56 protein-coding genes and 1 other RNA gene (1 of these 57 only partly in view) are annotated in these 55992 nt (G+C 70.2%); 26 read left to right on the top strand and 31 right to left on the bottom strand.

Translation table 11 applies throughout. The features are described from left to right. The 4 genes from ATM97_RS31750 to ATM97_RS31735 all read left to right on the top strand — a co-directional run. Nucleotides 1-124 carry the final stretch of a zinc ribbon domain-containing protein gene (locus ATM97_RS31750; RefSeq protein ID WP_218721888.1) on the top strand. 614 nt of this gene lie to the left of the window's left edge, so only the last 124 of its 738 coding nucleotides appear in the window; its start codon lies off the left edge, out of view; it ends in the stop codon at nt 122-124. Nucleotides 125-128: 4 nt separating this feature from the next. Next, nucleotides 129-1280: a bifunctional RNase H/acid phosphatase gene (locus tag ATM97_RS31745; protein ID WP_218721886.1), complete on the top strand. Its 1152-nt coding sequence runs from the start codon at nt 129-131 to the stop codon at nt 1278-1280. Between the two features lie 143 nt (nt 1281-1423). Further along, entirely contained in the window at nt 1424-2113 is a 690-nt protein-coding gene (locus ATM97_RS31740; protein WP_218721884.1) for a S1 family peptidase, read from the top strand. A 108-nt stretch (nt 2114-2221) separates the two neighbouring features. Further along, entirely contained in the window at nt 2222-2719 is a 498-nt protein-coding gene (locus ATM97_RS31735; RefSeq protein WP_218721882.1) for an N-acetyltransferase, read from the top strand. Between the two features lie 5 nt (nt 2720-2724). On the opposite strand, the gene ATM97_RS31730 is transcribed toward ATM97_RS31735, so the two are convergent. Continuing rightward, a complete protein-coding gene (locus ATM97_RS31730) occupies nt 2725-3516 on the bottom strand; it encodes a helix-turn-helix domain-containing protein (protein WP_218721880.1) in 792 nt (263 codons plus the stop codon). Between the two features lie 114 nt (nt 3517-3630). Between ATM97_RS31730 and ATM97_RS31725 the strand changes: the two genes are divergently transcribed. Then, nucleotides 3631-4023 carry a hypothetical protein gene (locus tag ATM97_RS31725; protein ID WP_218721878.1) on the top strand — a complete coding sequence of 131 codons (393 nt, stop codon included), beginning with the start codon at nt 3631-3633 and terminating at the stop codon, nt 4021-4023. Nucleotides 4024-4091: 68 nt separating this feature from the next. On the opposite strand, the gene ATM97_RS31720 is transcribed toward ATM97_RS31725, so the two are convergent. After that, entirely contained in the window at nt 4092-4634 is a 543-nt protein-coding gene (locus tag ATM97_RS31720) for an NUDIX hydrolase (RefSeq protein WP_218721876.1), read from the bottom strand. Between the two features lie 185 nt (nt 4635-4819). Here ATM97_RS31720 and ATM97_RS31715 point away from each other — a divergent pair, with 185 nt between their 5' ends. Continuing rightward, entirely contained in the window at nt 4820-5254 is a 435-nt protein-coding gene (locus ATM97_RS31715) for an SgcJ/EcaC family oxidoreductase (RefSeq protein ID WP_255588704.1), read from the top strand. A 16-nt stretch (nt 5255-5270) separates the two neighbouring features. Here ATM97_RS31715 and ATM97_RS31710 read toward each other — a convergent pair whose 3' ends face one another. Continuing rightward, nucleotides 5271-6158, bottom strand: a complete 888-nt coding sequence (locus ATM97_RS31710; RefSeq protein WP_218721874.1) for an alpha/beta hydrolase — start codon at nt 6156-6158, stop codon at nt 5271-5273. A 110-nt stretch (nt 6159-6268) separates the two neighbouring features. Between ATM97_RS31710 and rnpB the strand changes: the two genes are divergently transcribed. Beyond that, nucleotides 6269-6674, top strand: an RNA gene (gene rnpB, locus ATM97_RS31705) — RNase P RNA component class A. Nucleotides 6675-6740: 66 nt separating this feature from the next. On the opposite strand, the gene ATM97_RS31700 is transcribed toward rnpB, so the two are convergent. Beyond that, entirely contained in the window at nt 6741-7112 is a 372-nt protein-coding gene (locus ATM97_RS31700; protein WP_218721872.1) for a hypothetical protein, read from the bottom strand. Nucleotides 7113-7524: 412 nt separating this feature from the next. Between ATM97_RS31700 and ATM97_RS31695 the strand changes: the two genes are divergently transcribed. Continuing rightward, a complete protein-coding gene (locus ATM97_RS31695) occupies nt 7525-7857 on the top strand; it encodes a hypothetical protein (protein WP_218721870.1) in 333 nt (110 codons plus the stop codon). Between the two features lie 20 nt (nt 7858-7877). Continuing rightward, entirely contained in the window at nt 7878-9308 is a 1431-nt protein-coding gene (locus ATM97_RS31690; RefSeq protein ID WP_218721868.1) for an RNB domain-containing ribonuclease, read from the top strand. Nucleotides 9309-9578: 270 nt separating this feature from the next. Here ATM97_RS31690 and ATM97_RS31685 read toward each other — a convergent pair whose 3' ends face one another. From ATM97_RS31685 to panB, 4 genes are all read right to left on the bottom strand, one after another. Then, nucleotides 9579-10436, bottom strand: coding sequence for a CHAD domain-containing protein (locus ATM97_RS31685; RefSeq protein ID WP_218721866.1), 858 nt, complete (start codon nt 10434-10436; stop codon nt 9579-9581). Between the two features lie 3 nt (nt 10437-10439). Then, nucleotides 10440-11402 carry a prolyl aminopeptidase gene (gene pip / locus ATM97_RS31680; RefSeq protein WP_218721864.1) on the bottom strand — a complete coding sequence of 321 codons (963 nt, stop codon included), beginning with the start codon at nt 11400-11402 and terminating at the stop codon, nt 10440-10442. Next, a complete protein-coding gene (locus tag ATM97_RS31675) occupies nt 11402-11845 on the bottom strand; it encodes a hypothetical protein (RefSeq protein ID WP_218721863.1) in 444 nt (147 codons plus the stop codon). The genes pip and ATM97_RS31675 overlap by 1 nt, the downstream gene beginning before the upstream one ends. Nucleotides 11846-12140: 295 nt before the next feature. After that, complete coding sequence (gene panB, locus ATM97_RS31670; RefSeq protein ID WP_218721861.1) at nt 12141-12998, bottom strand: 3-methyl-2-oxobutanoate hydroxymethyltransferase; 858 nt, start codon at nt 12996-12998, stop codon at nt 12141-12143. Nucleotides 12999-13210: 212 nt separating this feature from the next. On the opposite strand from panB, the gene ATM97_RS31665 reads away from it, so the two are divergent. From ATM97_RS31665 to ATM97_RS31655, 3 genes are all read left to right on the top strand, one after another. Beyond that, on the top strand, nt 13211-14743 hold the full coding sequence (locus tag ATM97_RS31665; protein WP_374104926.1) for an alpha/beta hydrolase: 1533 nt from the start codon (nt 13211-13213) through the stop codon (nt 14741-14743). A 121-nt stretch (nt 14744-14864) separates the two neighbouring features. Then, on the top strand, nt 14865-16202 hold the full coding sequence (glnA, locus tag ATM97_RS31660) for a type I glutamate--ammonia ligase (RefSeq protein WP_218721857.1): 1338 nt from the start codon (nt 14865-14867) through the stop codon (nt 16200-16202). Nucleotides 16203-16263: 61 nt separating this feature from the next. Beyond that, the gene (locus ATM97_RS31655) at nt 16264-19275 is read left to right on the top strand and encodes a bifunctional [glutamine synthetase] adenylyltransferase/[glutamine synthetase]-adenylyl-L-tyrosine phosphorylase (protein WP_218721855.1); all 3012 of its coding nucleotides are present in this window, start codon (nt 16264-16266) and stop codon (nt 19273-19275) included. Nucleotides 19276-19332: 57 nt separating this feature from the next. On the opposite strand, the gene ATM97_RS31650 is transcribed toward ATM97_RS31655, so the two are convergent. Next, nucleotides 19333-19536, bottom strand: a complete 204-nt coding sequence (locus ATM97_RS31650) for a cold-shock protein (RefSeq protein WP_218721900.1) — start codon at nt 19534-19536, stop codon at nt 19333-19335. A gap of 222 nt (nt 19537-19758) precedes the next feature. On the opposite strand from ATM97_RS31650, the gene ATM97_RS31645 reads away from it, so the two are divergent. Next, on the top strand, nt 19759-20778 hold the full coding sequence (locus tag ATM97_RS31645) for a hypothetical protein (protein ID WP_218721854.1): 1020 nt from the start codon (nt 19759-19761) through the stop codon (nt 20776-20778). A gap of 116 nt (nt 20779-20894) precedes the next feature. Then, entirely contained in the window at nt 20895-23408 is a 2514-nt protein-coding gene (locus ATM97_RS31640) for a DUF262 domain-containing protein (protein WP_218721853.1), read from the top strand. 18 nt (nt 23409-23426) lie between these two features. Here the strand turns inward: ATM97_RS31640 and ATM97_RS31635 are convergent, their stop codons facing one another. Continuing rightward, a complete protein-coding gene (locus tag ATM97_RS31635) occupies nt 23427-24092 on the bottom strand; it encodes a phosphoribosylanthranilate isomerase (RefSeq protein ID WP_218721851.1) in 666 nt (221 codons plus the stop codon). A gap of 29 nt (nt 24093-24121) precedes the next feature. Then, on the bottom strand, nt 24122-24406 hold the full coding sequence (locus ATM97_RS31630) for a hypothetical protein (RefSeq protein WP_218721849.1): 285 nt from the start codon (nt 24404-24406) through the stop codon (nt 24122-24124). Nucleotides 24407-24511: 105 nt separating this feature from the next. Between ATM97_RS31630 and ATM97_RS31625 the strand changes: the two genes are divergently transcribed. Together ATM97_RS31625 and ATM97_RS31620 are read left to right on the top strand one after the other, a co-directional pair. After that, nucleotides 24512-25462 carry an endonuclease/exonuclease/phosphatase family protein gene (locus tag ATM97_RS31625; RefSeq protein WP_218721848.1) on the top strand — a complete coding sequence of 317 codons (951 nt, stop codon included), beginning with the start codon at nt 24512-24514 and terminating at the stop codon, nt 25460-25462. Between the two features lie 76 nt (nt 25463-25538). Continuing rightward, on the top strand, nt 25539-26984 hold the full coding sequence (locus tag ATM97_RS31620) for a metallopeptidase (protein WP_218721846.1): 1446 nt from the start codon (nt 25539-25541) through the stop codon (nt 26982-26984). Here the strand turns inward: ATM97_RS31620 and ATM97_RS31615 are convergent, their stop codons facing one another. The 3 genes from ATM97_RS31615 to ATM97_RS31605 are packed head-to-tail and all read right to left on the bottom strand — an operon-like array spanning nt 26985 to nt 29719. Continuing rightward, entirely contained in the window at nt 26985-27449 is a 465-nt protein-coding gene (locus ATM97_RS31615; RefSeq protein ID WP_218721845.1) for a 6,7-dimethyl-8-ribityllumazine synthase, read from the bottom strand. 24 nt (nt 27450-27473) lie between these two features. After that, entirely contained in the window at nt 27474-28310 is an 837-nt protein-coding gene (locus ATM97_RS31610; protein WP_218721843.1) for an alpha/beta hydrolase, read from the bottom strand. Next, nucleotides 28307-29719, bottom strand: a complete 1413-nt coding sequence (locus tag ATM97_RS31605; protein ID WP_255588703.1) for a M20/M25/M40 family metallo-hydrolase — start codon at nt 29717-29719, stop codon at nt 28307-28309. Before ATM97_RS31605 ends, ATM97_RS31610 begins: the two co-directional genes overlap by 4 nt. Before the next feature lie 128 nt (nt 29720-29847). Between ATM97_RS31605 and ATM97_RS31600 the strand changes: the two genes are divergently transcribed. Beyond that, nucleotides 29848-30591: a DUF4191 domain-containing protein gene (locus ATM97_RS31600; protein ID WP_218721839.1), complete on the top strand. Its 744-nt coding sequence runs from the start codon at nt 29848-29850 to the stop codon at nt 30589-30591. A gap of 54 nt (nt 30592-30645) precedes the next feature. Here the strand turns inward: ATM97_RS31600 and ATM97_RS31595 are convergent, their stop codons facing one another. Both ATM97_RS31595 and ATM97_RS31590 read right to left on the bottom strand, forming a co-directional pair. Continuing rightward, the gene (locus tag ATM97_RS31595) at nt 30646-31029 is read right to left on the bottom strand and encodes a YrdB family protein (protein ID WP_218721837.1); all 384 of its coding nucleotides are present in this window, start codon (nt 31027-31029) and stop codon (nt 30646-30648) included. A gap of 36 nt (nt 31030-31065) precedes the next feature. Continuing rightward, nucleotides 31066-31521: an RDD family protein gene (locus ATM97_RS31590; RefSeq protein ID WP_218721835.1), complete on the bottom strand. Its 456-nt coding sequence runs from the start codon at nt 31519-31521 to the stop codon at nt 31066-31068. A 251-nt stretch (nt 31522-31772) separates the two neighbouring features. On the opposite strand from ATM97_RS31590, the gene glnA (ATM97_RS31585) reads away from it, so the two are divergent. Next, complete coding sequence (gene glnA / locus ATM97_RS31585) at nt 31773-33209, top strand: type I glutamate--ammonia ligase (RefSeq protein WP_218721833.1); 1437 nt, start codon at nt 31773-31775, stop codon at nt 33207-33209. A 228-nt stretch (nt 33210-33437) separates the two neighbouring features. Here glnA (ATM97_RS31585) and ATM97_RS31580 read toward each other — a convergent pair whose 3' ends face one another. From ATM97_RS31580 to ATM97_RS31570, 3 genes are all read right to left on the bottom strand, one after another. Next, nucleotides 33438-34649 carry a lipase family protein gene (locus ATM97_RS31580; RefSeq protein WP_308248691.1) on the bottom strand — a complete coding sequence of 404 codons (1212 nt, stop codon included), beginning with the start codon at nt 34647-34649 and terminating at the stop codon, nt 33438-33440. Between the two features lie 396 nt (nt 34650-35045). Continuing rightward, entirely contained in the window at nt 35046-35516 is a 471-nt protein-coding gene (locus tag ATM97_RS31575) for a hypothetical protein (RefSeq protein ID WP_218721830.1), read from the bottom strand. A 109-nt stretch (nt 35517-35625) separates the two neighbouring features. Continuing rightward, on the bottom strand, nt 35626-36252 hold the full coding sequence (locus ATM97_RS31570; protein WP_218721828.1) for a TetR/AcrR family transcriptional regulator: 627 nt from the start codon (nt 36250-36252) through the stop codon (nt 35626-35628). Nucleotides 36253-36370: 118 nt separating this feature from the next. On the opposite strand from ATM97_RS31570, the gene ATM97_RS31565 reads away from it, so the two are divergent. Both ATM97_RS31565 and ATM97_RS31560 read left to right on the top strand, forming a co-directional pair. Then, nucleotides 36371-37171, top strand: a complete 801-nt coding sequence (locus ATM97_RS31565) for a thioesterase family protein (RefSeq protein ID WP_218721827.1) — start codon at nt 36371-36373, stop codon at nt 37169-37171. A gap of 59 nt (nt 37172-37230) precedes the next feature. Continuing rightward, on the top strand, nt 37231-38883 hold the full coding sequence (locus ATM97_RS31560; protein ID WP_308248690.1) for a CocE/NonD family hydrolase: 1653 nt from the start codon (nt 37231-37233) through the stop codon (nt 38881-38883). A gap of 114 nt (nt 38884-38997) precedes the next feature. Here ATM97_RS31560 and ATM97_RS31555 read toward each other — a convergent pair whose 3' ends face one another. Further along, on the bottom strand, nt 38998-39933 hold the full coding sequence (locus tag ATM97_RS31555; protein ID WP_218721896.1) for a nitronate monooxygenase family protein: 936 nt from the start codon (nt 39931-39933) through the stop codon (nt 38998-39000). A gap of 172 nt (nt 39934-40105) precedes the next feature. On the opposite strand from ATM97_RS31555, the gene ATM97_RS31550 reads away from it, so the two are divergent. After that, a complete protein-coding gene (locus ATM97_RS31550; protein WP_218721825.1) occupies nt 40106-40402 on the top strand; it encodes a hypothetical protein in 297 nt (98 codons plus the stop codon). On the opposite strand, the gene ATM97_RS31545 is transcribed toward ATM97_RS31550, so the two are convergent. Next, nucleotides 40356-40916 (bottom strand): TetR/AcrR family transcriptional regulator, encoded by a 561-nt coding sequence (locus tag ATM97_RS31545; protein ID WP_218721823.1) that lies wholly within the window; start codon nt 40914-40916, stop codon nt 40356-40358. The two genes, ATM97_RS31550 and ATM97_RS31545, sit on opposite strands and share 47 nt — an antisense overlap. Nucleotides 40917-41016: 100 nt before the next feature. Here ATM97_RS31545 and ATM97_RS31540 point away from each other — a divergent pair, with 100 nt between their 5' ends. Beyond that, the gene (locus ATM97_RS31540) at nt 41017-41673 is read left to right on the top strand and encodes a class I SAM-dependent methyltransferase (RefSeq protein ID WP_255588699.1); all 657 of its coding nucleotides are present in this window, start codon (nt 41017-41019) and stop codon (nt 41671-41673) included. A gap of 62 nt (nt 41674-41735) precedes the next feature. Further along, nucleotides 41736-42377, top strand: a complete 642-nt coding sequence (locus ATM97_RS31535) for an HD domain-containing protein (protein ID WP_218721821.1) — start codon at nt 41736-41738, stop codon at nt 42375-42377. A gap of 111 nt (nt 42378-42488) precedes the next feature. Here ATM97_RS31535 and ATM97_RS31530 read toward each other — a convergent pair whose 3' ends face one another. From ATM97_RS31530 to ATM97_RS31505, 6 genes are all read right to left on the bottom strand, one after another. Next, nucleotides 42489-43220: a copper homeostasis protein CutC gene (locus ATM97_RS31530; RefSeq protein WP_218721820.1), complete on the bottom strand. Its 732-nt coding sequence runs from the start codon at nt 43218-43220 to the stop codon at nt 42489-42491. 1 nt (nt 43221) lies between these two features. Beyond that, nucleotides 43222-44001, bottom strand: a complete 780-nt coding sequence (gene nagB / locus ATM97_RS31525) for a glucosamine-6-phosphate deaminase (RefSeq protein WP_218721818.1) — start codon at nt 43999-44001, stop codon at nt 43222-43224. After that, on the bottom strand, nt 44001-45173 hold the full coding sequence (locus ATM97_RS31520; RefSeq protein ID WP_374104925.1) for an N-acetylglucosamine-6-phosphate deacetylase: 1173 nt from the start codon (nt 45171-45173) through the stop codon (nt 44001-44003). The genes nagB and ATM97_RS31520 overlap by 1 nt, the downstream gene beginning before the upstream one ends. A 190-nt stretch (nt 45174-45363) precedes the next feature. Beyond that, nucleotides 45364-47028 carry a phosphoenolpyruvate--protein phosphotransferase gene (gene ptsP / locus ATM97_RS31515; protein WP_218721814.1) on the bottom strand — a complete coding sequence of 555 codons (1665 nt, stop codon included), beginning with the start codon at nt 47026-47028 and terminating at the stop codon, nt 45364-45366. Beyond that, nucleotides 47028-47288, bottom strand: coding sequence for an HPr family phosphocarrier protein (locus tag ATM97_RS31510; protein ID WP_218721813.1), 261 nt, complete (start codon nt 47286-47288; stop codon nt 47028-47030). Before ATM97_RS31510 ends, ptsP begins: the two co-directional genes overlap by 1 nt. Before the next feature lie 4 nt (nt 47289-47292). Continuing rightward, entirely contained in the window at nt 47293-48639 is a 1347-nt protein-coding gene (locus ATM97_RS31505) for a PTS transporter subunit EIIC (protein ID WP_218721811.1), read from the bottom strand. 227 nt (nt 48640-48866) lie between these two features. On the opposite strand from ATM97_RS31505, the gene ATM97_RS31500 reads away from it, so the two are divergent. Further along, a complete protein-coding gene (locus ATM97_RS31500; RefSeq protein WP_218721810.1) occupies nt 48867-49097 on the top strand; it encodes a glucose PTS transporter subunit EIIB in 231 nt (76 codons plus the stop codon). Next, nucleotides 49094-49549: a PTS glucose transporter subunit IIA gene (locus tag ATM97_RS31495; RefSeq protein ID WP_218721808.1), complete on the top strand. Its 456-nt coding sequence runs from the start codon at nt 49094-49096 to the stop codon at nt 49547-49549. The genes ATM97_RS31500 and ATM97_RS31495 overlap by 4 nt, the downstream gene beginning before the upstream one ends. A 69-nt stretch (nt 49550-49618) precedes the next feature. Here the strand turns inward: ATM97_RS31495 and ATM97_RS31490 are convergent, their stop codons facing one another. After that, nucleotides 49619-49939 carry a hypothetical protein gene (locus tag ATM97_RS31490; RefSeq protein WP_218721806.1) on the bottom strand — a complete coding sequence of 107 codons (321 nt, stop codon included), beginning with the start codon at nt 49937-49939 and terminating at the stop codon, nt 49619-49621. A 167-nt stretch (nt 49940-50106) separates the two neighbouring features. Between ATM97_RS31490 and ATM97_RS31485 the strand changes: the two genes are divergently transcribed. Further along, nucleotides 50107-51165: a class I SAM-dependent methyltransferase gene (locus tag ATM97_RS31485; protein ID WP_218721804.1), complete on the top strand. Its 1059-nt coding sequence runs from the start codon at nt 50107-50109 to the stop codon at nt 51163-51165. On the opposite strand, the gene ATM97_RS31480 is transcribed toward ATM97_RS31485, so the two are convergent. The 3 genes from ATM97_RS31480 to ATM97_RS31470 form a co-directional block, all read right to left on the bottom strand. Next, a complete protein-coding gene (locus ATM97_RS31480; RefSeq protein WP_218721802.1) occupies nt 51147-54467 on the bottom strand; it encodes a DEAD/DEAH box helicase in 3321 nt (1106 codons plus the stop codon). The two genes, ATM97_RS31485 and ATM97_RS31480, sit on opposite strands and share 19 nt — an antisense overlap. A 90-nt stretch (nt 54468-54557) precedes the next feature. Then, entirely contained in the window at nt 54558-54812 is a 255-nt protein-coding gene (locus ATM97_RS31475) for a hypothetical protein (RefSeq protein WP_218721800.1), read from the bottom strand. A 164-nt stretch (nt 54813-54976) separates the two neighbouring features. Beyond that, complete coding sequence (locus tag ATM97_RS31470) at nt 54977-55537, bottom strand: ElyC/SanA/YdcF family protein (RefSeq protein ID WP_308248688.1); 561 nt, start codon at nt 55535-55537, stop codon at nt 54977-54979. Nucleotides 55538-55992 lie beyond the last annotated feature (455 nt).

Genomic DNA, 55992 nt, shown 5'->3' with positions numbered 1-55992 from the left:
CGCCTGCCGGATCGAGATCGATCGCGGCGAGATGCAGCGCATCGCCAAGGCCGCCCCCGACGCGGTCCTGCGCTGCCCCGAGTGCAGCGCGATCATGGTGCGTACCAAGGAATCCGGGCTGTAACCCGATGAACGAGGTGATCGTCGAGGCCGACGGCGGGTCGCGCGGCAATCCCGGCCCCGCCGGCTACGGCGCGGTGGTGTTCGCCGCCGATCATGTGCGGGTGCTGGCCGAGCGCAAGGAGTATGTCGGCGTCACCACCAACAACGTGGCCGAATACCGCGGTCTCATCGCCGGTTTGGCCGCCGCGGCCGAGCTCGGCGCGCGGGTGGTCACGGTCCGGATGGATTCCAAGCTCGTCGTCGAGCAGATGTCGGGACGCTGGAAGGTCAAGCACCCGTCGATGATTCCGCTCGCCGAGCAGGCGCGCGGGCTGGCCGCCGGGTTCGATCGGGTCACCTTCACCTGGATTCCGCGCGCGGAGAACTCCCACGCCGACCGATTGGCGAACGAGGCGATGGACGACGGCGCGGTCGTCGGCACCGTCCGCGACGCCGTGGCGGCCGGGCACGCGGCGGGCGACGAGGTCGCCGTGCCCGCCACCGAGCCGCGCGATTCCGCTGCCGCCCAGCGTGTTCCGGCCACCCCCGGCTGGACCGGCGCGGTCGGCAGGCCGACGCGGCTGTTGCTGCTGCGGCACGGCCAGACCGAGCTGTCGATCGAGCGCCGCTACTCCGGTCGCGGCAATCCGCCGCTGACCGATCTCGGCCGCGACCAGGCCGAGCGGGCCGCGAAGATGCTGGCCGCCAAGGGCGATATCGCCGCGGTGGTGACCTCGCCGCTGCAGCGGGCCCGCGCCACCGCCGAAGCCGCAGCGGCCGCGCTCGACGTGCCGCTGCGCGTGCTCGACGGGCTCATCGAGACCGACTTCGGCGACTGGGAGGGGCTCACCTTCGCCGAGGCCGCGCAGCGCGATCCGCAGCTGCACGCGGACTGGCTGGGCGACCCGTCGGTGCCCGCGCCCGGTGGCGAGAGCTTCGATCAGGTGCGCGAGCGGATCGAATCGGTGCGGCGCGATCTGGTGGGGCTGTATCCGGGCGAGAACATCGTCGTGGTCAGCCATGTCACGCCGATCAAGACCTTGCTGCAGCTGGCGCTCGGGGTCGGCCCGTCGCTGCTGTATCGCCTGCACCTGGACCTGGCCTCGCTGTGCATCGCGGAGTTCTACCCCGACGGCGGCGCTTCCGTCCGTCTGGTCAACGACGTCTCGTACCTTTAGCGCTGGCCGTCGGTCACCCGGGCGCGGTACGGTCGCCCCGGTTCGCGGTCGGCGTAACGACTATGCCCCGGCGCCCGAGAAGTCTCTCGGGCGTGCGGAGATGCCGCGGCCGTCGAGAAAGGTACTTGATGAGGTTTCTACGGATGGCGGCGTTCGCGGCGGCCATCGCGGGGGCGCTCACCGCGTCCGCTGGTGCGGGCAGCGTGTCGGCCGATCCGAGCGTGGTGCTCGGCGCGGCCTCGGGCATCGTCTTCGACAACAACTCCGGTTGCTCGCTGACCGCCATCGGCCACGACAACGCCGGTCGCCTGGTCGGCCTGACCGCCGGGCACTGCGCGCCGACGGGGGCTCGGGTCGGCGCCGAGCAGGCGCTCAACGCGGGCGTCATCGGCACCGTCGCCTTCTCCGACGACGGCGACTACCTGGACTTCGCGGTCCTGCAGCTGGACGCGTCGAAGGTCCTGCCGGTGCGCACCATCGGCCAGACCACCGTCGTCGGCATCGGCGGCGCGCCCGGCCCCGGCACCACCGTGTGCTCGGACGGTCGCACCAGCGGTCGCAGCTGCGGCGTGGTGTGGGGTGAGCTCGAAGGCACCTCGATCAACCAGTACTGCTCCCAGCCCGGTGATTCCGGCGGCCCGGTCGTCGTCGGCGACCGGCTGGTCGGCATGAACCAGGGCAGGCTCACCGGCCTGGGCCCCGTCGACTTCGACATCCCGTGCACCGGTGGCGCCAACCCGATCCACTCGCCCGCCTACTTCCAGCCCATCCAGGTCATCCTGGACGTGCTGAACCGGGCAGGCGGCGTCGGCGCGGGCTTCCAGCCGATCTGATCCGGCTGACCCGGCAGGGGCGCATCACCGACGCGGTGGTGCGCCCCTGCCGTCATCTCCGCTCGAAACCGGTTGCTCCGCCACGGGCGGCGTGCTGCAATCACCGGCATGGGGGAGACTCGCCGTTGCGGCGCCACCGTCGCGATACGGCAGCTGGAACCCGCGGAGTGGGCGGTGTTTCGCGAGGTGCGATTGCGTGCGTTGCGGGACGCGCCGACCGCCTTCGGCCAGACCATCGGGCAGGCGCTGGCACGCACCCCCGACGACTGGCGCGAGGTGCTGCGGACCCGCGCCCAGTTCGTGGCGACGATGTCCGAGATGACGGTGGGGACCGTCGGCGTGACGACGGATTCGTCGGCTGCTCATCTCATCTCGATGTGGGTAGCGCCCCGCGCTCGCGGCCGCGGCATTGCCGATCAGCTGATCACCACCGCCCTGGCCTGGGCGGTCGAACAGGGCTGCACCGCGGTGTACCTCGAACTGACCGAGGGCAACGAGGCCGCCGAAAACCTCTACCGGCGACACGGTTTCGCGTCGACCGGCCGGCGCGGTCCGGTGGAGCCGGGCGATCCGCGCACCGAATTCGAGATGCGCCGCTCGCTCTGAACCGGTCAGTTGGCCGTGGCGGCCATGGCGCGCAGCGCGGTGGCGGTGGCGTCGTCGAGGGGGTAGAAGAACTCGATGGCCAGTTCGGAGAGGGTGACGTCGGCCGGGGCGCCGAAGGTGGCCATGGTCGAGAACATGGTGAGGGGGCCCAGCGGTGAGTTGATGCGGATCGGGACCTGGAACGGGCCGGTCGGCTCGGCGGTGCCGGGCGAATCAGCCGGTGCCGGATAGCTTCTGACCTCGTCGTAGAGGGCGCGCAGTCGCCTGTCTCCGGTGGCGCCGAGCTGGCGCAGGAGCCGTTCGAGGAACAGTTCGCGGACCTGGTGCAGGTTCTCCAGCCTGCGCGCGAGCCCGTCCGGATGCAGGACCAGCCGGAAGACGTTGGGGCGCGGGGTGAGCAGGTGCTCGGGCACCCCGGCCATCAGCACGGGCATGGCGGCGTTGCCCGCCACCACATCCCACCAGCGATCGACCACCACCGCCGGATACGGCTCGTGCGCGGCGAGCATCGTCTCGATCGCGGCGCGCGCGGGCGAGAGCGCGACATCGTCGAGCGCGGACTCCCGGAACGCGGGCGCGAACCCGGCGGCCAGCAGCAGCGTATTGCGCTCCCGCAGCGGCACATCGAGGGTGTCGCACAGTCGCAGCACCATCGCTCGGCTCGGCTCGGCGCGCCCGGTCTCGACGTAGGAAAGGTGCCGGGAGGAAGTGTCGGCGGCCAGCGCGAGGTCGAGCTGGCTGAGCTTGCGCCGCTGCCGCCACTCCCGCAGCAGCGGCCCGATCCGCGGATCCGTCATCGGCCCAGCGTATCCAGCGCGACCACGGCCCGGCCATGACCTCGGAGGTCATTGCGAGCATGACCCGCGCCCCGCACAGTGGCCTCGTCACCCCCCGGAGAACAGGAGCCGACGATGACCACGATCACCGACCGACGCCGCGCTGGACTGCCCACCGTCCTGCGTGTAGACGGCTGGAGCACAGCGCTCTTCGGCGGCGGGCTGACCCTGTGCGCGCCACTGCTGCGCGCGCCGCTCGGTCTGCCGACCGCGCTGTCGCTGCTCTTCGGCGCCGTCATGATCACCGGCGGCGCGGCCCTGCTGTCCATCGCCGGTCACCGCCCGCATCGCTACGGCCGCGTGGTCGTCGCTGTCAACGCCGCCTCGGCCCTGGGCATGACGGCTCTGGCCTGTTCGGGTCTGCTGCCCCTGACCGCCCTCGGCATCGGCTTCCTGCTCACCGGCGCGGTCCTGGTCGCGACCTTCGCCGCACTCGAATTCGCGGGCCTGCGAGCGGCCCTCCGATGACGGCCACCCGCGGATCGATCAGCACGGACGGTGGGCGACGGCACCCGCGTCACCCCGGCTGGGAAGACCTACGGTGAGCTGAGGCCGCGTTCGTGCATGAGCAGCAGGCCGTACCCGGCTACCGCGTGGGCGTCGATGATCTCCCCGCGCAGGATCATCGCCTCGAACTGGGCGCGGGAGAACCACGCGGTGCGCATGTCCTGCTCCTCGGGTTCGCGCTGCGGCTCACCCGGGGTGAGGTCGGTGGCCAGGAAACAATGGCCACGCTGACTGGTCGAGGCCGGTGCGGTCGCCAGGATGCCCAGCGGCGTCATCCGCCCGGCTCGCAACCCGGTCTCCTCGCGCAATTCGTTGTGCGCCAGCTCGAGCGGCGACGGCGCCGTGCCCTGCGGGGGAGTGCCCGCGGGGAACTCCCAGTAGCGTTCGCCCAGCGGGTACCGGTACTGCTCGACGAGATGGAACCCCGCGCCGTCGAACGGGATCACCATCGCCCAGTCGACCTTGTCGACCACGGCGTAGATCCCCACCGACCCGTCGGACCGGCGAATGGTGTCCTCCCGCAGCCGCATCCACGGATTGGTGTAGATCGTGCGCGAGCTGAGCTGTTCCATGCCTCCATGGTGCCCGACTCGGGACTCGACATAGGGCAAGTGCCGGGCCTCGATCGAAGTATCCGTTCCGGTCGGCCTCTCGCCGGCGTATCCGGGTGGATGTCCGGCCATGACCTCGGAGGTCATTGCGGCGCCTGCCGATGGCACGGAAGGGTCGAACCGTCACTTCGAGACAGGAGACGGATATGACCACTCTCGGCGGGCCGATGGCCGAACCCGACGAGCGCGCCGTGCGCGCGCTGTTCGCCGCCCAAGCCGCGGCCTGGGCGGCCGGAGACGGCAGCGCCTTCGCCGACACCTTCACCGACGATGCCGATTTCGTCTCGGTCTTCGGTGAATTCGTCCAGGGCCGCGCGGAATTGGCGACCGTCATGCAAGCGGGGTTCGACGGCATGATGCGGGGCACCTGCCTGTCGGAGCCGGACGGGACGAGTCTGCGGTTCCCCACCCGCGATACCGCGGTGCTGGTGACCTATGGCGTGCGGCCCCTGCCGCCGGGCGCGCCGCGAACCGAACCGCAGGAGCGCAGCATCCAGATCCGAACCGCGGTGCGCACGGAACGAGGCTGGCGCTTCACCTCGTTCCAGAACACCCGGATCGCCGGCCGGCGCCCGCGCTGACGGGACCTCGGCGGGTTCAGGGACGCAACACCGACACCAGGAAATCGGTCTGGTCGCGCACGACCTGCTCGAAGACGTCGTCGAAGTACACGTCGAAGTGGCCGACCGGGTACTGCTTGACCACCGCGTGCTTGGTGCGCTCGGCCGCCTTGCGGGTCGGGCCGGCCGGGGCGACCGAATCGTTCTCGGCGATCGCGTAGAACACCGGTACCTTCAGCGCCTTCGCGCGGCGGCCCGGCGCGTCGAACAGGGTCGACAATGCCACCCGCGCACCGACTTTCGGCCGGTAGGTCTCGCTCTCCTCGGCGAGCCTGCCGAATCCCTCCGGGACATCGGGCGCGCTCATCAGCGCCGCGGCCCGTTTGCGGCCCGCCAGCCGGATCCGCACGGGCTTGCGCCGGATCGGGCCGAACAGCAGGTCGGTGGCGGCGATGGTGGCGACCTTGGTGACGCTGATCGGTCCCTTCGCCATCGCCGAGGCCCACCCGCTGGTGAACGGTACCTGCGCGACCACCGCGGCGAGGTAGTCGTCGTCGGGCGCCACGGATAGCACGTGCCCGCCGCCGAACGAGGTGCCCCACAACGCGATTCGGGTCGCGTCGAACCCCCGGATACTGCGCCCGTAGGCGATTGCGGCCTTCCAGTCCTGCCGCTGACGGGCGATGTTGAGCACCTGGCGCGGATCACCCTCGCTGGCGCCGAAATGCCGGTAGTCGAACGCCAGCACCCCCATCCCCGCCGCGGCGAACCGCCGCGCATATCGATCCAACCCCATTTCGCGGGTTGCCCCCAGCCCGTGTCCCATGATCACCAGCGGGCGCGGCCGGGGCGCACCGTCGGGCAGGTAGAGCCAGGCAGCGCACTGCTGGTCACCCGAGGGGAAACTGACGTCGACACGTTCCATGGGTGATTACCGTACTGCGTTTTCGGGCGGCGCTCCCGGGGCCCTGCGCGGTCACGCGGGCTGCCGCCGCCGAGGCCGTCGTTCGCGCCACGGTACTCTGTACGAGCGGACGAGTCGGCCGGGCGACCGCGGTGACGAGAACGGGCGCGTGCGCGCCGCTGCTCGGTACCGAGGAAAGTCCGGACTCCACAGAGCAGGGCGGTTGCTAACGGCAACCCGGGGTGACCCGCGGGACAGTGCCACAGAGAACAGACCGCCGCACAGCACGTGCGGTAAGGGTGAAACGGTGCGGTAAGAGCGCACCAGCGCCCCGGGTGACCGGGGCGGCTCGGTAAACCCCGCCCGGAGCAAGGTCGAAGGTCGCACCTCACGGTGCGGCTGCGCAGGTGTTCGAGGGCTGCTCGCCCGAGCCTGCGGGTGGACCGCTCGAGGCACCCGGCGACGGTGTGTCCAGATGGATGGTCGTCCCCCGGTGTGAACCGGGGACAGGATCCGGCTTACAGGCCGGCTCGTCCGCCTGTCGAACGACGAGGCGGCGGCTCCCCCAGGGGAACCGCCGCCCCGGTCGCGCCGGAATCCGGCTCAGCACATCAGCGTGGACATCTGGTAGATCGCCTTGGCCTCGTCCTCGGTCGCGGCGTCGGCGCCGTTCTTGGTGGCCTTGATGATCCCGGTGATGGTGTCGGCCTCGGACTTGCCCGCCTTGATGTCACCGCACGACTGGTTCAGCACGGTCGCGACGGCGGCATCGTCACGCCCGGCGGCCAGCTTCGGGAAGGCGTTGCGGTAGCTCACCACGAACATGCCCGCCTTGCTCGGATCGACCTTGTACTCGGGCGTCGTGGTGGCCGAGGAGCCCGCGGCGGCGGAAGAGGAGGAGTCGTCGCCGCAGCCGGTCAGAAGCAGGGCGAAGACGGTGGCGCTGGCCGCGAGAGCGGCGGTAGTTCTACTCACGCGCGGGATGCTAGCGCCCCAGAAAACAAGCCGCCTCCCGTGAGGTTAACGGGAGGCGACAGGTGCTCGATCTGCTCGGTGAGCTACGCGGGGTTGATCACCAACAGCTGGGCCCAGTAGGACGCCTGGTCCGGGCCGAGGATCGGCAACAGGTAATCGAAAATCAGCGACGACATACGCTCGGAACTCCCATTTATCGACGTGGGTGCCGCACTGCCCGGCAGCTGCCGGGTGTGCCGCCGACACAGTAACAACTGGCGGGACGAGCGCGGGAAAAGTGTGTCGCCTGCGTGAAAATGCGCTGGAAGTCGCCGGAAACGTGAGCGAGGTCATAGAGTGTTCGCCGTCGGCAGGGCTCGCTGCCCGGGTGGTGAGCCCAACACATTCGATCGCGGAAGCAGGTCACATTTACATGCGGGTAGTTCGTTCCATTGTCGCCGGTGCACTGATCGCCGGAGCCGCTGCGGTTTTCACCTCGCTGGGTGCCGGATCGGCGAGCGCGGTCGCGGTGACCCCGCTGGCGGGCGGGGTCCAGGTCGACCTCAGCCCGGCCGATACCGCCTGGGTCCACCAGACCCGGTTCGGTCTGACCGTCGCCGGTCTGCCGCACCCCTCGGCGGCCTCGTTCGGTCAGGCGCTCGACGCCGCGGCGACCGTCTCCTCGTCGGTCCCCAACGGTCGGGTCACCTTCACCGTGTACGGCCCGTTCGACCAGCTCAACGGCACCATGCTGGCCCTGCAGTAGGCACTCGCTAACCTGCCAGGATGGAACTCCATCAGCGGATCGTCTCGGCGCCGGTCGACTTCGGCGCCATCCGTTCCGAATTCGGGCTGGCCTCGGACTATCCGGCCGAGGCCGTCTCGGAGGCCCGCGACGCGGTCGACGCGTTCGCGGGCACGCGGGTCGACCGGACCGACATCGAGTTCGTCACCATCGACCCGCCCGGCGCCATGGATCTGGACCAGGCGCTGCACCTCGAACGCACCCCCACCGGCTTCACCCTGCAGTACGCGATCGCCGATCTCGGCGCCGTGATCGTGCCGGGCGGTGCGCTCGCCCGGGAATCCGAAACCCGTGGCCAGACCTTCTACCTGCCCGACGGCACCGTCCCGCTGCACCCGACGGTGCTGTCCGAGGGCACCGCCAGCCTGCTGCCCGGCGTGGACCGGCCCGCCGCGCTGTGGACCATCGACCTCGACGAACGCGCTGTCCCGCAGCGCTTCTCGGTCACGCGCGCGCTGGTGCGCTCCCGCGAGCGCTTCGACTACGCGCAGGTCCAGGCCGCCGCCGACGCGGGCACGCTGCACCCCTCGCTGGTCGCGCTGCCCGAGTTCGGCAGGTTGCGGATCGAGGCAGGCCTCGACCGGGGCGCGATCGCGTTGCGACTGCCCGCCCAGGATGTGGTGCGCCACGGCGACAACTGGCGCCTGGAACTGGAACCGCGCACCGCCGCCGACGACTGGAACGAGCAGGTTTCGCTGCTCACCGGCATGTGCGCGGCCCAGATCATGCTGGCGCACCAGGGCCCGGCGATCGGTCTGCTGCGCACTATGCCGCCGCCGCCCGACAGCGCGATCGCCTCGATGCGGCGCACCGCGGCCGCGCTCGGCGTCGCCTGGCCCGCCGACATGCCCGTCGGCCGACTGCTGGCCGGCCTCGACGCGAACACCCCCGCCGCCATGGTCCTGATGTCGGAGGCGACGAGCCTGCTGCGCGGCGCCGGCTACACGCTGCTCGCCGACCTCGACCAGCCGACCGCGGAGCAGCTCACCCACAGCGCGATCGGCGCCCCCTACGCCCACGTCACCGCCCCGCTGCGCCGTCTGGCCGACCGCTTCACCACCGAGATCTGCCTGGCCCACTGCGCGGGCACCGAGGTCCCCACCTGGGTGATCAACGGTCTCGGGCCCGCCGCGGAAACCCTGCGCCGCACCGACTCCGTCGCGAGCAAGGTCGACCGCGCCTGCGTCGACCTGACCGAGGCGACCGTGCTGGCGCCCCGGGTCGGCACCGAGTTCCCGGCGCTGGTCCTGCGCGAAGCCAACGGCACCCGCGACGCCGAGATCTTCGTCAGCGAACCCCCGATCCTGGGCCGCTGCGCGGGCAAACCGCCGGAAGGCGAGCACGTCCCGGTCCGGCTCGTGACCGCCGATATCGCCACCCGCACCATCGGATTCGACTACGCCCGACCCTGATCCGACACCGGCGGGCAGGCTCGGGGTGGGGGCAGCCGTCGCAACCGCCGTCTCCTGGCCGGCGACACGACCTACCGGTGGGCCGTCTCGCATCGGCACGAGCTGACCGGCGAGGCCGGGTGTGGTCCGCACCATGCTCGACCTCGCGTCGGCCGACGACGCGGGCTTCGCCCGCACCAGGGAACTGGACGGCTGGCCGCTGCTCGACCGGGCGCTTCGGGAGCGGGACCGGGAGGACCGGTGTCCGTGACGAACCGACGCGGCCGACCGCTAGTCGGCGGCGGTGGCGAAGGCCGCGGCGGCGGGATAGTGGGCGATGGCTCGGCCCGCGGCGGCTTCCTCGGTGTCGGCGAGGAGTTCGTAGAGGGTCGCGGTCGCGGTGGGCGACGTTGCGGCCGCGGCGAGGATGGCCTCGCGGGATTCGACGGCGTCACGGTGGTCGCCGAGGACGGTTTGCAGGCGTTTGGCGCGCGAGCCGAGGTCGGTCGCGTCGTCGCCGAGGACGGTGCCTGCCGCTTCGCAGGAATAGCGCAAGCGCTTGGCGCCCTTGCGGATATCGTGCAGAAGCTCGACGCGGTCGGCGGGGGCGGCGGTGGGTTCGGCGAGGACCAGTGCGCGCAGGCGCTTGCGGTCGCGACGCAGGACGCCGTCGAAGACCTTGCGCGCGGGCGTGCGGGCCAGGTCGCGGTCCAGCGGGGGATCGGTGCGCCAGGCGGTCAGGGTTTTGCGCAGGCGCCGGTAGCGCTTGCCGTCGAGCGCGCTCAGCACCTCGGCGTGGGCGTCGGTGTAGGCGTCGAGGGAGGCACCGACCAGCGCCTGGGTGACCTCGTCGGGGACCTCGTCGTGCTCGGCGAGCAGGTCGACGAAGCGCTCGGCGCGGACCTCGGCATCGCGGGCCACGCCGAGTAGATCGGCCAGCCACTTCAGCTCGGCCTCGGTGGCCGCCGCCCGCTTCGTGTGGAAGAGCCTGCGATAGGACCGCAGGACGCTGCGCAGGCGGCGGGTGGCCACGCGCATCTGGTGCACCGAGTCCTCGGCGTCGGCACGCACGTCGGGTTCGGCGGCGAGCAGCCGGTCGATGTCGTCCCGCAGTGCCGCGACGACGGCTTTGCCGGCCTTGGGCGCCATGATTCAGCCTCGCTTCCCGAACGCGTCGGTCGCTTCCACCAGATGGTGGGTGATGCCGGGCTCGTGGGCGGTGTGCCCGGCGTCCTCGACGATGTGCAGGGTCGAACCCGGCCAGGCGTTGTGCAGATCCCACGCGCTCACCGCGGGGCACACGATGTCGTGGCGGCCCTGCACGATCACCCCGGGGATGTCGGCGATCCGGTCCATGTCACGCAGCAACTGTCCCTCGTCGAGGAATCCGCCGTGCCGGAAATAGTGGTTTTCGATGCGCGCGAACGCCAGCGCGAAGCGTGCCTCGCCGGTCTCGGCCACCCGATCCGGTTGCGGCAGCAACGAACTCGTCGCGCCCTCCCACGTCGACCAGGCCACGGCGGCGTCGAGCGCCACCTGCGGATCGGGCGAGTGCAGCAGCCGGTGATACGCCTCCACCAGGTCCTCGCCGCGCTCGGCGACCGGCACCGGAGCCAGGAACTTCGCCCACTCGGCCGGGTAGACGTTGCCCGCCGCGCCGTTGTAGTACCAGTCGATCTCCTTGCGCCGCAACAGGAAGATCCCGCGCAGCACCAGCTCGGTGACCCGCTCGGGATGGGCTTGGGCGTAGGCCAGGCCCAGGGTCGATCCCCACGAGCCGCCGAACACCTGCCAGCGGTCCACGCCGAGGTGCTCGCGCAGCAACTCCATGTCGGCGATCAGATGCCCGGTGGTGTTGACGCCGAGGTCCGCGCCGTCGGCGAGGTGTGGCACCGACCGGCCGCACCCGCGCTGATCGAAGAGCACGATGCGGTAGACGGCGGGATCGAAGAACCGCCGTTGCAGCGGCCCGGTGCCGCCGCCCGGCCCGCCGTGCACGAACACCACCGGCTTGCCGTCGGGATTGCCACTGACCTCCCAGTACACCGACTGGCTGTCGCCGACGTCGAGCAGGCCGTGCGCGAACGGCTCGATCTCCGGGTAGAGGTCGCGCATCAGAACGCCAGTCCCGCAGCGAGATTCGGCAGATCCAGGGCGGTCATCGCCTCGGTACGCACGTCCGGGCAGGCCTCGGTGGTGACCCGGTCGACGATCGCCTTGTCGGCCAGCACCTGGGCGTTGATCCCGCCGTTGCGCAGCGCCCACTCGTGCACCATCGCGTTGAGCGCGAACCGGCCCAGCGTCGGGCCCTGCACCCGGAAGTTGGACAGCTCGGGCCGGATCATGTCGCACAGCTGCGCGGCCGCGGTGTCGGTGATCGTCACGCTCCCCGGCGTGCCGGAGGTGCTCGGCTTCGCCACGCTGGTCGTCGCGGCGGTCGTGGTGCCGGAACTGCCTGTCGGGGTGGTTTCCCCACTGCCGCAAGCGCTCAGGCTCGCGACGGCGAGCGCGCCCGCGAGCAGCAGCGCGGGACGGGTCTTCCAACGGCGGTGCGGCATCGATACCTCTACTCGTGTCGACTATGTCGGTATCGAGTCTGCCATCCGGTGCCACCGCGCACATCCGGCCGAACCCTGAGTTCGACACGCGAGCCCGCACGCCCCGCCCTCGGCCGGACACGCCGTGAACCCGGCCCCACGCGCCCCGACCCTGAGGAGGGCAGGCCGCGCAGCGGCCGTCGCGGCCGTCCCGTCGGTCAGGTGCCGTTGCGTAGGCGACGAAGGAGCAAGCAACGGTGCCCGACCGACGGGACAGGAGGGGCCGCGACCTCGAGCGCGCCAGCGCTCCAGAAACTCAGAAGCTGTGCTCCGGGCCGGGGAAGGTGCCCCGGCGGACCTCGTCGGCGTAGGCGGCCGCGGCCGAGCGCAGCTCGTCACCGACATTGCCGAAGCGCTTGACGAACTTCGCCGTCTTGCCGCTGGTGTAGCCGGCCATGTCCTGCCAGACCAGCACCTGCGCGTCGCAGTCGGCGCCGGCGCCGATGCCGACGGTCGGGATGGTCAGCTTGTGGGTGACCTGGCCCGCCAGCTCGGCCGGGACCATCTCCATGACCACGGAGAACGCGCCCGCCTCCTGCACCGCGATGGCGTCGGCGATGAGCTGCTCGGCACCGTCGCCGCGCCCCTGCACCCGGAACCCGCCGAGGGTGTTCACGCTCTGCGGGGTGAAGCCGATGTGCGCCATCACCGGAATGCCGGCGGCGGTGATCAGCGCGATCTGCTCGGCGACGCGTTCGCCGCCCTCGAGCTTGACCGCGTGCGCGCCGCCCTCCTTCATGAACCGGGTGGCGGTGGCCAGCGCCTGCTGCGGCGAGGACTCGTAGGTGCCGAACGGCAGGTCGGCGACGACCAGCGCGTGCGGCGCGCCACGGACGACGCCGCGCACCAGCGGGATCAGCTCGTCGATGGTGATCGGCACGGTGGTGTCGTAGCCGTACACCACGTTGGCGGCGGAATCGCCGACCAGCAGGACCGGAATGCCCGCTTCCTCGAAGAGGCGCGCGGAGGAGTAGTCGTAGGCCGTCAGCATCGACCAGCGCTCGCCCTCGGCCTTCATCTGCTGCAGATGCTGGACGCGGGTCTTGCGGCGGGGCTTGGCTTCGGCGGCGGGAGCGGCACCGTAGGCAGGGGTCTGCTCATCGGATACGGACATCATCGTCCCTTTCGTCTGGTTCCTCGAGGCCCGTACCGGGTCCCCGGGTTTTTCTGACGAATCCAGTGTGCCACCTCGGGCCGAGCCGACTTAAGGGCCGGTACCGGTGTGATCGGTCACAGCGGTGGTTCGGCTAGCGTGACGGAGAGCCCTTTCGCGCGGATCGGGCGCATCGTGTTGTGCGCCGTGCGGCGCGGAAAGGTGGGCCCACAGTGCAGCGTGGCAGGCTTGTCGTGCTCCTCGGCGCTCTCGCGGCGCTGATCGTCTCCGGCTGCACGAGCGCCGAGACCAGCGCGCCGCGCGCGGAGCTGCCGCCACCGCCGCCCGGTCTGGAGAAGTTCTACGACCAGCCACTCGACTGGGGTTCGTGCGAGGGCTTCGGCAGCCCGGAGGACCGGCTGCCGCCCAAGACCGAATGCGCGCGGATCACTGTGCCCGTCGACTACGCGCGCCCGGACGGCCCGACCGCCCAGATCGCGCTGTCGCGGATCCCGGCCACCGGCGACAAGATCGGCTCGCTGCTGCTGAACCCCGGCGGCCCCGGGGTCTCCGGGCTGTCGATGGTCGCCGTCGGCAACCGGACCGAGCTGGCCGAGAAGTTCGACCGGGTCGGATTCGATCCGCGCGGCGTCGGGTCCTCACTGCCCGCGATCGTCTGCCTGACCCCGCAGCAGGCCGACGCCGAACGCGCCGAGCCGCCCACCGACAACACCCCGGCCGGCATCGCCGACGCCGAGGCCGACAATCGTGAGTACGCCGACCGGTGCGCCCAGCGCACCGGCACCGACCTGCTCGCCCATGTCGGCACCCGCGAGGTCGTCCAGGACATGGACGTGCTGCGCGCGGTGCTCGGCGACCCGAAACTGAGCTACCTCGGCTACTCCTATGGCACCCGGCTCGGCTCGGCCTACGCCGAGAAGTACCCGCAGAACGTGCGCGCCCTGGTCCTCGACGGCGCGGTGGACTCCTCCCAGGACCCCGTGCAGGAGTCGCTGCGCCAGGCCGCGGGCTTCCAGGGCGTGTTCAACGCCTACGCCGCCGACTGCGCGAAGAACGCCGACTGCCCGCTCGGCACCGATCCGGCCCAGTCCGTGGCCCGGTTCCGCGCGCTGGTCTCCCCGCTGGAGACCACGCCCGCCGCTACCGCCGACCCGCGCGGGCTCAGCTACGGCGACGCCATCACCGGCGTCCAGCAGGCCCTCTACACCGACGACCTGTGGAACGTGCTCACCCAGGGCCTGACCGAACTGCGCGACGGACGCGGCGACACCCTGCTGCAACTGGCCGACATGTACGACGGCCGCCGCGAGGACGGCACCTACGCCAACACCCAGGACGCCTTCAACGCCATCCGCTGCGTCGACGATCCGCGCGTCACCGATCCGGCGGTCACCGGCCGCCAGGACACCGAGTACCGCAAGGCCGCGCCGTTCCTCGACGACGGCAAGGGCACCGGCGCCGCCCCGCTGGAACTGTGCGCCTCCTGGCCGGTGCCCAACACCAGCACCCCGCACCGGGTCAGCGCCCCCGGCGCGCCGAAGACGGTCGTGGTCTCGACCACCGACGACCCCGCGACGCCGTACCAGGCCGGTGTCGATCTGGCCGCGCAGCTGGGTGCCGACCTGATCACCTTCCGCGGCAACCGGCACACCGCCGCCCTCGTCGCGGGCGACCGCTGCCTCGACGACGCCGTCATCGACTATCTGGTCGACCTCGCCGCGCCCGGCGCCGGACTCACCTGCTGAGGCGGATCGCGGCTCAGCGCGCCCCGTCACCGCGGGTGAGATGTGCGAACGATGTGACGAGATAGCAAACGCGAGCGCGTATGTAACACGGATTTAACGCCGGGTGCTTACGCTCGCCGGTATGGATCGCCAGAAGGAATTCGTGCTGCGGACGCTCGAAGAGCGGGACATCCGCTTCGTACGTCTCTGGTTCACCGACGTGCTGGGTTACCTGAAGTCCGTCGCCATCGCGCCCGCCGAGCTCGAGGGCGCCTTCGAGGAGGGCATCGGCTTCGACGGCTCGGCCATCGAAGGCTTCGCGCGCGTGTCCGAGGCGGACATGGTCGCGCGGCCCGATCCGTCGACCTTCCAGGTGCTGCCCTGGGCCACCTCCAAGGGCCACCAGCACTCCGCCCGCATGTTCTGCGACATCACCATGCCCGACGGCTCGCCGTCGTGGGCCGACCCGCGCCACGTGCTGCGGCGTCAGCTCAACAAGGCCGCCGACGTGGGCTTCAGCTGCTACGTGCACCCCGAGATCGAGTTCTTCCTGCTGGAGAACGGCCTGAAGAACGGCGCTCCGGTGCCCGCCGACAACGGCGGCTTCTTCGACCAGGCCGTGCACGACTCGGCCCCGAACTTCCGCCGCCACGCCATCGACGCGCTCGAGTCGATGGGCATCTCGGTGGAGTTCAGCCACCACGAGGGCGCCCCCGGCCAGCAGGAGATCGACCTGCGCTACGCCGACGCGCTCTCGATGGCCGACAACGTGATGACCTTCCGCTACCTCATCAAGGAGGTCGCGATCGACGAGGGCGTGCGCGCGACGTTCATGCCCAAGCCGTTCGCCCAGTATCCCGGCTCGGCCATGCACACCCACATGAGCCTGTTCGAGGGCGAGTCCAACGCCTTCGCCGACCCCGACGATCCGGAGAACCTGTCCGCCACGGCGCGCTCGTTCATCGCGGGCATCCTCGAGCACGCCCCCGAGATCAGCGCGATCACCAACCAGTGGGTCAACTCCTACAAGCGCCTGATCCACGGCGGCGAGGCCCCGACGGCCGCCTCCTGGGGCCGGTCCAACCGCTCGGCGCTGGTGCGCGTGCCGATGTACACGCCGAACAAGTCGTCCTCGCGCCGGGTCGAGATCCGCAGCCCTGATTCGGCCTGCAACCCGTACCTGACCTTCGCGGTGCTGCTCGCGGCCGGGCTGCGCGGCATCGAGAAGGGCTACACGCTGCCCCCCGAGGCCGAGGACGACGTGTGGTCGCTGACCGACGCCGAGCGTCGCGCGATGGGCTTCCGCTCGCTGCCGGGCACCCTCGACGAGGCCCTGCAGGTGATGGAGCGCTCGGAGCTGGTCGCCGAGACGCTCGGCGAGCACGTCTTCGACTTCTTCCTGCGTAACAAGCGCCGGGAATGGGCCGCCTACCGCAGCCAGGTGACCCCGTGGGAGCTCGAGGAATACCTCAGTCTGTGACACCGCGCCCGGCCGCGCCGGGCGTGACGCGGTCGATGCGCGGACCATGTACTTTTAGGGCATGGTCCGGCCACCGACTGCCCGCTCCGCTGTCCCCGGCGTCGGCCGGCTCGGCTTGCTCGAGCCCACCGCAGCGGATTCCCTGCACCAGCTCGGCTGGGACAATGTCGACGGCGTACCAGTGCTCTGGGCGCTGTCGCGTTCGCCCGACGCCGATCTGGCCCTGTCCACGCTGATCCGGCTGCGGGAGTCGCTCGGAACCGACTGGGCCGAACTGGATTCGGCCATCCGCTCCGATGCCACGTTGCGCGGCAGACTGTTCGGGCTGCTCGGCTCGTCCACCGCGTTCGGCGATCACCTCGTCGCCACGCCCGCCGCGTGGAAAGTGCTGCGCGCGAACCGGCTTCCCGAACGCGACGAACTGATCGCCGACCTGCTCGCCGCGGTCGAGGCGAAACCCGAGAGCGGACCCAACGCGGGGCCGATGCTGTTCCGGGCCGAGATCGCCGGTCCGGAGGCGATCGCGTTGCTGCGGAGCCGGTATCGCGATCAGCTGATGCTGCTGGCCGCGGTCGACCTGGCCTCCACTGTCGAGAACGAGCCGGTGCCGCCGTATCAGGTGGTCGGCAGGCACCTGTCCGATCTGGCCGACGCCGCGCTCACCGCCGCGCTGTCGGTCGCCGTGGCGCGGGTGTGCAAGAACGGCCCGGTGCCGGTGCGCCTGGCGGTCATCGCGATGGGCAAATGCGGTGCGCGCGAACTGAACTACGTCAGCGATGTCGACGTGGTGTTCGTCGCCGAGCCGGCCGACGCCACCGCGACCAGGCTGGCCGCGGAGATGATGAGCGTCGCCGGTTCGGCGTTCTTCGAGGTCGACGCCGCGCTGCGCCCCGAGGGCAAGGCGGGCGCGCTGGTGCGCACGCTCGACTCCCACCTCGCCTACTACAAGCGCTGGGCCCGCACCTGGGAGTTCCAGGCGCTGCTCAAGAACCGGCCGATGACCGGCGATCTGGAACTCGGGCAGCAGTACCGCGACGCGATCATGCCGATGGTGTGGACCGCCTCCGAGCGCCCCGACTTCGTCGCCGACGTGCAGGCCATGCGTCGCCGGGTGGAGGATCTGGTCCCCGCCGACCTGCGCGAACGCGAACTCAAGCTCGGCGCGGGCAGCCTGCGCGATGTCGAATTCGCCGTACAGCTCCTGCAATTGGTGCACGGCCGGGTCGATGATTCGCTGCATGTCACCAACACCGTCGAGGCGCTCACCGCGCTGGCCGCGGGCGGCTACGTCGGGCGCGACGACGCGGCCAACCTCACCGCCTCCTACGAGTTCCTGCGGCTGCTCGAGCACCGGCTGCAGTTGCAGCGGCTCAAGCGCACCCACACCCTGCCCGCCTCCGACGACGAGGAGGGCATGCGCTGGCTCGCGCGCGCGGCCCACATCCGGCCCGACGGCAGGCAGGACGCGGTCGGGGTGCTCGAGACCGACATCCGCCGCAATTCGATGCGGGTGCGCAGGCTGCACGCCAAGCTGTTCTACCGGCCGCTGCTCGAGTCGGTCGCCCGGCTCGACTCCGACGCGCTGCGGCTGAGCCCCGACGCCGCGGTGCGCCAGCTCGCCGCACTCGGCTACGGCGCGCCCGCCAACGCGCTCGGCCACCTCAAGGCGCTCACCGGCGGCGTCTCGCGCAAAGGCCGCATCCAGGCGCTACTGCTGCCGACGCTGCTCGAATGGCTCGGCGACACCCCGAATCCCGACGCGGGCCTGCTCGCCTACCGCCGGGTCTCGGAAGGTCTCGACGACCAGATCTGGTTCCTGCGCGAACTGCGCGACGAGGGCGCCATCGCTCAGCGGTTGATGATCGTGCTCGGCTCCTCGGAGTACCTGCCCGACCTGCTGATCAACGCCCCCGAGACCATCCGCATGTACGCCGACGGCCCCGGCGGTCCGCAGCTGCTCGGCCCGCAGCCCGAGGATGTCGCGCGCGGCATCCAGACCGCCGCGGCCCGCTACGACGATCCGTCTCGCGCCGTCGCCGCGGCCAGGTCGCTGCGCAGGCACGAGCTCGCTCGCGTGGCCTCGGCCGACCTGCTGGGCATGCTGGACGTGCCGCAGGTGTGCGCGGCGCTGTCGTCGGTGTGGGTGGCGGTGCTCGAGGCCGCGCTCAGCGCGGTCATCCGGGCGTCGGTGGCCGAGCGGGGCGCGCCGGCGCCCGCCGACCTCGCGGTCATCGGCATGGGCAGGCTCGGCGGCATGGAACTGGGCTACGGGTCCGACGCCGACGTGCTGTTCGTCTGCGACCCCCGCCCCGGCGAGGACGAGACCACGGCGGTGAAGTGGGCGACCGGCGTCGCGGAGAAGGTCCAGCGCCTGCTCGGCGCGCCGAGCACCGACCCGCCGCTGCAGGTCGACGCGGGCCTGCGCCCGGAGGGCCGCAACGGCGCGCTGGTCCGCACGCTGGCCGCCTATCAGGCCTATTACGCCCAGTGGGCCCAGCCGTGGGAGGTGCAGGCGTTGCTGCGCGCGCACCAGGTGGCCGGCGATCAGGATCTGGGCGTGCGGTTCCTGCACGTCATCGACCCGATCCGCTATCCGGCCGGTGGCGTCTCGGCGGAGTCGGTGCGCGAGATCCGCCGGATCAAGGCCCGCGTCGACGCCGAGCGCCTGCCGCGCGGGGCCAATCCGGCCACCCACACGAAGCTGGGGCGCGGCGGTCTGGCCGATATCGAGTGGACCGTGCAGCTGCTGCAGCTGCGGCACGCGCACGAGGTGCCCGCGCTGCACAACACCTCGACGCTGGAGGCGCTCGACGTCATCGAGGCCGAGGGCATCCTGGAACCCGAGGACGTCGCGCTGCTGCGGGAATCGTGGATCACCGCGACGGCGGCCCGCAACGCGCTCGTGCTGGTCAAGGGCAAGCCGACCGATCAGCTGCCCGGTCCGGGCCGACTGCTCTCGGCGGTCGCGCGGGTGGCGGGCTGGCCCACCGACGACGGCAGCGAGTTCCTCGACAACTACATGCGCATCACCCGCCGGGCCAAGGCGGTCGTCGAGCGGGTGTTCGGGGGATAGCGGACAAGAGAAAGGCCCCGCACCGAGGGTGCGGGGCCTTTCTCGTTCACGCCGGAATCAGATGGCGCGGACGTCCTGAGCCTGGGGGCCCTTCTGGCCCTGGCCGACCTCGAACTCGACCCGCTGGCCCTCTTCGAGGGACTTGAAGCCCGAGCCGCTGATGGCCGAGTAATGCACGAAGACGTCGGGGCCGCCTCCGTCTTGGGCGATGAAGCCGAAGCCCTTTTCGCCGTTGAACCACTTAACAGTGCCTTGAGTCATGTGTTTTACAAGTCTTTTCAGTCGATGAGCCATGGCGATCTCTGTGATCAGCCCAGTCTCAGCAGCCAAGTATGCCATACTCGCCGACAAACTGCGCGCAGGGGGTCTCGGCACCGCGATGTGGGCGGAGTCTGCGCCTCGCGCACGGCGTGTCGCCATGGCCGATCGGCGACGGGTGCGCCGAGGTCACACTGTCGCCCGCGATGTGCCAATCTGGGCGGCATGGGTGAGAGCAACGAGGCGGACTCCGGACACGTCGATCTGGCACTGCGGGTGCTCGACGCGCACGTGGCCTTCGCCAAGGAACAGCTGCTGACGCCCGCGGGCTTCCTCGAACTCGTCACCGAGGAGGTCGACGGCGTCCTGGCCGAGTGCGCCGTGCTGACCCTGGCCGAGGCGGTCACCCGCGAGCAGATCAAGGGCGTCGCGCACAAGTACGCGGTGCAGATCCCGGTCGAGGGCGCGATCCCCGAACTCGTCGGCGAGATCGCCGCCCGGCTGTACAACCATCGCGCCCAGGACGAGATCCCCGTCGGCGACGTGGTGGACAACCGCCGCTTCGACGAACTGGTCTCGGCCGTGGCCGACATGGAGGTCTCGCACCGGCTGGTGCGGCTGGTGCTCAACAGCCCGGTCACCGTCGACGCCTGCGTCGAAGCGGTGCAGCGCGCCGTCGTGACCGCCGTCGACGACGGCAAGCACGCCGAGGGCGGCGGTCTGGCGCAGTCGCTGCGCGGCGCGCTGGCCCGGCTGGCCGAGCCGGCGCTGCCCGCGATCGAGAACGGCGTCGGCCGGATCACCCGCACCGGTGCCCGATTCGTCCTGCGCGGCAATCGCGACGACGCCGACGACATGCTGCTCGACGCCGCCCGCGAGACCTGGCGCAAGCACACCGGCGATTCCATCGGGTCCTTCCGCGAGCTGGTCTCGGCCAACGACGTGGAGGACGCCGTCGTCCTCACCTTCGAGTTCTGGCGCACCTTCCGCGACACCGACTACTTCCACGCCCTGCTCGACGAGGGCATCGATCACGTCTTCGACAAATACGGCGACACCCCGCTGGCCGAACTGCTGGCCGAGCTGGGCATCGGGCGCGCGGACATGATCGAGGAGGCGCTGCGTTTCGGCCCCTCGGTGCTGGCGACACTCGACGAGCGCGGCTATCTGGCCGCCGTCGTCCGGCGCAGGCTGGCGCCCTTCTACGCCTCCCCGGCGTTCCGCGCCGCGGTGACCGGAACCTAGGACTCGCGAACCCGCGGACCGTGAGTTCTGTTCGGCCGCTGGTGCGTCGGTGTTTGTCGGTACGATCCGTGCAACGATGGAGCGCTTGCGCTACCGGATCGCGATGAAAGGCTGCCGTGACACGTCTGTCCTCCCTGCTCGACCAGATCGACTCCGGAGCGGTGCTGCTGCCCGAATTCCAGCGCGGTTACGTCTGGAACAGGGACCAGGTGCGCGGACTGATGCGGTCGCTGTATCTCGGGTATCCGGTCGGCGGGCTCCTGGTGTGGGAGACCGGATCCGAGGACATCGCGGTACGCGGCCAGGGCGGCGGCTCGGGATTGCGGCAGCTGCTGCTCGACGGCCAGCAGCGCATCACCACCCTCTACGGCATCCTGCGCGGCACCGCGCCCTCGTTCTTCGAGGGCGACGCCGTCGCGTTCACCGGGCTCCATTTCGATGTCGACCGTGAGGTTTTCGAGTTCCAGGTGCCCGGCCGCGAGACCGCGCCGACCTGGATCGATGTCACCGAGCTGTTCGCGCTGGGGCCCGTGCACTACCTGCCCCGGTTCACCGAGGTCCCGCCGGAGACGCTGGCGGTCTACCTCGACCGGCTCAACAAGCTGCGCGAGATCACCCACCGCGAGTTCAATGTCGAGACCATCACCGGCTCGGACCGCACCGTCGACGAGGTCGTCGACATCTTCAACCGCGTCAACTCCGGTGGCACCAAACTGTCCAAGGGTGATCTGGCGCTGGCGACGCTGTGCGCGCAGTGGCCGCAGGCCCGCGGCAACCTGCGCGACCACCTGATCCGCTGGGACAAGGACGGTTACACCTTCACCCTGGACTGGTTGCTGCGCAATGTGATCGCCGTCGGCAACGGCCGCGCCCACTTCGACGCGCTCGGCGATCTGTCGCCCGCGGAGTTCGAACAGGCGCTCAGCGATACCGCCACCCAGGTCGATACCTTCCTCGACACCGTGGCAGGCCGCCTCGGCCTCGACCACGACCGAGTCCTGATGGGGCGCTACGCGATTCCGGTCATCACCCGGCTGCTGTTCCTCAACGGCGGCCGCTTCGACGACGACCTGCACCGCGACCGGGTGCTGTACTGGTACATCCATTCCGCGCTGTGGGGCCGGTTCAGCGGGTCCACCGAGACGTTTCTGCAGCAGGACTACGAGACGCTCGAACGCGGCGGCATCAACGGCCTCATCGGCTCGCTGGAACGGCTGCGCGGCGGCTCACTGGACCTGTGCGCCGACGACTTCGGCGGCGCGACCCGCGGTTCCCGGTTCTATCCGCTGCTGTACCTGCTGACCCGCGTCGACGGTTCCCGCGACCTGGGCACCGGCGACGAACTGGGCATCGAGCAGTTCGGCGAGCGCACTCCGGTGCAGGTGCACTATCTGTTCCCGAAGACCACGCTGCGCGACGCGGGCTACGAACGCAACGAGATCAACGCGATCGCCAACTTCTGCTTCCTCAGCCCCGGCTCGGAAGCCGAACTGGGCGAACGCGAACCGGCCGACTACCTCGCCGAGGTCGAGCGCCGTCATCCCGGTGTGCTGGCCTCGCAGTGGATTCCGACCGACCCCACGCTGTGGCGGGTCGAGAACTACCGCGAATTCCTGCGCGCGCGACGCAAACTGCTGTCCGCGGCCGCGGACGCCTTCCTCGAGCAGCTGCGCACCGGCACCCTGCACCGGCCGACGCTGCTGTCGGTCGGCGTGGCCGGGGTGAGCCTCGGTGACCCGGCGGTGGACCTGGTGAACGCGCTGGTCGACGACCTGGTCGCCGACGGCTTCGGGTTCCCGCTGCTCGACAGCGAGGTCTCCGATCCGGTGACCGGCCGCGAACTCGCTGTCGCCGAAGCGTTCTGGCCCGAGGGCCTGCAGCCCGGCGTCGGCATGCCGCTGGTGCTGGTGCTCGAGCCCGCCAACGCCGACCTCACCCGCCTGGCCCAGCTCGGCTACGCCGTGTTCACCTCGGTGGACGCGCTGCGCGGCTATGTCGACAACCTGCGCGTCGAGGTCTCGGGCGACACCGGCCTCTACGGCCCCGCCGCCGACGTGGCCGCGCTGGCCGATCGCCTGCCCGCCACCTGGGTCGGCAACTCCGAGCAGGTCTGGTTCCGCTTCGCCTGGAACCAGCTCGAGCGGGACCGCGCCGAGGGCCCCGACGCGGCGCTCGAGCCCGAACAGGTCGCCCTGCGCTACATCGCGCTGTGGGCGCTGACCCGCACCTTCTACATCCACGCCTTCGACCAGGGCAATCCGGGGGAGTGGCGGTACTACCTGGGCGACGCGATCGGCCCGAACCCGTTGGTCCCGCGCGACTGGCTGGCCCGCCGCGCTGTCGCCTCCGGCGCGCTGGCCCCCGGCGCCACCCCCGGCGACGAGGACATCGCGATCGCCATGGTGCACGGCGTCCTCGAGGTGGTCGAGGATGTCGCCACCGCCCTGTCCCACCTCCTCGGCGGCCCCGGCCTGTTCGCCTCCCTCTGGGCCTCGGCGGGCGCCGCCGAGCACTACGGCTACCCCCTGTCCACCGACCAGATCAACGACCTCATCAACCAGGTCGTCAACGATCCGGCCTCGCGAAAGATCCAGGCCTACAACTGGATCGAGGCGGGCCTGCCGCTCTGACCGTGCCGATGGCCTGTCTCAGCTGTGCCGTGCGGTGTGCGCGGCGGCGACGAAGCGTTCGCACGCCTGCTTCGACTTGTCGCCCGCGGCTTCCTCGACGCCGCTGTTGACGTCGACCCCGAACGGTTTCACCGCACTGATCGCCGCGTCGACATTGTCCGCGGTGAGTCCGCCCGCGAGCACGACCGGGCAGCCGAGTGCGGCCAACTCGGTCACGATGCGCGCGCTGATGGTCCAGTCGTGGGTGCGGCCGGTGCCGCCCAGCCGGTCGGCGGTGCGGGAATCCAGCAGGACCGCATCACAGTCGGCGGCAGCGGCTTTCGCCTCCAGGATCGCGTCCGCCCCGGCGACGTGGACGGCGCGCAGGATGGTCCGGCCCCGCGCCTCGGCCCTGACCTGCCGCAGTGTCTGCGCCGATACCAGCCCGTGCACCTGGATCGTGTCGACGCCGAGGTGATCGGCGAGCTCGATGATCGCCGCGGCGTCGTCGAGGTGGGTCACCAGGACGGTGTTGACGAACGGCGGGACCAGCGCGGCCAATCGCCGTGCCGTCGCGGCGTCGAGCCCGTCTTCGCTGACGTGGGTGATGCCCGAGATGAGGCCGACCGCGTCCGCGCCCGCCTCGATCGCGATCCGCAGGTCGGCTTCCGAGCGGATTCCGCAGATCTTGGCGCGCACGGTCATGGACCGAAGACTATCGGGCCGCGAGCACGTCAGCCCCGCGCGCCGGTGGCGTGCTGGAACGTCGTGACGAAATCGCGCAGGGCGGTGCGGTCCTCGGTGTCGGGTGGGCGGTGACCGCGGGCGGCTTCGATGGTGATCGGGGTGCCCGCGCGGATGGGGAGCTCGGTCCAGCAGACCGGCAGGACCGGGAGCTGGACGGTCCGGTCGGCGACGGTGAGGGTCAATGCCGAGGTGTAGCGGCCCGCGACGGTCATCAGCGCGTCGACGGCGTCCTCGGTGAGCGGGCCCGCGGCGGGGAATTCCTCGATGTACACGCGCCACCTCCTTCTGCGGCGCCAGTGTAGGCCGACGCGGGCACCTCAGAGAACCTTAGCGGCACCATAAGGGCGCGCCAAGGACGTCGGCTTAGGCTCGGCCCCATGATGCGGAAATGGTTGGACCGGGCATTGCTGGTCCTGGGGTGGGGCGCACTGATCGCGGCGACGGCGGGGATCGTGTTGCATCTGGGCAGCTGGCGGCAGCAGTCGCTGGTGCTGCTGGCGTCGGGGGCGATGTGGCTGATGCTGGGCGCGGTGATCGGGGTGGTCCTGGTCCTCCTCGCGCGCGGATGGCGCAGCGCGATCGCCGGGGGCGTGGTGCTGGCCGGCGCGGCGTGGCTGGTCGTTCCGGCCTACATTCCGGCGGCCGGTGCCGCCGAGGGGCCGCAGCTGCGGGTACTGCAGTCGAATCTGCTGTTCGGCCAGGCGGATCCGGCCGCGGTGGTCGCCGCGGTGCGCGACAACGACGTCGACGTGCTCACCGCCGACGAACTGACCGTCGACTCGATCACGCGGCTGCGGGCGGCGGGCCTGGAGGACCGGCTGCCCTACTTCTATCTGGAACCCGCGCAATCCGGCGGCGGCGGTACCGGCATCTACAGTCGATACCCGTTGCGCCAGACCGTGAAGTACGACGGCTTCATCATGAGCAACATCTCCGCGACGATGGAACATCCACAGCGCGGCCCGATCTCGGTGTACGCCTTCCATCCGATCCCGCCGAACATCGATTTCGCCGCGTGGACCGCCGAGCTGCGCCGGGTCGACGAGATCCTGGCCACGGCGCCCACACCCGCGATCGTCGGCGCGGATTTCAATGCGACGCAGAACCACGCGGCCTACCGCGCGCTGCTGGACGGTCCGTTCGCGGCCGCGGCGGAACAGACGGGCGACGGCGTCCTGCTGACCTTTCCCGCGGATCGCCGGTGGGGGCCGGTGATCGGCATCGATCACATCCTCGTCGCCGGTGGCGTGGCCGAACAGGTACGCACGCTGACGATTCCGGGCTCCGACCATCGCGCGGTGCTCGCCACGGTCAGAATGCGGGATTGACGGCGTCGATTACCATGTGAGCGCTCGACATCGGACCGCTCGGCGTCCATGTCATTCCCCGGGGAGGAATCAGCGGATGATCAAACATCGGTTCGCCATGGCCATGGCGGCACTGGTGAGCGTCGGCCTGCTCGCCACCGGTTGCTCGGCGACGACCCTCGCCGGCGACCAGGCGATGCCCACGATGGACAACCCGTGGGAGGTGGCGGGCGCGACGTCGAACACCGGGCCCAGCGGCACCCGTCCGGGTGTGCCCGACACCGACAAGAAGGCCGACAACGGCGACAACGGCAAGATCGACAAGCTCGCGCTCAACGCCATCGCCGATATCGAAGAGTATTGGCAGACCGAGTATTCCAAGACCTTCCGGGGCAACTTCAAGCCCGCCTCGAAGTACATCTCGTGGTCGGCGAAGGCACCGGAATCGGAGTCGGTGCAGTTCTGCAAGAGCAGCACCTACAAACTGGTCAACGCCGCGTACTGCCCGCTCGACCACACCATCGGCTGGGACCGCTCGGTCCTGCTGCCGCTGCTGGTCGACAAGTACAAGGAGATGTCGGTGGTGATGGTGCTGGCCCACGAGTACGGCCACGCCATCCAGTCCCAGGCCGATCTGCTGCGCGGCTTCCTCACCGACGCGCTGGTGAAGGAGCAGCAGGCCGACTGCCTGGCCGGTGTGTTCCTGCGTCACGTCGCCGAGGGCAAGTCCAAGCACTTCACCCTCAACACCACCGACGGCCTCAACGGCGTGCTCGGCGCGACCGTCGCCGTGCGCGACCGTGACCCCAACGACCCTGACGCCGTGCACGGTTCGGCCTTCGAGCGCGTCACCGCGGTGCAGAAGGGTTATACCGAGGGCGCCGGGTCCTGCAAGGGGATCGACAAGGACGAGATCAGCAAGCGCCGCGGCGGTCTGCCGGTCACCTTCGAGGACGGCGAGCGCGATCAGCAGCTGCCGGTGAACAAGGAGAACCTGAGCTCGCTGGCGACCCAGCTGGGCAAGTCGATGCCGGTGAAGAACGCGCCGACGTTCGACTACGCGGGCGTCACCCGCAGCTGCGCCTCGACGACCACCACCGAGCCGGTGTCCTACTGCCCGGGCAGCAACACCATCGGCACCGACCTGCCCGCCATGGCCAAGCGCGCGGGGGAAGGGTCCACCGGTAAGGAGGAACCGCTCTCGGCGGTCGTCACCGGCGACTACAACGCCGCGGTGGTCTTCGTGTCCCGCTACGCCCTGGCGGTGCAGCAGGACCGCAAGTTGTCACTGACCGGCGCCGAATCGGCGGGCCTGCGCACCGCGTGCCTGTCCGGCGCGCTGACCACGAAACTCAGTGAGCCGAGCAGTGATCCGCGCCTGTCGGCCGGTGATCTGGACGAGGCCGTGTCGGGCCTGCTCGCCGACGGCCTCGCGGCCGCCGACGTCAACGGCAAGGTGGTGCCGAGCGGGTACCAGCGCCTCGAGGCGTTCCGCACCGGCGTGCTCGACGGCGAACAGGCCTGCCTGACCCGGTTCGAGTAGTCAGCGCGCCGCGGGCAGTGACCGCAGGGAGCTGAGGGTGTTCGCCACCGCGCGGGCGGCCTCGGCTCCCTTCGTCACGAAATGGTTGGTGTAGTAGTCGACGTGCTCGCTGTGCTCGTGGAAGTGGTGCGGGGTGAGCACCACCGAGAACACCGGGACGTCGTTGTCGAGCTGGACGCGCATCAAGCCGTCGATCACCGCGGTGGCGACGAAGTCGTGGCGGTAGATGCCGCCGTCGACGACCAGCGCGGCGGCCACGATCGCCTCGTAGCGGCCGGTACGGGCCAGACGCTGCGCGTGCAGCGGGATCTCGAAGGCGCCGGGGACGTCGAACACCTCGACGGCGGCCGGGTCGAGCCCTAGACCGGCGTATTCGGCGACGAAGCCCTCGTGGGCCTTGGTGACGATGGAGCTGTGCCAGCTGGCGCGGATGAAGGCGACGGCGCCGGTAGACGTGGTTCCCATGGGCGGAGTCTACTAGGCTCTAAGCTACTCATCGGTAACATGTTGGGAAAGCCAGTCGACGACGTCGCCGATCACCTGGTCGCGCTCGGGCTCGTTGAACACCTCGTGGAACAGCCCGGGATAGCGCAGCACCGTCACATCGGACGAACCCGCGTCGCTCTCGAGCAGGTCCGCACTCGACGGCGCGGCGACGGTGTCGGCCGTGCCGTGCAGCACCAGCAGCGGCGCGGTGAGCGCGTCGAGACGCTGCTTCACCAGCGCGGTGTGCTGCAGGATCTCCACCGCCGTGCGGGCGGGCAGCTTGCCGCGGAACACCAGCGGGTCCGCGTCGTAGGCGCGCACGACCTCGGGATCGCGGCTGATCGTCGACGAATCCAGGGTCAGCACACCGAGATTCGGCGCCAGCCGGGTGAGCAGGGGAGCGGCCAGGCGCTGCACCGGATTGCCCAGCGGGATGTCCAGCGGCGGCGCGGAGACCACGATCCCGGCCACGTCGACCGGTCCACGGGTGGCCAGGTGCAGCACCACCAGACTGCCCATCGAATGGCCGAGCAGGAATCGGGGCACGTCGGGATGGGCCTTGCCCGCCAGGTCGAGCAGGGTCGCCACATTGTCGGCGGCCGCGTGCATCGAACCGATATTGGCCGCCGCGCCCTCGGACAGGCCGTGTCCGATGTGATCGAGCGCGTACACCGCGAAACCTTGCGCGGCCAGCGCGTCGCCCACGTACTCGTAGCGCCCCGAGTGCTCGGCGACGCCGTGCACCAGCACCACCACCGCGCGCGGTGCGGTGTCGGGTTGCCAAGCGCGCCAGGCGATCCGGCCGCCGTTGCCGGCGAATTCGCCCGTGTCCGTCGTCATCGCTGCGCTGCTCCTTCGTCGCCGGGCGCCACCGCGAGCCGCTCGATCAGGCGCCGATTGAACTCGATCAGTCGAGCGTAGTTGAGCCGGGAGATCCGCTCGTCGGTTCCGTGGATCCGTGCCAGATCGGCCGCGGTCAGCACGATCGGCGCGAAGTTGCAGCGGGTGGCGGCCAGACCGTCGTAGTGGCGGGAGTCGGTGGCGCCGGGCACCAGCCCGGTGGTCGTCACGATGCCGGGGACCAACTCGGCGGCGAGTTCGGCGATCAATGCGTAGGCGGGGCCGGGACCGGCGACCCGCGACGGCTCCGACGCGGGCCCGACGAGCTCGATCGCCACACCGAGGTCGCGGATCACCCGGCGGCAGTGCGCGAGCACCGTCGACACCGAATCGCCGGGCAGGATGCGGAAATTCACCAGTGCCTCCGCGCTCTGCGGCAGCACATTGGCCTTCACCCCGCCCCGGATCACCGTCGGCGCCGTCGTCGTGCGGACCAGCGCCTCGGTGGTGGGGCCCGCCGCCAGGATCCGGGTGAGCAGTGGTCCGGTCAGCGTGGCGAGCCCGCGCCGGTCGGTGAGTTCGAGCAGCTTGCGGCGCGGTTCGGGCAGCGCCACCCGCATCCGGGCGAGCATGTCGGTGATCACCGGGGTCAGCCGCAGCGGCATCGGATGGTCCTGTACGCGGGCCACGGCACGCGCCAGGCGCCCGACCGCGGTCTGCTTGCCCGGCATCGAGGAGTGGCCGCCGGTCTCGCTGACCGACAACCGCACCGTCGCGTAGCCCTTCTCACCCAGCATGATGCTCGCGACCGGCCGGTCGACCCCGTCGGCGACCCCGTCGGTGATCACCCCGCCCTCGTCGAGCAGCAGCTCGGCCCGCACGTTCTCGGCGCGCAGGTGCTCGGCCATCCGGACCGCGCCCCCGTCGCCGAAGACCTCCTCGTCGTGGCCGAAGGCCAGGTAGATCGTGTGCCGCGGGCGGACCCCGGCCGTCAGCGCCTGCTCCACGGCCTCGAGCACGGCGAGGACCCGGCTCTTGTCGTCGATCGCGCCCCGGCCCCAGATGAACTCCGCGTCGACGACGCCGGCGAACGGGGGATGGGTCCAGCGCTGCGGATCGTCGACCGGGACGACGTCCTGGTGGGCCAGCAGGATCGCCGCCACCGGTCCCGGCTCGGCGCCGTCCCAGCGGTAGAGCCTGCTGTGGCCGAAGGTGGTCAGGGTCAGCTCGGCGTGCACGCGCGGGAACGACGCCTCGAGGTGGTCGGCCAGGCGGGCGAACTCCGCGTCGGCGGTCTGGGTCGGGTCCTCGGTGGACACCGTCACGCAGCGCAGCGCCGCGGCCAGTCGCTCGGCGACCTCCTCGTCGACTCCGTCGGTGACGGGGGATCCGGTCGGTTTCTCGGTCATCGGGCGCACCCTCGCCATTGTTGCCCGTGCCCGGCGGGTTCGCCGTCAAAGACGTCCGAAACGCCGTGTTCGAGGTCGGGGCGTCATGCGGTCCGACAGCCCGGCGAGGGGCCATCTAAGCTGACACCATGGCAGGAGGCAAGGGCGGCAAGCCGTCGAAGGAAGCCAAGGCCGCGGCTAAAGCGGCCCGTAAGCAGGCATCACGCGAACGGCGTCAGCAGTTGTGGCAGGCGTTCAACATGCAGCGCAAGGAAGACAAGGCGCTGCTGCCGCTGATGATCGGCGCACTCGTCGGCACCACGGTGGTCTTCTTCCTCATCGGTCTGATCTTCGACATGCAGTGGTTCCTGCTGCCTCTGGGTCTGCTGCTCGGTGTGCTGTTCGCGTTCATCATCTTCGGACGTCGCGTGCAGAAGAACGTCTACCGCAAGGCCGAGGGCCAGGCGGGCGCGGCGGCGTGGGTGCTGGAGAACCTGCAGGGCAAGTGGCGGGTCGCCAACGGCGTCGCGGCCACCACCCAGCTCGACGCGGTGCATCGCGTCATCGGCCTGCCGGGCGTGATCTTCGTGGCCGAGGGTTCCCCGCAGCGGGTGAAGTCGCTCATCGCCCAGGAGAAGAAGCGCACCGCCCGCCTCATCGGTGACACCCCCATCTACGAGGTCGTCGTCGGCAACGACGAGGGCCAGACCCCGCTCAAGGATCTGCAGAAGTTCCTCACCAAGCTGCCGCGCAACATCGACGTCAAGCGGATCGACCAGATCGAGGGCAGGCTGACCGCGCTGAGCTCGCGCAGCGGACCCGCGATGCCGAAGGGCCCGATGCCCCCCGGCGCGAAGATGAAGGGCATGCAGCGCGCGATCCGTCGCCGCTGACCCGCCTACCGACCGAGCCCGGCACCTGATCGCAGGTGCCGGGCTCGTGTCGTGTCAGGAGTTCGGCGGCCGTCCGGTCAGCAGCCACAGGATCCGGTCGTAGGCCAGCAGGTGATAGCCGGCCAGCACCGCTGTCGAGATCAGCGCGAGCCGGGGCAGCCCGGCGCCCCACAGTGCCGCGGCGCCGCCGAAGAGCACGGCGAACTCGACGAGCAGCCGCACCGGGCCCGGGACCGGCACCGGCGCGCCACCGCCGCGACTCGGATCATCGGCGAGGGCGAAGGTGCCCCACAGCAGCGCGGCCGCGATGGGCAGCACCACGACGAGCAGATATCGCCAGGGGGAGTCGAATGCCCGCCAGCCGAAGACCCCGAACGAGGTGATGGCGATCAGTTCGAGCAGGAAACGCACGGCCAGCAGGGCCGGATTCAGTGACACGGCCACAGCGTAAGGCCGTGGCGGGCCTGCTGCGGGTCAGCGCGCGTTGACCAGGGCCGTGCCGGTCGCACGGTCGTGCATGCCGCGCCCGTCGGCATCGGTGAACAGCGCCGGGATGACGAACACCAGCAGCACCTGCCGGGCCAGCGCCCGCACGAACCCGACCGCCACCGGGGCGTCGATCCGCAGCACCCGCAGCTTCAGGAAGTACTGGCCGGGGGTGAACCCGAACAGCGTCACCGCGGCGACGCCGATCACGAACCACACCAGCAGCGGCACCGACGACGAGGCGAAACTGCGGGTGATCACGGCGGCGATGCCGACCGCGATGAACCAGTCGACGAACAGCGCGACCACCCGGCGCCAGGTCGGCGCCAGCGAGCCCGCGCCCTCGCGCGGCAGCCCGTAGAGCTCGCCGGGGTAGCCGGATGTTTCCGGGTCGCCCGGTTCCGCCGGATTGCCGGAGAGCCATGTGCCGGTGATACGCGCCATGGCTTCCAGGATAGTGGCCGGCTATCGCCCGCTCACGACCGCATTAGTGGAGGTCACGTCACCGCGCGGTCGGACGGATGGCAGGATTACGATGCAGGTCGCGCCCGGATGGCAGACATCACCCCGCCTCCGGCACGCGTAACACTGGCGAAACACAGCCTTGACTGTAGGGAAACACCGCGTCCTTAGCGTCAGGTCGCGACGAACCCATGCATCGTGACTGGCTGGGAACCGATCCGTAAGGAGAACAAGTGACGTTCAGCACGGCCGAAGAGGTCATCCAGTACATCAAGGAAGAGGACATCGAATACGTCGATATCCGCTTCTCCGACCTGCCCGGCGTCCAGCAGCACTTCTCGATCCCGGCCAAGGCGTTCACCGCCGACCTGGCCGAAGAGGGTCTGGCGTTCGACGGCTCCTCGGTGCGTGGCTTCCAGTCGATCGACGAGTCGGACATGCTCCTGCTGCCCGACTTCAGCACCGCTCGGATCGACCCGTTCCGTGCCGCGAAGACCCTGAACCTGAACTTCTTCGTGCACGACCCGTTCACCCGTGAGGCGTACTCCCGCGACCCGCGCAACATCGCGCGCAAGGCGGAGGAGTACCTGCGTTCGACCGGTATCGCCGACACCGCGTACTTCGGTGCCGAGGCCGAGTTCTACATCTTCGACGGCATCCGCTACGGCTCGGGCATGAACGGCTCGTTCTACGAGATCGAGTCGGTCTCGGGCTCGTGGAACACCGGCAAGGAGTTCAACCCGGACGGCAGCCGCAACCTGGGCTACAAGGTCCGCAACAAGGGTGGCTACTTCCCCGTCGCCCCGTACGACCACTACGTCGACCTGCGCGACAAGATCTCGACCAACCTGCAGAACGCGGGCTTCGAGCTCGAGCGCGGCCACCACGAGGTCGGCACCGCCGGTCAGGCCGAGATCAACTACAAGTTCGGCACCCTGCTGGGCGCTGCGGACGACCTGCAGCTGTTCAAGTACATCGTGAAGAACACCGCGTGGCAGGAAGGCAAGTCTGTCACCTTCATGCCGAAGCCCCTCTTCGGTGACAACGGCTCGGGCATGCACGTGCACCAGTCGCTGTGGAAGGACGGCAAGCCGCTGTTCCACGACGAGGCCGGCTACGGTGGGCTCTCGGATCTGGCGCGTCACTACATCGGCGGCATCCTGCACCACGCCCCGTCGCTGCTGGCGTTCACCAACCCGACCGTGAACTCCTACCACCGTCTGGTGCCGGGCTACGAAGCCCCCATCAACCTGGTGTACTCGCAGCGCAACCGCTCCGCCGCGGTCCGCATCCCGGTCACCGGCAACAACCCGAAGGCCAAGCGCATCGAGTTCCGCGCGCCGGACTCCTCGGGCAACCCGTACCTGGCCTTCGCCGCCATGATGATGGCCGGCCTGGACGGCATCAAGAACAAGATCGAGCCGCTGGCTCCGGTCGACAAGGACCTCTACGAGCTGCCGCCCGAGGAGGCCAAGAACATCCCGCAGGCCCCGACCAGCCTCGCGACGGTCATCGACCGCCTCGAGCAGGATCACGACTACCTCACCGAAGGCAACGTCTTCACCGAGGACCTGATCGAGACCTGGATCCAGCTCAAGCGCGACAACGAAATCGCGCCGGTCAACCTGCGTCCGCACCCGTACGAGTTCGAGCTCTACTACGACGTGTAAGCCTGACCTGCGGGAACGGGCCTGATCGGCCCGTTCCGTCCGCAGTGGGTACGCAGTAGACGGTGTCGAGTCCACCCGCTCCGTGATCACCCATGATCACGCGGCGGGTGGACTCGTCTGTACCGGGCGCCCGTGTGTCGAGCCGCGTCTGCGTGGCCGCGAGCCTGCACGACCGCGATGGTCGCGCTGCCCGCACTCGGCGGCGAGGTCGGGGCCGTGCTTACCGCGCTACGCGCCACCGAGCGACATGGACGTCACTGTGCGCGTCGAGCAACCGTCCGGCGCGGTCTGTCCCGCCAGACGTTCATCGATCCACCGCAGGACCGCGGGAGTCGCGCTGATCGCCAGACTGACGTGCTCGCTCAACAGGTCTCGCGTGTAGGTGATCGGCGCCCCCGCCGCGCACCACTGCGCCACCGCCTTGTCGGGTCCGGCGATGGTGACGATCTCGTCGTGCACGGCACTGTAAAGGAACAGCGGCGCCGTCGAGGCCACGGCGCTGAAGTCCAGCGCGTCCAACGACGGTCGTATCTCCTCGAGCAGGCGTGTGAACGGGATCGTCAGGTAGTCGTCCATGCGCACGAACGCGTGCTGAGCGACGTTGGCCGTCACGCATTTGCTGTCACCCGCTGCCAGCAGAGCGCGTCCGGCAGGCGTCAGATACTTGTCGAAAGCCGCCGCCAGACGCGGGTCGGCGCGCAGCATGCCCGGCAGGAGCGACGGCAGGAAACCGGAGAACGGACCGGCGTCGAGCGTTCCCAGGTAGCTGCCGATGGGCGCTGTCCAACCACCCATGGCGACTCCGACCAGTTGTATTTCCGGAGCGTAGGTCGGCTGCACGTGCGCGGCCCAGCTGGTGCCGATCGACCCGCCGGAGTAGCCCATCGCGGCCACCGGGGTCTCGGTGCCGGGCAGGCCGAGCGGCGCGAAGCCCTGGGCGGCGCGCACTCCGTCGAGCGCGGCGTAACCCGGCTGTCTCGGGGTGAACAGCGTCCCCTTCGGCCCCTCCCAGTCGGGGATGGAAATCGCATGACCGGACGACAGCATCTGGTCGATCTGGATGAGGTCCAGCGAGGAGTCGTACTTGTCGGGCGCTCCCTGCCGGAGCACGAACGAGGGCGCGCACTGCGGGGCCGAGGCATCGGTGGCGGGCAGATAGGAGATCAAGCCTTTGACCTGTCCGGTCCGTGGCCGCAGCACCGTCGTCACGGTCGCCATGGGTCGGCCGTCGGTATCGGTCGACCGGTACAGCAACTGCCAGGCATCGGCGTCTTGTGCCTGGGGTTGCAGCGAGGCCACCTCGACGGGTCGCGAATGCAGGACGGTGCCTGGCGCCGCCGAGTCCCAGCCCGACGGCGGCGTGTAGAACGGATCGTTCTGCGGAGTTGTCAGCGGGTCCGCATGACCGATCGCTATCGAAGTGCCGGTCAAGCACAACACTGCCGAAACTGCGATCACCGCCGAGCGCAGGTGACGGCGTTGGACTGCCGAACCCCATGCGCCACCGGGCGAAACGACACTGCCTGTCATTCGATCTTCCCTCCCGGGGGACCACAGCCCGCGAATCCCCCTGAAGGCAGTCAGGCTATCTCCCGAGATCGGGCTGGTAACCCGAACGACGAAGATCGCGTCGGGTTCGACGACCGTCGCGAAGCGCGGGAGAGCAGGCCGGCGGCAATACGCTGCGGCTGTGGAGTTTTCGGAGGTGCTTCGGGCCGCAGACCAGCCCTCGGCCCGCGTCCAGCGGCGTCGGCGTGGGGCGAATGCTGTGGTGCGGGACGGGCGGTGGGGAAATCCCTGGGGGCGGTGCGTAGTCGGTGCGGGGCGCGACCCGGACTAGCGGGCGGCGAGCTTGGCGTGGATGGCCGCGACGAAGGCGGTGGGGTCGGGGTGGGGGCCGGGGCCGAGGTTGAAGTGGCTGTGGTCGGCCCAGGAACCGAGGGTGGTGGCGTCGGAGCGGTCCGGGGGCTGGAAGGCGGCGCGTTCGAGGGTGAAGATCCGGATGTCGTCGGAGTCGTCGGGGAGGACGACGGCGACGAAATGCGCCTCCACGGGGGCGGCCGGCGTCGGGAGCTGGACCAGCAGGAGCCGGAATCCGTCGCCGTCGAGGCGTCGGCCGGTGATGTCGTCGCAGGGGAGCCGGTCGGCGGGGGCCAGTCGCTCACCGACGCTGTCCCAGAGGTATTTCAGCTGTTCGGTGTAGCCGAACGGCGGTTCGTCGGTGACCATGCGCGCGCCGAGCCGCTGCGCTAGGTCGGGCAGGACCCGATGGGCGAATTGGTAATGATGGGTTCTCGGCTCAGCCACAGTGGGTCCCTCCCGTGACGAGCGAGAATTCCCCGCCCGTGCCGGAGAAACTACCCCTTCGCTCCGACACCTGCCCCGCGGGTCCGCGCGGTGCCCGATCTGCGAGCTTTCAGGCTCGGACGAACAGCCGCAACGATTCGTCGACGACGGCGGCGCGGGTCCGCCCGTCCGGATCGGCGTCCGGGCGCAGCCAGATCGAGGCGTGGTTCAGGATGCCGTGCAGGCAGTGCAGCGCGACCGGCGGGTCGGGGCAATCGAATTCGCCGGCGGCGATGCCCGCGTCGACGACCTCGCGGAAGAGCCGGTCGTGCCGCCTGCGCATGGTCTTGATCGCCTCGGTGTGCTCGGCGGGCCACGGCGCCGGGAACGAGAAGAGCTTGCCCACTTCGGGATACAGCACGGTGAGCACCCGCAGCTGCTCGTCGACGAGCGCGCGCAGCCGTTCGGCGGCCGACCGATCCGCCGCGCCGTCGAGGGCCGCGCCGAGATGGGTCAGCACATCGGAGGTCAGCTTCTCCAGCGCGGCGGAAACCAGCGCGTCCTTGCTCGGAAAGTAGTGGTAGAGGGTCGCTTTCGCGATGTCGGAGCGCTCGGCGACGTCCTCGAAGCGCATTCCCTGATAACCGCTGCTCGACAGGATCTGCAACGCGGCATCGATCATCTCCGCCTTGCGGCGGTCGCGGCGTCTGGCCGCGCGCCCGGCGAGCGCGACGCTCTCGTCCGCCATCGAAGTCATCGGCCGATCATATCGGGGCCGCCGGCGGGCGTGCCGGGGCAAGTCGCCGCTGTGAGGTCGACCACAAGGATGATGAATCGACTAGCGAGATGAAAATTCGACCCTTAGGTTGAGTTTTGTGACGGAGACGATCGCCCCCAGCTACTTCCAGCGCGTCGGCACGCACCGCTTCGTGCCCACCGTCCACGCGGGCGGCGCCTGGGACCTCGACGAACAGCACTTCAGCCCCCTCGGCGGCCTGATCGTCCACGAGATCCTGCGCACGCGGGCGCGCGAACAACGTCCCGCACTGACCCTGAGCCGGATCAGCTTCGACATCCTCGGCCGGATCGGCTTCGAGGAATTCGACATCGACGTTCGGATCGTCCGCCCCGGCCGCACCATCGAACTGGTGGAGGCCACGGTCACCATCGCCGGCCGCGCCGTCGTGAGCGCCCGCGCCTGGCTGCTCAGTGATCAGGACACCGACAGCGTCGCCGGCGGCGAGCCCGATCGGCTGCCCGCCCCGGACACGCTGTCCTCGTGGCCGCTCAGCTCGATCTGGCCCGGCGGCTATATCGCCACCCTCGACACCCGGCCCGTCGGGCATCCGCAACCCGGGCGAACCGGAGCCTGGATCCACTCGGCGGTGGAGCTGGTGGCCGGCGAGCCGAGCGAGCCGCCGGCGTCCTTCATCGCGCTGGTCGACACCGCGAACGGCATCGCGGTCCGGCAGGAACCCACCAAGTGGATGTTCCCCAACGTCGATCTGACGATCCACCTGTACCGGCAGCCCGAGGGCGAGTGGACCGGCCTCGACACCAGTGTCACCTTCGGCCACGCCGGCCAGGGCCTGACCAGCACCGTGCTGCACGACGTGCGCGGACCGGTGGGCGTTGCCCAGCAGATCCTCACCGTCCGCCCGCAACCGCAGCCCTGATCCGCGGCCCCCGGATCTCGGGGCTGGACGCGCGCGACGCGACCGGCGATAGTCCATCCGTGCAATGGGGTGCGATGGTGGCGCGGGTGGCCGCCGGTGTGGCGTTGGTGCTTGGTATGGCGGCGCCGGTGTCGGCCGAACCGGTGAATGTGGCGTTCCAGTGGACGCAGGACTATCTGACCGCCCCCGACGGCACCCGCCTGCACGCCGACATCCTGCGTCCGCACGGCATCGCCGACGACGTGCGCACCCCGGTGCTGCTGACGGCCAGCCCCTATCGCGCGCACCTGGCCTACCTCACCCAGCCGCGCCCCGAGGGCGGCCCGTCGACCGACAACCTGCCGGTCGAGTGGGCGTTGAAGGCCGGCTACACCTACGTGATCGTGGATCTGCGCGGCTTCGGCGGCTCCAACGGCTGCCCGGATTTCGGTGGCCCGGGGGAGCAGTCCGATGTCGCCGCCGCCGTCGAGTGGGCCGCGAGCAGGCCCTGGTCGACCGGCCGGGTCGGCGTGGTCGGCACGTCCTACGAGGGCTGGACCGGGATGCTCGCGCTGGCCGCGAAGCCGAAGGGTCTGGCCGCGGTGGCCGCGTTCGAGCCGGTCGTCGACCCGTACACCTACCTGTACATGCAGGGCGTCTCGTGGAAGTTCGGCGGAAAACCGTTGACCGAGGACGGACTTCGCCCCGCCGACCTCGCCGGCCCCGAACACCTCGCTATCGCCCACACCCCCGGACGCTGGGACGACTCACCCGAATATCAGGCCAACGCTGTCGCGCTGACCAAGGAATGCACCGACAACTATCTGGCCCTCACCACCGACCACGACGGCGCCAACCCGGGCTGGCACGACCGCGACATCGTCGAGGACCTGCGCGGCAACACCACCCCGCTGTTCCTCGGCCAGAGCTTCCTCGACTCCAACACCCGCGCCGATCGTGTCTTGGACGCCTGGCAGGCGATGGGTCCCGGTGAGCACCGGGCCTGGTTCGGCCAGTGGGGGCACTCCGATTGCCGTAGCCGCTGCGGCACACCGCATTTCACCGACGAACTGGCCGCGTTCCTGGACCGCCACGTTGCCGGTGCCGCCGTCGAGGTGCCAGGTCCACCGGTCACCGTCGGCCAGTTCGACGGCGGCTGGCGCGGGGAAAGCGTCTGGCCGCCGGTCGATTCCGAGCGTGTTTCCGTCGACCTGCGCACCGGCACCTACACCGATCGCGGCCTGCTCCCCGGCCCCGACCGCGAGATCTGGTCGATCTCGGCGCCCGTCACCGAAGCGCTGCACCTCGCGGGCCGGGCGGCAGCGACCGTTCGGCTCTCCGGACCGCCGGAAGCGACGGTCGCGCTGGAGCTCTACGACATCGCCCCCGACGGCCGCGCTACCGTGCTGACCCGCGGCATCGCTCCGGTCCGCCCGGAGGCCGCGGTCCGCCTGCTGTGGCAGGACGCCCGCCTGGCCACCGGCCACCGGCTCGGTATCCGGATCACCGACGTGGTCGACGACGTCTGGTCACACACCCCGGCCAACGCCGCGGTCACGGTGACCGGGGCCCGCCTCGAACTCCCGCTGCTCACCTCCGCGCGGGAGACGAATCTGCCCGGCGGCGTACCGATCTGGCACGCCCGGTGGCGGACCGAGGAGACGATCCAGCTCGACCAGGGTCTGCTGAACGACCCCGCGCGCGTCGTCGACCTGCGCAATCCTGTCCGTTGAGTCACCGAGCCCGTGGGGCCTCGTCTCCGAAGCCTCGGGCTGCCGAGCCGCAGAGTTGTGGGGGAGCTCCGCGCAGTCGTGGTCGTGGTTGCTGAGCGCAAGACCGCGGTACCCTCAGTGCCGCAACAAGGCGGCCGCGTCCCGGCAGAGTCGGTCGACGATCGCGGCCGCGGGCTCGATGTGGGTGATCAACCCGACGCCCTGTCCCGCGTCGACCGGCGCGATGGTCGCGTCGTCGACGGCGATGGCCGCGCGCAGCAGGTCCGCGTCCGGCCGGGTCTCGTCGAGTTCCGGGCGTGACCACGGATCGGTGAAGTCGTTGCGCAGCACCCGCGCCGGATAGATCGGCGGCCACGGCAGGTCGAGCGTCTCGTCGAAGGCCGTGGTCACCACCGTGTGGGTGGAATCGGCCGCGAGCATCGCGCGGCGCGCGTTCTCGGGCAGCAGGGATTCCTCCGCCGCGGCCAGGCACGTTCCCAACCAGGCCCCGGCCGCGCCCGCCGCCAGCACCGCGGCCAGGGTGCGCCCGGAACCGATCCCGCCCGCCGCCAGCACGGGCACGGTCGCGATGTCGAGGACGGCGTCGAGCAGCGGCAGCAGCCCGAGGCGGTCGGCACCGTGCCCGCCGCCCTCACACCCCCGCGCGACCAGCACGTCGATCCCGGCATCCTGTGCGCGATGCGCCCCCGGCACGTCGTAGACCTGGGTGATCGCGACAATCCCCGCGTCTTGTACCACCGGCACCCAGGAGAAGTCGGTACCGAAACTGATCGACAGGGCACGGGGTCCGGCGGCGATCGCGACGTCGAGCAGTCCGGCCTCGCGCTGCCGCACCCAGTCGACCAGCCCGATCCCGAACGCCGCGTCGCCGGTGAGCGCGAGCTCACGCTCCAGCGCGGCCACCGATCCGGCGCTGCCCATTCCGATCATTCCGAGCCCGCCCGCCGCGGTCACCGCCGCCGCGAGCCGTCCGCCCGCCGCCCCGCCCATCGGCGCGTTCACCACCGGCACGCGCAGGCCGAGCGAACGCGACCACGATGTCGCCAGGATGTCGAGCTCCGGTGTGGTGGTCATGGGCGCAACCCCTCTCGTCGTGGCTGGGCTCACCCATCATGCCAAGAGCGCCCAATGCTCCCGGGCACGGCGTTCGCGAACCGCCGGGCAACGCATCGTCCGGCGCGTATGTTCGACAGCAGTGCCGCGACGACCGACGGGGGTTCGGATGACGATCAGGGACCGGCTCGAGCAGGCGGTCACGACGCCGCCGATGATCTTCGGCGACCCGGTGCCGACCGCCGACGGCGCGACCGTGATCACCGTCGCCCGCGGCGGCGGATTCGGCCGAGCCGCCCGTCCGGTCGGCGTGTTCGTCATCCACGACGGCCGCGCCCACTGGACGCCCGCGGTCGACACCAACCGGATCGCTCAGCTCGGCGAATGGATCGGCCTGCTCACGGGCGTGATCGCGGCGCTCACCCTGCTGCGCCGGCCGCCGTGGCCCGACCTGGGCCGCCGCTGAGCCCGTACAGGGCCAGCGTTTCGAAGCGCTGCCAGGCGGTCGCCGGCGCGACCGGATCGTTCGGCTCGATCACGGCGCCGAGGAACCCGACCAGTCCCCACGACAGGAACGCGACGGTGTCGCCGGGCAGCTCCTCGACCAGTTCGCCGATCAGGTCGGCCACGCACCGTTGGTAGGCGTGCAGCACCGTCGTGGTCGCCTTCGGCCCGATCAACGGTCGGTAGACCTCCGGATACCGCGCGGCGAGGGCGAACATCACCCGCAGCGGTGCGAGCGGTGAGCCCGGCACGGTGGTGCGGGCGATCTCGCGGCGCAGATACTCGGTGCAGCTGACCAGCAGCAGGTCGTCCTTGTCGCGATAGTGCGCGTAGAAGGTGGAGCGCCCGACATCGGCGCGCTCGATGACGTCGCTGACCGTCACCCGGTCGTAGCCGCGCTCGATCATCAGCTCGATCAGCGCGCGGTGCAGGTTGTCCCTGGTCCGGCGGACCCGGCGATCGGTGTGCTCGGCCATCGTTCCTCCACGGGACGGATTCCGCGGATGTGTCCGGAAACGGACAGATCCGGCGATTCTGATCCTGGTCGCCGCCGTGGCCGCGTCCGATCATGGACCCATGTCAAGAAACCAGCTTCTCACCCCCATGTTCGTCGAGGACAGCGACACCGGCATCGTCATCGCGGGCCTGCGCCGGTACAACCTGTTCACCACGGTGTTCTTCCTCGGCAGGCAGCGTCGCCTGCTGGCCGAGTTCGTCGCGGCGGCCGGTATCGCGCCGGGGCAGCGCACGCTCGATATCGGCTGCGGGCCGGGCAAACTCGTGCGCGCCTCGGGTGCGGTGACCGGCGCGTCCGGTGCGGCGGTCGGGGTCGACCCCTCGGCGATCGCCGTCGCCGACAATCGGCAGCGCGATCGCGCGGCGCAGCACCGCTACGAACAGGCGCCCGCCCAGGACCTCCCCTTCGCCGACAGCGAATTCGACGTCGTCACCTGCACTTTCGTCATGCACCACATCCCCGCGCAGCACCGCGCGGCCGCGATCACCGAGATGTGGCGGGTCCTGCGCCCCGGCGGCCGGTTGCTGCTGGCCGACGCCTCGCTCACCCCGCGGGCGCGCCGGATTCTCGCCCCGTTCTTCGGCGGCGGCAACCCCTTCGCCGATGCCGACATCCGCCACTACACCGACCAGCTGGGAACGGCCGGTTTCACCGAGCTCGAGTACACGCAGAGCAAGTACCAGACCGGCATCCTCACCGCCAGGAAGCCGCGCTGATTGTCGGTGGCCTCGGCTAGGGTCGATCTCGTCACGATCCGAATCGAGCACGGGGGTGCGATATGGAGTTCGATCAGCGGGAATCCGAGGCGCGGGCGTTCGCCCTCGAGTCCCACGGCGACCAGCGCTACGGCGAGCATCCGTATATCACCCACCTCGCGGCGGTGCGGGCCGTCCTCGACGACTTCGGCTACGACGGCGCGGTCGGTACCGCCGCCTGGTTGCACGACGTCATCGAGGACACCCCGGTCACCGCCGAGGAGGTCGAATCCCGTTTCGGTCGTGAGGTTCTCGATTTGGTCTGGGCCGTCACCGGGATCGGCCCCGACCGCAAGGCCCGAAACCTGAACGCCTACGCCAAGATCGCCGCCCACCCGCCGGCGGTGATCCTCAAACTCGCCGACCGCACCGCCAACGCCGAGGCCAGCCCGCCTGACAGCAGCTGGATGGGCATGTACCGCACCGAACACCCCACCTTCAAAGCCCACCTGGGCGAACTGCTCACCGACGACCCGACGGTGGCCCGCATGTGGGAACGCCTCGAACGCCGACTCGACCTGTCGGTAGCCGCCCCGACCGACCAGTGGGCCGAGATCGACCGGCTGGTCGCGGCGGGGGAGCACGCCGAAGCCATCGCGGCAGTGCAGGCGGCGTTCGACTGCAACCCCGGTGAAGCGGAACTCATTCTCGCCGAACGTTCTTGAGGTCGCTGCGCCGGCTGGTGGCCCTGCGATGCCGGTGGCGGACATCCAGCTGCTGTGGTCGATGCCGCCACCGGTCGCCCGATGTCCTCGCGGCCCGATCCGGATGACAGATCAGCCCGCCGACGCCGCGTCGCGGAGCCGCGTCGCGACCGCTGCGGCGAGATTCTCGTCCAGCTGTTCGTGGCCGGTGGTGCCCCCACCGCCCGGTCCACCGTCATCGGCGACGACGCGACGGGCCGAGAGGTGGACCGCGTCGACGCCGATGCGACGCAGTGCGGGGATATCGGCCACCGTGATGCCGCCACCGGCCATGATCTGGAGTCGGCCCGCCGCCTGGTCGACCATGGCGGCGAGCTCGTGGAGACCGGCGGCGCAACACGTCGCGCCGCCGGAGCTGAGGACTCTGGTCATGCCCGCCGCGATCAGGCGGTCGATCGCCGCCGACCGGTCACCGATCTGGTCGATGGCCCGATGGAAGGTGAGCTCGATGCTGTCGACCGGAACGCCGTCGAGGATGCGTTCCAGCGCGTCGAGGTCGACCCGGTGCGCGGGCGTGAGCGCCCCGACGACGAGCCCGGCCGCCCCGGCCGACACCGCCGCCTTCGCATCGGCGTTCATCACCGCGATCTCCTCGGCCTCGGAATATACGAACCCGCCCGCCCGACAGCGGATCAGCGCGTGCACCGGAATCCCGGTGGACACGACCGCCTCGATCATCCCGATGCTCGGCGTCAGCCCACCGGTACTACCCAGCGCCGCGCACAATTCCACCCGATCCGCGCCGACCCGGCGGGCGCCGACCGCACCCGCCACGTCCTGCACCGCGAACTCGAGCGCGGTCATCTCAGAACGACTGCCAGGCAGGTTTGTTCGCCAGCGCGTACTTGTAGTAGTCGGCCAGCTTCAGCTTGCTCGCGGCGGCCTCGTCGATCACCACGGTGACGTGCCGGTGCCACTGCATGACCGAGGCCGGGCAGAAGGCGGACAGCGGCCCCTCCGCGGCGGCGGCGATGGCGTCGGCCTTGCCCGCGCCGAGCGCGATCATCACCAGGTGCCCGGCTTCGCCGATCGTGCCGAGACCCTGGGTGAGGACATGGTGCGGCACGTCGTCGGGCCCGTCGAAGAAGCGGGCGTTGTCCTTGCGGGTCTGTTCGGTGAGCGTCTTCACCCGGGTGCGCGAGGTGAGCGCCGAGCCGGGTTCGTTGAAGCCGATGTGCCCGTCGGTGCCGATGCCGAGCAATTGCACGTCGACCCCGCCCGCCGCGGCGATGGCGGCGTCGTAGCGCCTGCCCTCGCCCGCGATGTCCCCCGCCTCGCCGTTCGGGCTGAGTACCCGCGCCGGATCGAGATTCACGTGATCGACGAATTCGGAACGGATCACCGAGAAGTACGACTGCGGATGCTCTTTCGGCAGTCCGACGTACTCGTCGAGCAGGAAGGCGCTCGCCGTCGAGAAGTCGAGTTCGCCCTCGCGATACCGTCGCGCCAGCTCCTGATAGCTGCCCAGCGGCGACGACCCGGTGGCCAGGCCGAGGATCGCGTTGCCGCGCTCCACATAGCCGCCGACGATATCGGCGACCGTGGTGGCCACCTCGTGCTCGTCCGCCCGGATGACGATTTCCATCAGGTTCCTTCCGTTCCGGCGACGTACACCCGCCGCGGCTGCAATGACTGATCGGTGACGAGAAGATCGGCGCGCATGCCGACGGCGAGGACGCCCCGGTCGTGCAGACCGAGCACCCTGGCAGGCGTGCGAGTGGCGGCGGTGACGGCGACGACCAGCGGAATCCGCGCCTCCCGCACCGTCCAGCGCAGCACATCGAGCAACCGCGCGGTCCCGCCCGCGATCGCGCCCGGTGTCCCGTCCGCCGTGGCGAGCCGGGCGACGCCGTCGCGCACGCGCACATCCAGCGCCCCCAGCTGATAGTCACCGTCGCCGAGCCCGGCCGCCGCCATCGCGTCGGAGACCAGCGCGATCTGCTCGGGCCCGACCGTGTCGAACACCATCGCCACGGTCTCGGGCGCCAGATGCACGCCGTCGGCGATCAATTCGAGCACCATCTCGCCCCGACCGGCGGCGGCCAGGCAGGCGGCGACCGGGCCGGGGGAGCGGTGGTGCAGGGGCGGCATGCCGTTGAACAGGTGCGTCGCGGTGACCGGTCCACCGGTCGCGTCCGCGATCCGCGCCGCCGTCGTCGCGGCGTCGGCGTCGGTGTGTCCGAGACTGGGCAGCACATCGTTGCGGCGCATGGCCGCGAGTAGTTCCGCGAAGTGCGCGGTCTCCGGCGCCAGCGTCATCGATCGGACGGTGCCGCGCGACGCCGCATAGATCCGCTCGAACAACGTGGGATCACCGGGAATGATCGCCGCGGGATCCTGTGCGCCACAACGGCATGCGTTGAGGAACGGCCCCTCCAGGTGAATCCCGAGCAGTACGCCGTCATCCACGAGATCGGCGAGCAGCTCCGCCTGCCGAAGCAACACCTCCGGCTGCGCGGACACCAAACTCCCGAGCAACCCCGTCGTCCCCTGACCGCGGTGATTCGCCGCCGCGACCCGCGCACCCTTCGTATCGGCGTTGGGGAATCCGAATCCGCCACCACCATGGCAGTGCACGTCGATCAGGCCCGGCAGCACCAGCTCGTCACCCGCCGAGGGAAGTTGCCCCGCCGCAGGATGATCCGCAGCCCCACCCACCCAGATGATCCGGCCGTCCGCGAATTCGACCACCCCGTCGGCGATCTCACCGCCGGGCGTCCCGACAAGCCGTCCCCGCACGACACCTCGTGCGCTCACCGCGCCGCCCACCGGCTGTGGTCGGTTGCTCGCGTCGGCCACCGGCCGTGGTCGGCTGCCCGCACCGGCTGTTGCCTGAGGCCGGTTGGTCGCTGCGCGGTGGCAACGAAGGGGCCCACAAAATGGCCCCGCACACACCCATCGTGCGACGGCCCGACCACCGGCCGGACCGCCCACACCGTCCTCCGATTCATGCCCGCCCGACGATCGCCGCGACCGCCTCGCGCGCCACCTGCGGATTCCGGGCCGCGCACGCGGCATCGGCGGCGTCGCGGCAGGTCTCGATATCCACCGCCGACAACGCCGCCCGCACCCCGGGCAACGCGGGCACCGACATCGACAGGCTCGTCACCCCGAGCCCGACCAGCACCGGCGCCAGCGTCGGATCCGACGCCGCCTCGCCACACACGCCGACCGACTTCCCGGCGGCCGTCCCCGCCGCGCCGACCATCGCGATCAGATCGAGCACCGCGGGCTGCCACGGATCGAGCAGATGGGCGAGCCCACCCGCCATCCGATCGACCGCGCAGGTGTACTGGCTGAGATCGTTGGTCCCGATGCTGACGAAGTCCAGATGCGCCAGCAGATCGGCCGCCCGCAGCGCCGCCGCCGGAATCTCGATCATCGCGCCGACCTTGCGCAGCCCCGATTCCCTGGCGAGCGCGGCGAATCCGGCGGCCTCGTCGGCGGTGGCGACCATCGGCGCCATCACCCACAGGTCCGCTCCGGTGGCCTCGCCCGCCCTGGCCAGTGCGGTGAGCTGGGTGGCCAGGGTGTCGGGGAACACCGTCCCGATCCGCAGCCCGCGCACACCCAGCGCGGGGTTCTCCTCGGTCCCCAGATCGAGGAACGGCAGCGGCTTGTCCGAGCCCGCGTCGAGCGTGCGGACCACGACCTTGCGACCGGCGAACGCTTCGAGAACCGTGGTGTAGGAGGCGATCTGCTCGTCCAGGCTCGGCGCCGTCGCCTTGCCGAGATACATGAACTCGGTACGGAACAGCCCGACGCCTTCGCTGTCGACGGGGCCCGCCTTCTCGGCGTCGTCGACGGTCCCGATGTTCACCAGCAGCTGCACCGGCGTCCCGTCGGCGGTATGCCCCGGCCCGCTGGCCGCCGCCAGCCGCGCCGCGTCGGCCGCCGCCTGCTCGATCGCGGCCTGCTGCCGCAGCGGACTCGGATCGATCACGACATCCCCGGTGCTGCCGTCGAGCAGGACCGGCGCGTCCTCGATCAGCCGGTCGGTGTCGGGACAGTTCACCACCGCGGGCAGCCCCAGCGACTTCGCGAGAATCGCGGTGTGACTGGTCGGCCCGCCCTCGGTGGTCAGCAGCCCGACCACCTCGCTGTCACCGAGCATCGCGGTATCGGCGGGCGCGAGATCCCGGGCGACCAGGACGAACGGATGGCCGGGCTCCGGAATGCCCGGCATCGGTTCCCCGAGCAGCACCGCGACGGTGCGCCCGCCGATATCGCGCAGGTCGGTCGCGCGCTCGGCCATGTACCCGCCGAGCGCCTCGAGCTTGGCGCAGAAACCCTCGAACGCCAGGTGCACCGCGTGCGCCGTCGGCATCCCGTCGGTCAGCTGCTTCTCGGTGGCGGCGACGATGCCAGGGTCGCGGGCCATCGTCGCCGACATCGACAAGATCTCCGCCGCGACGCCGGTCACCCGACCGGCCCTGGCCTGCATCTCGTCGGCCACACCGCCGAGCGCCGCCTTGACCCGGACCATCTCGTCCTCGACCGAGCCGCCGACCGGATCCTGCGCCGAGGTCGCCAGCTGCGAACCGAACCGCAGCCACGGCGCGCACACCACGCCGGGGCTCACGCCGAGGCCGCGGATCACCTGTTCGCCCATCAGGCGGCGTCCAGATCCGAGGCCACCAGCGCGGCCAGGCTGTCGAGCACCGCGTCGTCGTCGGCGTGCAGGGTCACCTCGGCGCCGTGGCCGGCGCCCAGGGTCATGACGGCGAGCACGCTGGCCGCGTCGACCGGTTCGCCCGCTCCCAGCGAGATCCGCACCGGTACTCCGGTGGCCTGCACGGCCTGGGTGAATTTCGCTGCGGGCCGGGCATGGAGCCCCACCTGGGATCCGACGACGACTGTGCGGGTGGTCATGTCCTCACTCACCTTCCAATTTCTTGTCCAGCTTCGATTCGACTTCGGCGACCAACGGCGCGTCGGTGCGAGTATCTCCGGTCGCCTCCAGCGCCGCCTCGGCTTCGGCCGTGGCGACATCGGGCGCGCCCACCTCGACATCGGTCTCGGCTTCGCGGCCGGGCGTGCGCAGGTTCCACTTCTTGATCACGAAGCTGAACAGCACGTAGTAGATCACCGCGTAGCCCAGGCCGATCGGGATCAGCAGCCACGCGTCGGTCGCCTTGCCGAAGTTCAGCAGATAGTCGATCGCGCCCGCCGAGAACGTGAATCCGTCGTGGATGCCCAGCGCGTTCACCAGCGCCATCGAGGTGCCGGTCAGGATCGCGTGCACCACATACAGCGGCCACGCCACGAACATGAACGAGAACTCCAGCGGCTCGGTGATGCCGGTGACGAACGCGGTCAGACCGGTCGAGAGCATGATGCCGCCGACCAGCTTCTTCTGCGACGGGCGCGCGTTGTGCCAGATCGCCAGCGCGGCGGCGGGCAGCGCGAACATCATGATCGGGAAGAAGCCGGTCATGAAGGTGCCCGCGGTCGGGTCGCCGGCGAAGAACCGGTTGAGGTCGCCGCGCACGAGCTGGCCGGAGGCGTCGGTGTAATCGCCGACGAGGAACCACACGGTCGAGTTCAGGATGTGGTGCAGGCCGGTCGGGATGAGCAGCCGGTTGGCCGCACCGTAGATGCCGCCACCGATGACGGTGTTGTCGGCGACCGTCTCGCCCACCCAGGTGAGCGCGGAGTTGAACGCCGGGTAGAGGAACGACATGCCGACACCGACGACCAGACCGGTGATCGCGGTCAGGATCGGCACCAGCCGCCGACCGTTGAAGAAGCCCAGGAAATCCGGCAGTTTCGTGCGGTAGAACCGCTGCCACAGGATCGCCGAGAGCAGACCCATCACGATGCCGCCGAGGACGCCGTAGTTGATCAGCGCCTGCGCGCCCTTCGGATCGGTCTTGCCCTCCAGCACGATCGGGGACATCGCTTCGAACACGCCGTTGATCACCATGTAGCCGACCACCGCGGCCAGCGCCGTCGATCCGTCGGCCTTCTTGGCCCAGCCGATCGCGATGCCGACGGCGAAGATCAGTGGCAGCCAGGTGAACACGGCTTGACCGGCCGCCGAGATGACCGACGCGGTGCTCTCCAGCGCGGAGAACCGGCCGAGGAGATCGGCCTGGCCGAGGCGCAGCAGGATGCCCGCCGCGGGGAGCACCGCGATCGGCAGCATGAGGCTGCGACCCAGGCGCTGCAAACCCGCGAACACCTTCGATTCTTGCTTGGGGCTGTCGGTAACGGCAGTCATGTCGACCTTCTTCGTGCCGGGTTTCCGGCGGTCTCGGCGAGCCGAACGGACTTGGGAGTCGGTCCGGGTTAACTGTTGTGAACCGGTGACCCTGACGGGTACTGTCCGGTCATAACCAGTTGTAAGTTTGACCAGGTGGCTGTCGGATGTCAACCGCGAAATATGACGTGGCGCACATTCGAGGCTCCCATACTGGAACCGGCAACCACCGCGGAAAGGGAGAACACATGTCCAAAGCGGAAGCGATCGTCAAGGGTCTGGGTGGCGCGGACAACATCGTCGAGATCGAGGCCTGCATCACCCGGTTGCGCACCGAGGTGAAGGACGGCAGCAAGGTCGACGAAGCCGCCCTCAAGGCCGCGGGCGCGCACGGCGTCCTCAAGGCCGGCTCGGTCGTGCAGGTCGTCGTCGGCCCCGAAGCCGACACCCTCGCCGAGGACATCGAGGACATCCTGTGAGCGTGCCCGTCCTCGCTCCGCTCGCGGGCAAGGTCGTCTCCTTGGCCGACGTCCCCGACCCGGTCTTCGCCGGTCAGATCGTCGGCTCGGGCGTGGCGATCGACCCCGACCGCACCCGGGGCACCCTCACGGTTACCGCCCCCATCGCGGGCAAGATCCTCAAACTCCACCCGCACGCCTTCGTCATCCTGGGCAGCGGCGTCGGCGTCCTCGTCCACCTGGGCATCGACACGGTGAAGCTGAAGGGCGAAGGCTTCGGCCTGCTGGCCGCCGAAGGCGACGAGGTCGAGGCAGGCGCCCCGATCGTCACCTTCGACCCCACCGAGATCGCCGCCACCGGCAATTCCCCGATCTGCCCGATCGTCGTGATGGACTCCCCGAAGGACTCGATCGTCAGCGACGCCGTCGGCACCGAGGTGGATTCCGGTGTCCTGCTGTTCGATTCGCCGTAGCAGACCCAGCTGACGCGCGGCGCGTGCGCGGGCAGGCTACCGGCCTGCGGCACGACGCCGCCCCGCGCGTCAGCTGGTCTCGCAGCCGATCCCATCGTTGTCGGTGTCGAGCCCGTACTCGTCCGGCCCGATCACCCGAACCCGTCCCGTGTACGCGGGACCGTTCCCGTCGCCGCCCGCGCAGTCGACGTCGGCGGCGAACGGCACGCACGGGTCATACGACGGATGACAGTCCCCGCCGGGTGACGGAGGTGGCGGCGGACAGAACTGGCTGGACCCGCTGTTGCACAAAAAGTCGGTGACCGGATCGGCACCGGCTTCCACGGGCAGGGCGAGGACGACGGCGATCGCGGCGCCAGCGGTCGATCCGAGGACGGCGGCTGTTCTCATGACTACTCCGATCATTCGACACACGCACCGGCCAGTCTCCCGCAAACTCCGCGCAACCAGCCGGTCGGAGACCGAATCGTTGACTCCGGAGTGAACCACGGGCCGCGCCGCCACGTACTTCGCTACAGCGGGCCGATCGGTCCGTGACACAGCCAGGGAGGATCGACGTGGCCGCAACGGAGCAGACCAGTGAGCAGTTCGCCGACCGGCTGTTCGGCGCGGCACTCGGCGCCGTCGACATCCTCGCGGTGCACCTCGGCGACCGGCTCGGCTGGTATCGGGCACTGGCCGAGCACGGTCCCGCCGACGCCGTCGAACTGACCGCGCGCGCCGGCGGCGACCTGCGCTACGCCAGGGAATGGCTCGAGCAGCAGGCCGCGACCGGTGTGCTGACCGTCGACGGCGACGGCCGCTTCACCCTCCCCGCCGGTCCCGCCGAAGTCCTCACCGATCCCAGCAGCCTGAACTACCTCGCGCCGCTGGCCAGAATGCTGGCCGGTGCCGCGGTCCAGCTGCCCGGCCTGATCCGCGCCTACCGCGAGGGCGGGGGCGTCGGCTGGTCCGAATACGGCGTGGACATGCGCGAATCGCAGTCCGACATGAACCGCCCATGGTTCGAGCACCGTCTCGCCATCGACCTGGCCGGCGTGCCGGATGTGCACGCGAGACTCGCAGGCCAGGACGCCCGCGTCGCCGATGTGGGCTCCGGCGGCGGCTGGTCGTCCATCGCGCTGGCCCGCGCCTACCCGGAACTGCGGGTCGACGGCTACGACATCGACGAACCCTCGGTCGTGATGGCCCGCGACAATGCCGCCGGCCTCGGCGACCGCGTCCGCTTCCACCACGGCGACGCCGCGACCGACCTGCCCGAAGCCACGTTCGACGCGGTGTTCGCCTTCGAATGCCTGCACGACATGCCCCACCCCGTCGAGATCCTCACCGCGATGCGCAAGGCCCTGCGGCCCGGCGGCGTCGTGATCGTCATGGACGAAGCCGTCGACGCGGAATTCACCGCACCGGCCGGCGATGTCGACCGCCTGATGTACGGCTTCAGCCTGCTGATCTGCCTGCCTGACGGCATGGCCCACCCCGGTTCGGCGGGCACCGGCACCGTCCTGCGCACCGCGAAACTGGCCGAGTACGCCGAGCGGGCGGGCTTCGCCGCCGTCGACGTCCTCCCGATCGAGGACTTCGGGTTCTGGCGCTTCTACCGGCTGACCGTCTGACGCACCGGCTCGTCCTGCACCGTCCACTGCGCGGCCAGCGCGTCGAAATACCGCTGGCTGCTCCACAATCGGTAGTTGCCGATCACATACACCCGCCGCCGCGCCCGCGACACCGCCGCATTGAGCACATTCGGATTCATCGCCGCCCAGCGCCGCGACCCACCCGCGGCGGGCGAGGTCCCGAGAATCAGCACGACCACCTCGGCCGAATTCCCGTGCATCGCATGGACGGTTCCCACCTGATGCGCGGCGAACTCCGGCCCGAGCACCTCCTGCGCGACCTGCCGCGCCCCGCGCGCGACATCCCGGAACGGGCTGACCACTCGGATATCGCCGGGCGACACCCCGTCCTCGGTCAGCTGGGCGAGCAACTCGGCCAGCGCCTCGCCCTCCCCGGGAATCCAATTCCCTTCCGCCCGGGCCGATCGCACATCGATCCACCGATCCTGCCCGGGGAACTCCGGCCGTTCCGGCGTCCCGAAGATCAGCAGATCCTCGTCGTAGGCGATCCGATGCGTCAGCTCGAAGATCGGCAGATCACTGCGCCGATGCACCCGCAACGGTGCCCCGACCCACACCGGTTCGGCGGCATCGGCGGGCGCCAGCCACGTCCCGAACCGCACCCCGCGATCGGCCGCCCGCCGCGCCGACGCCAGGTCCGGCATCCACTCCGCGTCGAGCCCGAACTGCCGCACCAGCGCCTCCTGCGCCGAGGTCGGCAATGTCTCCATCGGCCCCAGCTGACGATGATCACCCACGATCACCGCCCGCCGCGCCCGCCACAGCCCTCCGGCCACCGACTGCGGCGCGGCCTGCCCGGCATCATCGACGAACAACCAGCCCAGCGCCTCCCGCCCGAGCCCCTCGAACAACCGCGGCGCGGCCGTGAACGTCGTGACCACCAGCGGCACCGCCAAGAACAGCGTCTGCCAGGCGGCGGCGACGGTTTCCGGCTTCGGCGCCTCGGCCAGCTCACCCCGGATCAGCGCGATCGCGACGATCAGGTTGTCGCGCACCCGCGGCGCCGCGTCGAGCAGGAACGCCCGATGCAGCCGCAACGCCGACAGGAACAGCTCACGCCGCGCCGTCGCGTACTGCTCGTCGGCCCACGGATTGCACAGCTGGAACCGTTCGTCGTCCCCGGCGGCATCGCCGAACGGGATGGTGTCGGCCCAGTTCTCGCGCGCTCGCTCGATGATCTCCAGCGCCGCCTCGCGTCGCGCGGTCAGCTCCCGATGCGCCCGGATGAGCGCGCGCCCGTGCTCGGCCGCCTCCGCCCACTGCGCCCGCGTGTACTCGACCTCGGTCTGCCGCCGTCGCATTTCCGATTCGGCGATATGCCGTTCACGCAGCAGCTCGTTGCTGCGGGCACTCCAGCGCCGCCCCGCGCTGAACCCGGTCGACGCCGACGCCGCGAACCCCGGCTTCTGCCCACCGTGCTCACTGAGCAACTTGCCGACGCGATGCTGGGTGGCCTGCGCCGCCCGCAGGTGCTCGGTCGCCAGCTGATGCCGATCCCGCCAATGCGCGTGCGCGGTATCGGCATTGGCGATCTCCGCCGCGATCGACCGCAGCCGCTCATGCATGTCGGGCAGCTCGGCCACCGCGTCGGCGACGTCCTGCCGCTCCTGGGCGAGTCTGCGCACCTCGGCGCGCCGCCCGGCGAAGTCCTGCACCGCCGTCGACCAGTCCGGGACCGAATCCGGGTCGGCCTCGGCCTGTTTGAGAATGTCGAGCATGCCGCCCGCGGTCGACCCGGAGAAGTGTTCGGTGGCGAATCGGTCGCCGAACCAGAACCGCTCGCCGAAGCTCCGCCGCTGATCGCCGAGCGCCGCGGCGACCAGACCCCACGCGGGTTCGTCGCCGACGAGATCGGCCAGCTCGGTGAAATGGTCGAACTCGCGATCGATGGCGTCGCGGCGCTGGATCTCGGTGACGACGTCGGCCGCGGCTTCCTCGCTGCCCGTCGTCAGCACCACCTCGAACCCGGTGACATTCGACGCCAGCCGATGCGCGCCCACCGTGTAGTTCTTCGCGACCTGCACCTGCTCGGTGATCCCGGTGAACACGTCGAGCGGATTGTCGAACGAGGCCAGCTGCGCCGCCCGCTCCACCACGATCGCCGCCAGCAGATCGCGCAGCATCGTCGTCGTGCCGGTCCCCGGCGCGCCGTGCACCGCGAAAATCCCCGCACTGTCACGCAATCCGGCCAGCGCCTGATCGACCGCGAACTGCTGTCCCGACACCAGCGGATCACCCGGCCAGCGGCCGTCCGGAACCAGATGCGGGAGCAGCCCTTCGACCACCACGTCCTGGCGCTCGCGGACATCGATGCGTTCATCGACGGGCAGCGTCTCGGTGGCCGCGAGATAGTCCTGCAGCGCGGCACCGACATCGCCGCGCTCGACGGCCGCCGCCAGCGTGGCGAGGTCCGCGCGCAAACCGCTGTTCAGCCGATCCTCGCCGGGGACACTGTCGCGCGCCGCCACCTGCACACACGCGACGCGCACGCCACCCGCGCGCAATTCCGACCGAATCCCCAGCGCCCCACACAGTTCGCCGGTGAACGTCTGTAGATCCCGCCCGGTGAGCCGCGGCGCCTCGGCCGGTTCCTCCGGGTCCCGGGGTAACAGTCGCTCGGCGAAGGCCAGCGCCGACATGCCGGCGAGCCCGGGGGAGATGACCCCGTCCGCGCCCGCCGCGATCAGCGAAGCCCCGACACCACGACCGACCACGTCCAGCGCCCGCCACCGGGGCGAGTGCTGGACCTGTCCGGGATCGGCGGCCGCGGCTTCGCGGGTCAACGTATCGAAGGCCGCCGTGAACGCAGCCGAATCATGCTCGAACCCCTCGGCCCAGCCACTGTCCGCCGGACCGGGCGACCGCAACCGATTCACCGCCCAGGCCAGCCCCGACAGGCTCGCCGAACCACCGACGACCACCCCGTCCTCGGTCAGTGTCACCGCGAAAGCGGCAGTGGTACCGGCACGCCGGGCATCGGCTTCGAGCCGGTCCTCCCCGAACGCCCGAACCAGCGCCTCCCGCGCCCGCCCGATTCCGAACAGTCCGCCGTACACCACGAACTGCCACACTCGCCCCGCCTTCAGCGGCGGAAGCGCGGCCAGGTCTTCCCACGGCGCGAGATCGTCGGCCGCCGGCTCGACCACGAGTCCGTCCTCGGGCAGCGCCCCGACCTCGGGAACCCGCTGCGGACCGAACAACTCCACGGTCTGCCAGAAACGTACGAGCCGCGCGGCGTGCTCGGATCCGCCCACGATGCACCCCATTCCGTCGGCCATCATGACAACCCCGATCACGGTACGCGATCGCGATTCCCCGAGCACGGCACCCCGATGGTCTCGCCGCGCGTGGCGAGACCATCGGCGCAGGTCCTACAGTCGCGGCAGGCAGCCGGCGGCCCGCAGCCGCGCCGCCAGCGACGAGTTCACCAGTGCGCTCGACCCACCGCCGCCGCCCAGCGCGACGAGCACGTCACCACCCAGCCCGGCACCGACCGAGCACCCGAGCACCGACACGTCGATGTAGATGTTCTCCTTCTGCTCCGGCTCCGCGGCGGCCGAGCCCGCCCCCACGACTGTGGCGGCCGCAACAGCCAGCCCGACCACTACCGCCTTGACGATTCGCACAATGTCCTCCTGAAAAGCGCTGATCAGCGCGATGATCGGAATCGGTCCGCGCAGCTCCCGGACCGACCGACAGGGTTGACCGATCCTTCGCCGAGGAAACGTCGTCCCCGAAATTGCATCGCCGCCCATTCCTCGCCAACCGCACGCCGACCCGGCACGACGCCTCAGCGCAACATCATCTCCGCGACAGCCTTGGGCGCGGCAAGCCACTCCCTGACGTTGTTGCGCACCTCGGTACTGCGCCGGCAATCGCAATACGCGACCACCCCGTCGGCCTCGATCCCCGCCGCCCGGCACAACGCCACCGCCCGCGGCAGATGCTGATACTGACTCACGATGATCGCCCGCTCGATCCCGAACATCGACCGCGCCCGCTCACACGTCTCCCGCGTCGACAGTCCCTCCCCATCGGCCTTCACGATCGCCGGATCGATCCCGTGCTCGAGCAGATACCGCGTCATCGAGGCGATCTCGTCCCCGGAGCTCCCACCCGCGTCCCCCGACAACAGGATCTGCCCGGCCTTCCCCGCCGCCACCAACTCGATCGCGACATCCAACCGCCCCTGGAGATAGGCCATCGGCGTCCCGTCCTCCGCGACCTTCGCCCCGGGCACGATCACCACCGGCGCCCCCACCGCCCCGCCCACGTCACTGCGATGCCCGGACGACAAGACCCACATCGCCACATTCGCGCCGACCGTGACGAGCACCAGCCCGCCGGCCACCACCAGCCCGACGCCGACCGCTCGCCGCAGCCCCCGCCGCTTCCCACTCCGCTCACCCGCCACGTCGACCCTCCCTTATGTCGTTGCGGCGCCACCGTACCGCCCGTGTGCGACGCGAATACGGGCGTCCGTGGCGACCGGATGGTGCGAAACATCCCCTGACTAGGGAATTTGACATCGCATTTGTCGACACGTAAATTAATTCAAGTCAGAGCGACACGGACACCGACCCGGTACCGAGTACCAGGGAAACGAGGTTGGACGATGAGCGCCGACAACAAGTAGGACAGCTCACCTAGCCCGGATTTGCGTCCGGGCACTTGCGTGCGCTAAGTTTGAACCCTGCCTCGCTGAAGCCCCGACGAAATGTTGCGGGTGGATGCTTGTGCGTGTGTTCTTTGAGAACTCAATAGTGTGTCGATGAATGTCAGTGCCAATATTATTATTGGTTCCGG

It is taken from the genome of Nocardia sp. MH4, from assembly GCF_019266065.1.
GTDB classification, from domain to species: domain Bacteria; phylum Actinomycetota; class Actinomycetes; order Mycobacteriales; family Mycobacteriaceae; genus Nocardia; species Nocardia canadensis.
The sequence above is the reverse complement of the archived record's forward strand: the minus strand, read 5'-3'. Positions and strand labels throughout refer to the sequence as shown.

Bases quoted from the DNA above. Each gene is read 5' to 3' on its own strand.
- ATM97_RS31745 (WP_218721886.1), top strand. From the start codon at position 129: ATGAACGAGGTGATCGTCGAGGCCGACGGCGGGTCGCGCGGCAATCCC.
- ATM97_RS31740 (WP_218721884.1), top strand. From the start codon at position 1,424: ATGGCGGCGTTCGCGGCGGCCATCGCGGGGGCGCTCACCGCGTCCGCT.
- ATM97_RS31735 (WP_218721882.1), top strand. From the start codon at position 2,222: ATGGGGGAGACTCGCCGTTGCGGCGCCACCGTCGCGATACGGCAGCTG.
- ATM97_RS31730 (WP_218721880.1), bottom strand. From the start codon at position 3,516: ATGACGGATCCGCGGATCGGGCCGCTGCTGCGGGAGTGGCGGCAGCGG.
- ATM97_RS31725 (WP_218721878.1), top strand. From the start codon at position 3,631: ATGACCACGATCACCGACCGACGCCGCGCTGGACTGCCCACCGTCCTG.
- ATM97_RS31720 (WP_218721876.1), bottom strand. From the start codon at position 4,634: ATGGAACAGCTCAGCTCGCGCACGATCTACACCAATCCGTGGATGCGG.
- ATM97_RS31715 (WP_255588704.1), top strand. From the start codon at position 4,820: ATGACCACTCTCGGCGGGCCGATGGCCGAACCCGACGAGCGCGCCGTG.
- ATM97_RS31710 (WP_218721874.1), bottom strand. From the start codon at position 6,158: ATGGAACGTGTCGACGTCAGTTTCCCCTCGGGTGACCAGCAGTGCGCT.
- ATM97_RS31695 (WP_218721870.1), top strand. From the start codon at position 7,525: ATGCGGGTAGTTCGTTCCATTGTCGCCGGTGCACTGATCGCCGGAGCC.
- ATM97_RS31690 (WP_218721868.1), top strand. From the start codon at position 7,878: ATGGAACTCCATCAGCGGATCGTCTCGGCGCCGGTCGACTTCGGCGCC.
- ATM97_RS31685 (WP_218721866.1), bottom strand. From the start codon at position 10,436: ATGGCGCCCAAGGCCGGCAAAGCCGTCGTCGCGGCACTGCGGGACGAC.
- pip (WP_218721864.1), bottom strand. From the start codon at position 11,402: ATGCGCGACCTCTACCCGGAGATCGAGCCGTTCGCGCACGGCCTGCTC.
- ATM97_RS31675 (WP_218721863.1), bottom strand. From the start codon at position 11,845: ATGCCGCACCGCCGTTGGAAGACCCGTCCCGCGCTGCTGCTCGCGGGC.
- panB (WP_218721861.1), bottom strand. From the start codon at position 12,998: ATGTCCGTATCCGATGAGCAGACCCCTGCCTACGGTGCCGCTCCCGCC.
- glnA (WP_218721857.1), top strand. From the start codon at position 14,865: ATGGATCGCCAGAAGGAATTCGTGCTGCGGACGCTCGAAGAGCGGGAC.
- ATM97_RS31655 (WP_218721855.1), top strand. From the start codon at position 16,264: ATGGTCCGGCCACCGACTGCCCGCTCCGCTGTCCCCGGCGTCGGCCGG.
- ATM97_RS31650 (WP_218721900.1), bottom strand. From the start codon at position 19,536: ATGACTCAAGGCACTGTTAAGTGGTTCAACGGCGAAAAGGGCTTCGGC.
- ATM97_RS31645 (WP_218721854.1), top strand. From the start codon at position 19,759: ATGGGTGAGAGCAACGAGGCGGACTCCGGACACGTCGATCTGGCACTG.
- ATM97_RS31635 (WP_218721851.1), bottom strand. From the start codon at position 24,092: ATGACCGTGCGCGCCAAGATCTGCGGAATCCGCTCGGAAGCCGACCTG.
- ATM97_RS31625 (WP_218721848.1), top strand. From the start codon at position 24,512: ATGATGCGGAAATGGTTGGACCGGGCATTGCTGGTCCTGGGGTGGGGC.
- ATM97_RS31620 (WP_218721846.1), top strand. From the start codon at position 25,539: ATGATCAAACATCGGTTCGCCATGGCCATGGCGGCACTGGTGAGCGTC.
- ATM97_RS31615 (WP_218721845.1), bottom strand. From the start codon at position 27,449: ATGGGAACCACGTCTACCGGCGCCGTCGCCTTCATCCGCGCCAGCTGG.
- ATM97_RS31610 (WP_218721843.1), bottom strand. From the start codon at position 28,310: ATGACGACGGACACGGGCGAATTCGCCGGCAACGGCGGCCGGATCGCC.
- ATM97_RS31605 (WP_255588703.1), bottom strand. From the start codon at position 29,719: ATGACCGAGAAACCGACCGGATCCCCCGTCACCGACGGAGTCGACGAG.
- ATM97_RS31600 (WP_218721839.1), top strand. From the start codon at position 29,848: ATGGCAGGAGGCAAGGGCGGCAAGCCGTCGAAGGAAGCCAAGGCCGCG.
- ATM97_RS31590 (WP_218721835.1), bottom strand. From the start codon at position 31,521: ATGGCGCGTATCACCGGCACATGGCTCTCCGGCAATCCGGCGGAACCG.
- ATM97_RS31570 (WP_218721828.1), bottom strand. From the start codon at position 36,252: ATGACTTCGATGGCGGACGAGAGCGTCGCGCTCGCCGGGCGCGCGGCC.
- ATM97_RS31550 (WP_218721825.1), top strand. From the start codon at position 40,106: ATGACGATCAGGGACCGGCTCGAGCAGGCGGTCACGACGCCGCCGATG.
- ATM97_RS31545 (WP_218721823.1), bottom strand. From the start codon at position 40,916: ATGGCCGAGCACACCGATCGCCGGGTCCGCCGGACCAGGGACAACCTG.
- ATM97_RS31540 (WP_255588699.1), top strand. From the start codon at position 41,017: ATGTCAAGAAACCAGCTTCTCACCCCCATGTTCGTCGAGGACAGCGAC.
- ATM97_RS31535 (WP_218721821.1), top strand. From the start codon at position 41,736: ATGGAGTTCGATCAGCGGGAATCCGAGGCGCGGGCGTTCGCCCTCGAG.
- ATM97_RS31530 (WP_218721820.1), bottom strand. From the start codon at position 43,220: ATGACCGCGCTCGAGTTCGCGGTGCAGGACGTGGCGGGTGCGGTCGGC.
- nagB (WP_218721818.1), bottom strand. From the start codon at position 44,001: ATGGAAATCGTCATCCGGGCGGACGAGCACGAGGTGGCCACCACGGTC.
- ptsP (WP_218721814.1), bottom strand. From the start codon at position 47,028: ATGGGCGAACAGGTGATCCGCGGCCTCGGCGTGAGCCCCGGCGTGGTG.
- ATM97_RS31510 (WP_218721813.1), bottom strand. From the start codon at position 47,288: ATGACCACCCGCACAGTCGTCGTCGGATCCCAGGTGGGGCTCCATGCC.
- ATM97_RS31505 (WP_218721811.1), bottom strand. From the start codon at position 48,639: ATGACTGCCGTTACCGACAGCCCCAAGCAAGAATCGAAGGTGTTCGCG.
- ATM97_RS31500 (WP_218721810.1), top strand. From the start codon at position 48,867: ATGTCCAAAGCGGAAGCGATCGTCAAGGGTCTGGGTGGCGCGGACAAC.
- ATM97_RS31490 (WP_218721806.1), bottom strand. From the start codon at position 49,939: ATGAGAACAGCCGCCGTCCTCGGATCGACCGCTGGCGCCGCGATCGCC.
- ATM97_RS31480 (WP_218721802.1), bottom strand. From the start codon at position 54,467: ATGATGGCCGACGGAATGGGGTGCATCGTGGGCGGATCCGAGCACGCC.